The sequence below is a fragment of the Leifsonia sp. 71-9 genome (genome assembly GCF_001898805.1).
Lineage (GTDB): Bacteria > Actinomycetota > Actinomycetes > Actinomycetales > Microbacteriaceae > Leifsonia.
In genome coordinates, this window is record NZ_MKVJ01000021.1 from 498320 (window position 1) to 554929 (window position 56610).

General features: G+C 70.9%; 50 protein-coding genes (1 of these 50 running past the window's edge). 24 read left to right on the forward strand and 26 right to left on the reverse strand.

From position 1 onward, the window contains the following. Positions 1-49 precede the first annotated feature (49 nt). Together BGO91_RS18945 and BGO91_RS18950 are read right to left on the reverse strand one after the other, a co-directional pair. On the reverse strand, positions 50-1033 hold the full coding sequence (locus BGO91_RS18945; protein ID WP_290474288.1) for a malate dehydrogenase: 984 nt from the start codon (positions 1031-1033) through the stop codon (positions 50-52). Positions 1034-1103: 70 nt separating this feature from the next. Next, positions 1104-1403, reverse strand: coding sequence for a hypothetical protein (locus BGO91_RS18950; protein ID WP_290474289.1), 300 nt, complete (start codon positions 1401-1403; stop codon positions 1104-1106). A gap of 96 nt (positions 1404-1499) precedes the next feature. Here BGO91_RS18950 and BGO91_RS18955 point away from each other — a divergent pair, with 96 nt between their 5' ends. Genes BGO91_RS18955 through BGO91_RS18965 form a run of 3 tightly spaced genes read left to right on the forward strand, consistent with a single transcriptional unit; the run spans position 1500 to position 4564 of the window. Beyond that, on the forward strand, positions 1500-2384 hold the full coding sequence (locus tag BGO91_RS18955; protein WP_290474290.1) for a neutral zinc metallopeptidase: 885 nt from the start codon (positions 1500-1502) through the stop codon (positions 2382-2384). Positions 2385-2405: 21 nt separating this feature from the next. Beyond that, positions 2406-3365: a prolyl aminopeptidase gene (gene pip / locus BGO91_RS18960; RefSeq protein ID WP_290474291.1), complete on the forward strand. Its 960-nt coding sequence runs from the start codon at positions 2406-2408 to the stop codon at positions 3363-3365. After that, positions 3362-4564: an amidohydrolase gene (locus BGO91_RS18965; protein WP_290474292.1), complete on the forward strand. Its 1203-nt coding sequence runs from the start codon at positions 3362-3364 to the stop codon at positions 4562-4564. The genes pip and BGO91_RS18965 overlap by 4 nt, the downstream gene beginning before the upstream one ends. Positions 4565-4582: 18 nt before the next feature. Here BGO91_RS18965 and BGO91_RS18970 read toward each other — a convergent pair whose 3' ends face one another. Both BGO91_RS18970 and BGO91_RS18975 read right to left on the reverse strand, forming a co-directional pair. Next, entirely contained in the window at positions 4583-5005 is a 423-nt protein-coding gene (locus tag BGO91_RS18970; protein WP_290474293.1) for an adenylyltransferase/cytidyltransferase family protein, read from the reverse strand. Positions 5006-5125: 120 nt separating this feature from the next. Beyond that, a complete protein-coding gene (locus BGO91_RS18975) occupies positions 5126-5695 on the reverse strand; it encodes a hypothetical protein (RefSeq protein WP_290474294.1) in 570 nt (189 codons plus the stop codon). A 203-nt stretch (positions 5696-5898) separates the two neighbouring features. Here BGO91_RS18975 and BGO91_RS18980 point away from each other — a divergent pair, with 203 nt between their 5' ends. Further along, complete coding sequence (locus BGO91_RS18980) at positions 5899-8601, forward strand: right-handed parallel beta-helix repeat-containing protein (RefSeq protein ID WP_290474295.1); 2703 nt, start codon at positions 5899-5901, stop codon at positions 8599-8601. Here BGO91_RS18980 and BGO91_RS18985 read toward each other — a convergent pair. Genes BGO91_RS18985 through BGO91_RS19005 form a run of 5 tightly spaced genes read right to left on the reverse strand, consistent with a single transcriptional unit; the run spans position 8554 to position 14389 of the window. Further along, the gene (locus tag BGO91_RS18985) at positions 8554-9927 is read right to left on the reverse strand and encodes an oligosaccharide flippase family protein (protein ID WP_290474296.1); all 1374 of its coding nucleotides are present in this window, start codon (positions 9925-9927) and stop codon (positions 8554-8556) included. The two genes, BGO91_RS18980 and BGO91_RS18985, sit on opposite strands and share 48 nt — an antisense overlap. After that, positions 9924-11021 (reverse strand): glycosyltransferase, encoded by a 1098-nt coding sequence (locus BGO91_RS18990; protein ID WP_290474297.1) that lies wholly within the window; start codon positions 11019-11021, stop codon positions 9924-9926. Before BGO91_RS18990 ends, BGO91_RS18985 begins: the two co-directional genes overlap by 4 nt. Then, positions 11018-12013, reverse strand: a complete 996-nt coding sequence (locus tag BGO91_RS18995) for a glycosyltransferase family 2 protein (RefSeq protein WP_290474298.1) — start codon at positions 12011-12013, stop codon at positions 11018-11020. Before BGO91_RS18995 ends, BGO91_RS18990 begins: the two co-directional genes overlap by 4 nt. Beyond that, positions 12010-13098, reverse strand: a complete 1089-nt coding sequence (locus BGO91_RS19000) for a glycosyl transferase (RefSeq protein ID WP_290474299.1) — start codon at positions 13096-13098, stop codon at positions 12010-12012. Before BGO91_RS19000 ends, BGO91_RS18995 begins: the two co-directional genes overlap by 4 nt. Further along, positions 13085-14389 carry a hypothetical protein gene (locus BGO91_RS19005; RefSeq protein ID WP_290474300.1) on the reverse strand — a complete coding sequence of 435 codons (1305 nt, stop codon included), beginning with the start codon at positions 14387-14389 and terminating at the stop codon, positions 13085-13087. The genes BGO91_RS19000 and BGO91_RS19005 overlap by 14 nt, the downstream gene beginning before the upstream one ends. A 148-nt stretch (positions 14390-14537) precedes the next feature. Between BGO91_RS19005 and BGO91_RS19010 the strand changes: the two genes are divergently transcribed. Beyond that, positions 14538-15494 carry a glycosyltransferase family 2 protein gene (locus BGO91_RS19010; protein ID WP_290474301.1) on the forward strand — a complete coding sequence of 319 codons (957 nt, stop codon included), beginning with the start codon at positions 14538-14540 and terminating at the stop codon, positions 15492-15494. A gap of 47 nt (positions 15495-15541) precedes the next feature. Then, entirely contained in the window at positions 15542-16198 is a 657-nt protein-coding gene (locus BGO91_RS19015; protein WP_290474302.1) for a DUF4352 domain-containing protein, read from the forward strand. Positions 16199-16274: 76 nt separating this feature from the next. On the opposite strand, the gene BGO91_RS19020 is transcribed toward BGO91_RS19015, so the two are convergent. From BGO91_RS19020 to BGO91_RS19030, 3 genes are all read right to left on the reverse strand, one after another. After that, complete coding sequence (locus BGO91_RS19020) at positions 16275-17861, reverse strand: polysaccharide biosynthesis tyrosine autokinase (protein ID WP_290474303.1); 1587 nt, start codon at positions 17859-17861, stop codon at positions 16275-16277. Then, positions 17858-19177 carry a hypothetical protein gene (locus tag BGO91_RS19025; RefSeq protein WP_290474304.1) on the reverse strand — a complete coding sequence of 440 codons (1320 nt, stop codon included), beginning with the start codon at positions 19175-19177 and terminating at the stop codon, positions 17858-17860. Before BGO91_RS19025 ends, BGO91_RS19020 begins: the two co-directional genes overlap by 4 nt. A gap of 140 nt (positions 19178-19317) precedes the next feature. Then, the gene (locus BGO91_RS19030; protein ID WP_290474305.1) at positions 19318-23745 is read right to left on the reverse strand and encodes a PKD domain-containing protein; all 4428 of its coding nucleotides are present in this window, start codon (positions 23743-23745) and stop codon (positions 19318-19320) included. A 211-nt stretch (positions 23746-23956) separates the two neighbouring features. Here BGO91_RS19030 and BGO91_RS19035 point away from each other — a divergent pair, with 211 nt between their 5' ends. Genes BGO91_RS19035 through BGO91_RS19045 form a run of 3 tightly spaced genes read left to right on the forward strand, consistent with a single transcriptional unit; the run spans position 23957 to position 27199 of the window. Continuing rightward, on the forward strand, positions 23957-25123 hold the full coding sequence (locus BGO91_RS19035) for a DUF1972 domain-containing protein (protein WP_290474306.1): 1167 nt from the start codon (positions 23957-23959) through the stop codon (positions 25121-25123). Further along, positions 25089-26252, forward strand: coding sequence for a Gfo/Idh/MocA family oxidoreductase (locus BGO91_RS19040; RefSeq protein ID WP_290474307.1), 1164 nt, complete (start codon positions 25089-25091; stop codon positions 26250-26252). Before BGO91_RS19035 ends, BGO91_RS19040 begins: the two co-directional genes overlap by 35 nt. Further along, positions 26249-27199: a hypothetical protein gene (locus BGO91_RS19045; RefSeq protein ID WP_290474308.1), complete on the forward strand. Its 951-nt coding sequence runs from the start codon at positions 26249-26251 to the stop codon at positions 27197-27199. The genes BGO91_RS19040 and BGO91_RS19045 overlap by 4 nt, the downstream gene beginning before the upstream one ends. On the opposite strand, the gene BGO91_RS19050 is transcribed toward BGO91_RS19045, so the two are convergent. From BGO91_RS19050 to BGO91_RS19090, 9 genes are all read right to left on the reverse strand, one after another. Further along, entirely contained in the window at positions 27164-28369 is a 1206-nt protein-coding gene (locus tag BGO91_RS19050; protein WP_290474309.1) for a glycosyltransferase family 4 protein, read from the reverse strand. The two genes, BGO91_RS19045 and BGO91_RS19050, sit on opposite strands and share 36 nt — an antisense overlap. Then, complete coding sequence (locus BGO91_RS19055; protein WP_290474310.1) at positions 28353-29126, reverse strand: CDP-alcohol phosphatidyltransferase family protein; 774 nt, start codon at positions 29124-29126, stop codon at positions 28353-28355. The genes BGO91_RS19050 and BGO91_RS19055 overlap by 17 nt, the downstream gene beginning before the upstream one ends. Beyond that, the gene (locus BGO91_RS19060) at positions 29126-30658 is read right to left on the reverse strand and encodes a sugar transferase (protein ID WP_290474311.1); all 1533 of its coding nucleotides are present in this window, start codon (positions 30656-30658) and stop codon (positions 29126-29128) included. Before BGO91_RS19060 ends, BGO91_RS19055 begins: the two co-directional genes overlap by 1 nt. A 392-nt stretch (positions 30659-31050) precedes the next feature. After that, the gene (locus tag BGO91_RS19065) at positions 31051-31764 is read right to left on the reverse strand and encodes an SOS response-associated peptidase (protein WP_290474312.1); all 714 of its coding nucleotides are present in this window, start codon (positions 31762-31764) and stop codon (positions 31051-31053) included. Between the two features lie 46 nt (positions 31765-31810). Continuing rightward, a complete protein-coding gene (locus BGO91_RS19070) occupies positions 31811-32932 on the reverse strand; it encodes a DUF998 domain-containing protein (RefSeq protein WP_290474313.1) in 1122 nt (373 codons plus the stop codon). Between the two features lie 42 nt (positions 32933-32974). Further along, complete coding sequence (locus BGO91_RS19075; protein WP_290474314.1) at positions 32975-34537, reverse strand: hypothetical protein; 1563 nt, start codon at positions 34535-34537, stop codon at positions 32975-32977. 144 nt (positions 34538-34681) lie between these two features. Next, positions 34682-35719 carry an L-glyceraldehyde 3-phosphate reductase gene (mgrA, locus tag BGO91_RS19080; protein ID WP_290474315.1) on the reverse strand — a complete coding sequence of 346 codons (1038 nt, stop codon included), beginning with the start codon at positions 35717-35719 and terminating at the stop codon, positions 34682-34684. Between the two features lie 92 nt (positions 35720-35811). Further along, positions 35812-35970, reverse strand: coding sequence for a hypothetical protein (locus BGO91_RS19085; RefSeq protein ID WP_290474316.1), 159 nt, complete (start codon positions 35968-35970; stop codon positions 35812-35814). A 55-nt stretch (positions 35971-36025) separates the two neighbouring features. After that, the gene (locus tag BGO91_RS19090; protein ID WP_290474317.1) at positions 36026-36283 is read right to left on the reverse strand and encodes a LapA family protein; all 258 of its coding nucleotides are present in this window, start codon (positions 36281-36283) and stop codon (positions 36026-36028) included. A gap of 44 nt (positions 36284-36327) precedes the next feature. On the opposite strand from BGO91_RS19090, the gene BGO91_RS19095 reads away from it, so the two are divergent. Beyond that, entirely contained in the window at positions 36328-37752 is a 1425-nt protein-coding gene (locus tag BGO91_RS19095) for an FAD-linked oxidase C-terminal domain-containing protein (protein ID WP_290474318.1), read from the forward strand. A 4-nt stretch (positions 37753-37756) separates the two neighbouring features. Next, on the forward strand, positions 37757-38563 hold the full coding sequence (locus BGO91_RS19100) for an alpha/beta hydrolase (RefSeq protein WP_290474319.1): 807 nt from the start codon (positions 37757-37759) through the stop codon (positions 38561-38563). Positions 38564-38600: 37 nt separating this feature from the next. Here BGO91_RS19100 and BGO91_RS19105 read toward each other — a convergent pair whose 3' ends face one another. Further along, positions 38601-38852, reverse strand: coding sequence for a hypothetical protein (locus BGO91_RS19105; protein ID WP_290474320.1), 252 nt, complete (start codon positions 38850-38852; stop codon positions 38601-38603). 16 nt (positions 38853-38868) lie between these two features. Further along, positions 38869-39741: a hypothetical protein gene (locus BGO91_RS19110; protein WP_290474321.1), complete on the reverse strand. Its 873-nt coding sequence runs from the start codon at positions 39739-39741 to the stop codon at positions 38869-38871. Between the two features lie 146 nt (positions 39742-39887). Between BGO91_RS19110 and BGO91_RS19115 the strand changes: the two genes are divergently transcribed. The 8 genes from BGO91_RS19115 to BGO91_RS19150 all read left to right on the forward strand — a co-directional run bounded on the left by BGO91_RS19115 (position 39888) and on the right by BGO91_RS19150 (position 45767). Continuing rightward, a complete protein-coding gene (locus BGO91_RS19115; RefSeq protein WP_290474322.1) occupies positions 39888-40268 on the forward strand; it encodes a metalloregulator ArsR/SmtB family transcription factor in 381 nt (126 codons plus the stop codon). Further along, positions 40265-40750 carry an SRPBCC family protein gene (locus BGO91_RS19120; RefSeq protein ID WP_290474323.1) on the forward strand — a complete coding sequence of 162 codons (486 nt, stop codon included), beginning with the start codon at positions 40265-40267 and terminating at the stop codon, positions 40748-40750. Before BGO91_RS19115 ends, BGO91_RS19120 begins: the two co-directional genes overlap by 4 nt. Then, positions 40747-41361 carry a dihydrofolate reductase family protein gene (locus BGO91_RS19125; protein ID WP_290474324.1) on the forward strand — a complete coding sequence of 205 codons (615 nt, stop codon included), beginning with the start codon at positions 40747-40749 and terminating at the stop codon, positions 41359-41361. Before BGO91_RS19120 ends, BGO91_RS19125 begins: the two co-directional genes overlap by 4 nt. Before the next feature lie 231 nt (positions 41362-41592). After that, positions 41593-42243, forward strand: a complete 651-nt coding sequence (locus tag BGO91_RS19130; RefSeq protein WP_290474325.1) for a hypothetical protein — start codon at positions 41593-41595, stop codon at positions 42241-42243. Positions 42244-42563: 320 nt separating this feature from the next. After that, positions 42564-43346 (forward strand): thioesterase family protein, encoded by a 783-nt coding sequence (locus BGO91_RS19135; RefSeq protein WP_290474326.1) that lies wholly within the window; start codon positions 42564-42566, stop codon positions 43344-43346. A gap of 578 nt (positions 43347-43924) precedes the next feature. Next, positions 43925-44131, forward strand: a complete 207-nt coding sequence (locus BGO91_RS19140; RefSeq protein WP_039923385.1) for a cold-shock protein — start codon at positions 43925-43927, stop codon at positions 44129-44131. A gap of 137 nt (positions 44132-44268) precedes the next feature. After that, entirely contained in the window at positions 44269-45363 is a 1095-nt protein-coding gene (locus BGO91_RS19145; protein WP_290474327.1) for an acyl-CoA desaturase, read from the forward strand. Between the two features lie 71 nt (positions 45364-45434). After that, on the forward strand, positions 45435-45767 hold the full coding sequence (locus tag BGO91_RS19150) for a hypothetical protein (protein WP_290474328.1): 333 nt from the start codon (positions 45435-45437) through the stop codon (positions 45765-45767). A gap of 14 nt (positions 45768-45781) precedes the next feature. Here BGO91_RS19150 and BGO91_RS19155 read toward each other — a convergent pair whose 3' ends face one another. Continuing rightward, positions 45782-46282 carry a GNAT family N-acetyltransferase gene (locus tag BGO91_RS19155; protein WP_290474329.1) on the reverse strand — a complete coding sequence of 167 codons (501 nt, stop codon included), beginning with the start codon at positions 46280-46282 and terminating at the stop codon, positions 45782-45784. Between the two features lie 231 nt (positions 46283-46513). Here BGO91_RS19155 and BGO91_RS19160 point away from each other — a divergent pair, with 231 nt between their 5' ends. Further along, entirely contained in the window at positions 46514-51100 is a 4587-nt protein-coding gene (locus BGO91_RS19160) for a hypothetical protein (protein WP_290474330.1), read from the forward strand. A gap of 53 nt (positions 51101-51153) precedes the next feature. Here BGO91_RS19160 and BGO91_RS19165 read toward each other — a convergent pair whose 3' ends face one another. Then, positions 51154-52761 carry a helix-turn-helix transcriptional regulator gene (locus BGO91_RS19165; protein ID WP_290474331.1) on the reverse strand — a complete coding sequence of 536 codons (1608 nt, stop codon included), beginning with the start codon at positions 52759-52761 and terminating at the stop codon, positions 51154-51156. A gap of 117 nt (positions 52762-52878) precedes the next feature. Here BGO91_RS19165 and BGO91_RS19170 point away from each other — a divergent pair, with 117 nt between their 5' ends. Both BGO91_RS19170 and BGO91_RS19175 read left to right on the forward strand, forming a co-directional pair. Beyond that, positions 52879-53475 (forward strand): hypothetical protein, encoded by a 597-nt coding sequence (locus BGO91_RS19170; protein WP_290474332.1) that lies wholly within the window; start codon positions 52879-52881, stop codon positions 53473-53475. A 102-nt stretch (positions 53476-53577) separates the two neighbouring features. Then, the gene (locus BGO91_RS19175) at positions 53578-55416 is read left to right on the forward strand and encodes a glycoside hydrolase family 15 protein (protein ID WP_290474333.1); all 1839 of its coding nucleotides are present in this window, start codon (positions 53578-53580) and stop codon (positions 55414-55416) included. Between the two features lie 15 nt (positions 55417-55431). On the opposite strand, the gene BGO91_RS19180 is transcribed toward BGO91_RS19175, so the two are convergent. Next, positions 55432-55800: a VOC family protein gene (locus tag BGO91_RS19180; protein ID WP_290474334.1), complete on the reverse strand. Its 369-nt coding sequence runs from the start codon at positions 55798-55800 to the stop codon at positions 55432-55434. Between the two features lie 62 nt (positions 55801-55862). On the opposite strand from BGO91_RS19180, the gene BGO91_RS19185 reads away from it, so the two are divergent. Together BGO91_RS19185 and BGO91_RS19190 are read left to right on the forward strand one after the other, a co-directional pair. Further along, on the forward strand, positions 55863-56303 hold the full coding sequence (locus BGO91_RS19185) for a MarR family transcriptional regulator (RefSeq protein WP_290474335.1): 441 nt from the start codon (positions 55863-55865) through the stop codon (positions 56301-56303). 128 nt (positions 56304-56431) lie between these two features. Then, positions 56432-56610: the 5' portion of an extracellular solute-binding protein gene (locus tag BGO91_RS19190; protein WP_290474336.1), read on the forward strand. Its footprint extends 1081 nt past the window's final position; 179 of the gene's 1260 nt are visible here — the first part of the coding sequence; the start codon lies at positions 56432-56434; its stop codon lies off the right edge, out of view.

Consider the following 56610-nt stretch of genomic DNA (forward strand, 5'->3'; position numbering starts at 1 on the left):
CTCCGATCCGGGGGAGAGCCCACGAAGACCACGGGCGCTGTCTGACTCCCTAGAGCAGCCCCAGCGCCCGCACGGCGTCGCGCTCCTCCACGAGCTCCGCGACGGAGGCGTCGATGCGCTGCCGGGAGAAGTCGTCGATCGTGAGGCCATCCACGATGCGCCACTCGCCGTCGACGGCGCGCACCGGGAACGACGAGATCAGTCCGGCCGGCACACCGTAGCTGCCGTCGGAGACGATGGCGGCGGAGGTCCAGCGCTCGGCGGTCCCGTTCACCCAGTCGTAGACGTGGTCGATGGCGGCGCTCGCCGCGGAGGCCGCGCTGGAGGAGCCGCGCACCTGGATGATCTCGGCGCCGCGCTTCGCCACCCGCGGGATGTACTCGTCGGCCAGCCAGCGCTCGTCCACCAGCTCGGTGGCGGGGCGGCCGTGGACGGTCGCGTGGCTGAGGTCGGGGTACTGGCTGGCGGAGTGGTTGCCCCAGACGATCACACCCTCGATGGAGGTGACCGGCACGTCGAGCTTCGCGGCCAGCTGGGCCACCGCCCGGTTGTGGTCGAGTCGGGTCATGGCGGTGAAGCGCTCGGCCGGAACGTCTGGCGCGTGCGCGCTCGCGATGAGCGCGTTGGTGTTGGCCGGGTTGCCCACGACGAGCACGCGGATGTCGTCCGCCGCGCCCGCGTTGATCGCCGCGCCCTGCGGCCCGAAGATCGCACCGTTGGCCTCCAGCAGGTCGGCCCGCTCCATCCCGGCGCCGCGCGGACGCGCACCGACCAGCAGGGCGACGTTGGCGCTGTCGAACGCGGCGTTCGCGTCCTCCGTCACGTCGATCGACCGCAGCAGCGGGAACGCGCCGTCCTGCAGCTCCAGCGCCGTCCCTTCCGCGGCGGAGCGACCGGCCGGGATCTCGAGCAGCCGCACCCGCACGGGCACGTCCGCCCCGAGGAGCTGGCCGGAGGCGATGCGGAACAGCAGGGCGTACCCGATCTGCCCGCCGGCGCCGGTGATGGTCACGGTGACGGGGGAGGTGCTCATGCTGCGAGCCTAGCCCGCGGGGTGCGCGGCGGGGATGCTGGATCCGAGGGACCCTGACGGGAGGGCATCGTCAGCGTTCCGAGGGTCGACGTCGGAGGACGATCCCCGTCCCGATCACGTTCGGCCCCTCGCGGACGCTGAAGGTCGCGCCCGGCACGAGGGCGCCGTAGTCGATGTCGTACGGGAGCTCGACCAGAACCTCGACCTCGTCGCCGCCGGGTTCCAGGCGAGCTCTGCCGACGCCGCGGATCACCACACCGAGAGGGTCGCCGTCCGTGACCACCAGATGCGGGCGGTACCCGCGATCGAGGCTGACGGGCGAGCGGCGGCCTCCGGGAAGGAGCCGGACGGTGGCGCGGATCGACTGCACGCGCACAGTCTTCCACCGGAGCGGAGGAGCAGGCGGTCGGCGCGACGACGGATCGACCGATACCCGCCCGCCCCCCTCCGCGGTACCGTGTGCGGCATGACGTTCAATCCGGATGCGGACATCAGTGGGGGCAAGGTCAAGCGCCGGGGGCGGACCGCCGGGATCGCTGCGGGCGGTGTGGGGATCGGGGCGGTCGCGATCTTCCTGATCGCGCAGCTGCTGGGGGTGGATGTCAGCGGCCTCCTGGGCGGCGGGACCACGGGGACCGAGCAGATCGGCACCGGCACCGAGTTGCAGGAGTGCAACACGGGCGCCGACGCCAACGCGAGCGTCGACTGCCGGATGAAGGGTGCGGCGGCCTCGCTGGAGGCGTACTGGGCCGCGGAGCTGCCGGCGCTCGGCGGACGGTACACGTCGCCCGAGTTCATCCTCTTCACCGGAGGGACGAGCACGGGATGCGGTTCGGCGTCGAGCGCGACGGGACCGTTCTACTGTCCTTCCGATCGGACGATCTACGTCGACACGGGCTTTTACGACGAGCTGCGCTCGCGGTTCGGGTCGAGCGGCGGGCCGCTGGCCGAGATGTACGTGGTGGCGCACGAGTGGGGGCACCACATCCAGAACATCGGCGGGATCATGGCGGAGCACACCAGCCGGCAGACGGGTGCGGCGTCCGACAGCGTCCGGCTCGAGCTGCAGGCCGACTGCTTCGCGGGATCCTGGGCCGCCGCCGCGTCGAAGACCACCGACGGGAAGGGCGTCGCGTTCCTGCAGCCGATCACGACGGCGCAGATCCAGGATGCGCTGAGTGCGGCGGCCGCGGTCGGCGACGACCGCATCCAGGAGGCCTCCACCGGACGGGTCGACCCGGAGGGCTGGACGCACGGCTCGGCTGCGCAGCGGCAGAGCTGGTTCACCACCGGCTACCAGCAGGGTGCGCAGGCGTGCGACACGTTCTCCGTGTCCGCGTCGCGCCTCTGACCGACCGGTAGCCTCGACAGCATGCGCAGCCTGTACCCCGAGATCGAGCCGTACGAGACCGGCATGCTGGACGTCGGCGACGGCCAGCAGCTGTACTGGGAGACGAGCGGCAACCCTGACGGCAAGCCGGTCGTGTTCCTGCACGGCGGCCCGGGAGGCGGCACGACGCCGACGCACCGGCGCCTCTTCGATCCGGCGAAGTACCGCATCGTGCTGGTCGACCAGCGTGGCTGCGGCAAGAGCCTCCCGCACGCGAGCGAGCCGGAGGCCGACCTGTCGCTCAACACCACCTGGCATCTGGTGGCCGACCTGGAGCGGCTGCGCGAGCACCTCGGCATCGAGAAGTGGCAGGTCTTCGGCGGGTCGTGGGGGAGCACCCTCGCCCTCGCGTACGCCCAGACGCATCCCGACCGGGTGACCGAGCTGGTGCTGCGCGGCATCTTCACGCTGCGCGCCGCCGAACTGGACTGGTTCTACGAGGGCGGCGCGGCCGCGCTGTTCCCCGACCTGTGGGAGGGGTTCCTGGAGCCGGTGCCGGTGGAGGAGCGCGGGCACCTCATCCGCGCGTACAGCCGGCTGCTCGCCGACCCCGATCCGGCCGTGCACGGGCCGGCCGCGGTCGCCTGGTCGCGCTGGGAGTCGTCCACCATCACGCTGCTGCCGCGGCCCGAGCTGGTCGCGACCTTCACCGAGCCGGAGTACGCGGTCGCCTTCGCGCGCATCGAGAACCACTACTTCACGCACGGCGGCTGGTTCGAGGAGGGGCAGCTGATCCGGGATGCACCCACCCTCGCCGGCATCCCGGGCGTGATCGTGCAGGGCCGCTACGACACCTGCACCCCGCCGATGACCGCGTGGGACCTGCACCGGGCGTGGCCGGAGGCCGAGCTGCGGATGATCCCGGACGCCGGGCACGCGTTCGACGAGCCGGGCATCCTCGACGCCCTGATCGAGGCGACCGATCGGTTCGCGGACCGATGAGCGGGGCGCAGGAGGCCACCGTGCTGCTGACGAACGTCCGGCCGTGGGGCGGTGCGGCCTCCGACATCCTGATCGAGGGCGGTGTGATCGCGGCGGTCGAGCCGCACGATCCGGCGCGACCGGCGCCGGCCCCGGCCCCGGCGGACGGCGAGACGATCGAAGGGCGCGGGCTGCTCGCCCTCCCCGGGCTCGTGAACGCGCACGCCCACCTCGACAAGAGCTGGTGGGGCCGCGAGTGGGTGCCCTACGGTGGCGAGGCGACGACGCAGGGGCGCATCGCGCACGAGCGCGCGCACCGCGACGAGCTGGGCATCCCGAGCCCGGACAGCACGCTGCAGCTGCTGCGGGCGCTGGTCGCGCAGGGCACCACCGCGTTCCGGTCGCACGTCGACGTGGACCTGGGCGTCGGGCTCCGCGGCATCGCGGTGGTGCGGGAGGCTGTGGCGGCCCTCGGCGTGCCGGTCGCCCTGGAGATCGTCGCCTTCCCGCAGGACGGCGTGCTGCGCCGGCCCGGCGTGCTGGAACTGCTCGACCGCGCCGCGGCGGAGGGCGCCGACCACATCGGCGGCCTCGACCCCGCGCTGATCGACCGCGACCCGGTGGGCCAGCTGGACGCGCTGTTCGAGATCGCCGACCGGCGCGGCGTCGGCCTCGACATCCACCTGCACGAGGGCGGCGAGCTGGGCGCCTTCGAGTACGACCTCATCCTGGAGCGCACCCGCGCCCTGGGGCTGGCCGGCCGGGTCAACGTGGCCCACGGCTTCGCCATCGGCGACCTGCCGCCGGCCCGGCAGCGTGCGCTCGTCGAGGAGCTGCGGGAGGCCGGCGTCTCGATCACGACCGTCGCGCCGATCAACGCGTCCCGCCTCCCGCTCGCCGACCTGCGCGCCGCGGGCGTGCCGGTCGGGCTCGGCACGGACGGCATCCGCGACCTCTGGGGCCCGTACGGCGACGGCGACCTGCTGCGCCTCGCGACGCGCCTGGCCCAGCTCTCGGGCGCCCGGCGCGACGAGGAGCTGACCGATGTGGTCCGCCTCGCGACGAGCGACGCCGCCGGATTCGTCGGCCGTACGGTGCACGATCTGGTCGCCGGAGCCCCGGCGGACGTCGTGCTGGTGGACGCGCAGAACGTGCCGGAGGCGCTGGTGCTCGCACCGGAGCGCGAGCTCGTGCTGGCGGGCGGGGTGCGGCTGGTCTGAGCGTCGGGCCCGCGCGGCTCAGCCCGCGAGGGCCGCGAGCGCGGCGCGCAGTTGCGTGGAGGACGTCGAGACCGTGTACGGGAAGTACACGACCTCCACCCCCACGGCGGCGAACTCGCGCTCGAGGCGGAGGCCCTTGGGGGTGCCGCGCCAGTCGTCGCCCTTGAAGAACACGTCGAAGCGCAGCTCCCGCCAGGTGTCGAGCTTGTCCGGCACGGTCTCGGCGACGGCCTCGTCGACGTGGGCGATGCTGCGGACGATCTCGAGACGCTCGGCGAGCGGGACGACCGGGTCGATGCCCTTGGTCAGCCGCAGCATCTCATCCGACACCACGCCCGCGATCAGGTAGTCGCACTGGCTCTTGGCGTGCTTGAGGATGTTGAGGTGCCCGATGTGGAACAGGTCGAAGGCGCCCGCTGCGTAGCCGATACGACCGGTCACGGCCCACCCCCTCCGATTGAGACTTCCTCATCTATATTGGCATATAAGTGAGGAATTGTCACCGGAGCGGGTGATCGGCCTGCGGGGCCCGACGGCGGGTCGCGCGGGGTCAGGCGGGGCTCAGCCGGCGGTCGCGCGGAGAGCCGCCGCGACGCGCTCGACGAGCGGGTCGATCTGCGCGAGCGCTCCGGCGTACGCGGCGTCGCCGCGGCCGTAGGGGTCGAGGATGTCGCCCTCGTCGTAGCCGCGCCGCATCGGCGACCCGAGCGAGCGCACCCGGAGCGCCGGTCGGTGGGCGGCGGCCCACGCGACGAGCTCGGCCGCAGTGAGGCCGGCCGGCGCGCCCTCGATGGCGTCCGCGAACTCCGTCAGCGTGAAGGCGCGGCGGACGGAGCGCGGCTCCTCGTCGGTCACCCAGGCCCGGTGCTGCTGCGTCGCGGTGACGATCAGCTCCGAGGACGACAGGATGTCGCGGGTCGCCTGCCGGGCGGCGAAGTTGCGGACGTCGATGCCGCGGTCGGCGAGCATCCGGTCCATCGGCGGATTCACGGGCCAGCCGACCTCGGCGTGCGTGCCGGCGGACGAGACGGCGAACCTCCTGTCGTCGCGCAACTCGTGCGCGAGCAGGAGGTCCATGGCGGGCGAACGGCAGATGTTGCCCGTGCAGACGGTGAGGATGCGGAAGGGCATGACTCCATTCTGCTCGATGGCGAAGCGCGCCCCGAACGGGGGGTATAGTTCCCTGGTGAGTTTCCGCGACCGGCGATATGGTCGAAGGTTAACTTCTTCTCCCCCCTCGACGTCTGCTAGGTTGCAGGCAAGCTCCGCGCAGAAGGCCTGGTCTCACCTTCGTGTTTTCTGTTCGTGAACTAATCAGCATTGGAAGACAGTCCATGGTCGGCAAGGCCAGACACCGCCTCACCCAAACCCCCACATCCCCCACACCCGCCACTTCAGCCACCCGCACCCGGGCGAAGGCTCTCCGCGCCGCGCTCGCCGGCGTCGGAGTCGCCGTCGTCGCCGCGATGGCCGTGCTCACGATGCCCGCAGGCGCGACCGCCGCGACGTCGTACGACACCGGTGCGACCGTCGTCTCCGACACGTTCAACCGCTCGGTCGGCACCGGCTGGGGCTCCGCCCCCGTCGGCGGCGCCTACACCGTGAACCGGACGAGCGGTCAATCGGTGTCCCCCGCCACGGGCGGCACCCTCACCGCGCCCGCTCCCGGCCAGTCCACCGACGCCCTCCTGAAGTCCGTCTCGCAGCGCGACATCCAGGCGTCCGACCAGTTCACGGTCGCGGCCGTGCCGCGTTCGGGCAACGGCGTCTATGCGGGCGTCCGGCTCCGTGTGGCGGGCTCGCACGCCTACGTCGCGCAACTGCGGATCAGCCCGAAGGGCGTCGCCACGCTCTCGCTCCTGCGCGTCGGCGACAGCGGAGGCCAGCAGGCCACACTCGCCGGGGAGCGCGTCGTGCTCCCGACGGTCGCGGCCGGCCAACGGCTCACCCTGGAGGCCCAGGCGACCGGTGCGACCCCGGTGACCGTCTCGGCACGCGCCTACGTCACCGGCGCCACCGCTCCGGCCTGGCAGGCCGTCGGCACGGATTCGTCCGCTCAGCGCCTCTCCGGCGCCGGCGCCCTGGGACTCTGGACGTACTCGTCGAGCGCGTCGAGCCCCGTCGCGCTCCGGCACACCGGCCTCCTCGCGCACCAGCTCCTGCCGCACACGGCCTCGACCCCGGCCCCGAGCGTCACGCCCACGCCGAGCGCGACGCCCACGGCGCCGGTGCAGACCCCCACTCCCACCCCGACGCCGTCGTCGACCCCGACGACGACCCCGACCGCTCCGACGACCCCGACGCCCCCGGCCACGGGCGGCTCGGGAGGCACGGGAGGCTCCGTCACGGCCGGTCTCGACCTGACCGGCGTCCGCACGACGACCGGTTCGGCCGACCCGGGCCAGACCGCCTACGCGGTGCCCGCCGGTGCGATCGTGGTGTCGCCGCAGGGCTCCGACTCGGCCGCCGGCTCGCTGTCGGCCCCGTTCCGCACGGTCGCGAAGGCGGTCGCCAGCGCGAGCTCCGGGCAGACGATCGTCCTGCGCGCCGGCACCTACAACGAGAGCGTGACCCTGCCGGCGGGCAAGCAGCTCACCGTGCAGTCGTACCCGCACGAGGCCGTCTGGTTCGACGGCAGCATCCCCGTGACCTCGTGGACGAAGACCGGCTCGGTCTGGCAGTCCTCGGGCTGGGACCACGTCTTCGACCACAGCCCGACCTACACCCGCGGCGCCGCCGACGGCACGGCCGCCGGCTGGCAGTGGCTGAACCCGGCGTACCCGATGGCGGCCCACCCCGACCAGCTGTTCGTGAAGGGCACCGCCCAGCAGCAGGTCGCGACGTCGGCCCAGGTCGTCCCCGGAGCGTTCTACTACGACGAGAAGTCGAAGACGCTCATCACCGGGACGGACCCGACCGGCGGCGACACGCGCGCCAGCTCCCTGCAGAAGGCGTTCACGATCGCGAATAGCGGAGACGTGCTCCGCGGCTTCGGCATCCGCCGTTACGCCGACTCCGTTCCCGACATGGGCGTGCTCACCGCGACCAAGGGCGGCACGACCCTCGAGAACGTGGCCGTCACCGACAGCGCGACGCAGGGCATCTCGCTGGGCGGCGCGAACAACGTGGTGCGCAACGTCACCACGGCGCGCAACGGCCTCACGGGCCTGCACGCCGACTACGCCGACGACATCACCATCACCAACCTCCTGTCCGCCTACAACACCGACGAGCACTTCAACACCTCCCCGGTGTCCGGCGGCATGAAGATCACCCGCTCGCGCGGCGTGAGCGTGACGGGCAGCGCGTTCGTCGGCAATTACGGGCAGGGTCTCTGGACCGACATGTCGGTGTACGACATGACCTTCGCCGGGGACGACTTCGTCCGCAACCTCGCCAACGGCCTGGACATCGAGATCTCGGGCAAGGCCCTCGTCTCGGACGTGCGCGCCATCGGCAACACGCAGGACGGCGTGAAGGTCGACAGCTCCGCCGACGTGCAGATCTGGAACTCGACGCTCGCGGACAACGACCGCAACGTCGACATCACCCAGTCGACCCGTCGCGGCACGAACGCGTCCGACTACGGCCACGACCCGCGGCGTCCGTTCCCGGACCCGACCATGACCTGGATCAGCTCCGGCGCCCAGGTGCGCAACTCGGTGCTCTCCGGCGCGACCGGCAACTGCCTGCTGTGCGTGGAGGACTACTCGCACCAGTACTCGGCGGCCGCCCTCGGCACGAAGGTGTCGAACACGGTGTTCCAGCGCACGTCGGCGTCGAAGCCCGGATGGCTCATCGTCTGGTCCCGCGGCGCGGGCGACCCGGCGGTCTACACCTCGCTGAGCGCGTTCCAGAGCGCGACGGGCCAGGGCGGCGCGAGCAGCGAGCTGGTCGGCCCGAGCCTGGTGACCGCGACGGGAGCGTTGACCGCCGCCACCCAGGCGCTCACCGGGCCGATCGCCACGGCGCCGCCGGCGCAGGTGACGTCACTCGCCGGGCAGCCCGGCGGGGTCGCCCACCTCGGGGCGTGGTGACGCCGCGGCACGCCGCGCGAGATCGCGCCTGACCCACCAGAAGTTCGGGATCACCTGGCAGAGCAGGACGGCCACCGCCGTTCCGACGACCGGCCCTCCTGCTCCCAGGATCCCGACGAGCCACCACGACAGGCCGAGGTTGAGGGGCACGCTGATCAGGATCGGCCACACCTGGAAGGCGAGCCCCCGCGCGTCCGTCATGTACATCCCGATCGGGTACTTCGCGGCCTGCAGCGTGATGAAGACCACGTAGCCGCCGATCAGCCACGCGTCGAGCGTGATCCGTCCGCCGGAGACGAACGACACCAGCAGCGGCGACACGACGGCGAGGAGCAGCGCGGCGGCCAGGCCGAGCACGGTGAACCAGAGGGTCGGCCGCAGCGGTGACGTCACCGTGCGGTCGGCCCTCGCCCGCGCGAAGATCGGCCACAGCGCGATGCCGGAGGCGGCGATCGTGGCGAGCAGGATGTTGAACAGCTGCGAGGCGAGGTTGTACTGCGCCAGCTCGTCGCCGTGCGTCAGGTGGCTGAGCAGCAGCCGGTCGGTCTGCATCGCGATCGGCAGCGCGATCATCTGCACGAGCATCGGCCAGGCGATGCTGCGCGTGCGGACGCCGGGGTAGCGCTTGGGGTGCAGGGCCTCCGTCAGCGCGCGCCCCAGCTGCGGCCGCAGTGCGCGCGAGGCGAGCACCAGGCAGAGGATGGAGCACGCCGCGCTGGCGATGAAGGAGTAGACCGCGATCGCGGACTCGGCGGGCAGCGCGAGCAGGGCGGAGCCCCCGACGAGCACGAGGATGATCGGCGCGACCACCGCCTGCGTCGCCACCTGGAGCGCGTTGCGTCCCAGGCCGATGAGCAGCCGCGGCCCGATCGCCAGCGGCAGGGCGACGCCGAAGATCACACCGCAGACGAGTGCGGCGACGCTGCCGCCGCCCGGGAGGAGCCCGGCGCCGAGCAGTGTCGGCCACAGCCCGAGCACGCTGATCAGGATGCTGACGGCGACCACGACGAGACCGGACACGGTCAGGATGCGGATGGTGGTGGCGATCGTGCGGCGCAGCGTCTCGTCGCGCCGCGGGTCGTCCGACGCCGCGACGGCGTTGATCAGCACGGCGCCCATCCCGAGGTCGGCGAACGGGAGCAGTGCGGGCAGCGCGGTGAGCAGGCCGTATTGCGCGTACGCGGCGACCCCGAAGTTCTCGATGATGATGCGGCTGGTCACGATCCCGAGCAGTCCCGAGATCCCCATGACGACGACCTTGGCCGCGGCGGTGGAGCCCACCGCGGTGACCATCCGGCTCCGGGGCCGCGTCGCGACGTGCGTCATGCGGGGACGACCGTCCGGCCGAACAGCGCGCGGTCGGCGGCGAGCCGGCCGTCCTCGCCCGGCAGCGTCGCGAGGATGCGCGTCGCGTCGGCGGAAGCGTCGGCCTCCGTTCCGAGCCTCCCGGCGATGGCCGAGGCCCACGCGGCGGGGGAGGCGTCCGGTGCGAGCACGGCGTGGCCGTTGTCGCTCAACCACTCCGCCAGCCCGGTCTCGGTGCTCGTGACAACCCGGGCGCCGTGCGCGAGCGCCTCGACGATCGGCAGCCCGAGCTGCTCGCGCCAGAGAGGCCGCGGCTGGGAGGGCAGGACGACCGTCCGTGCCGCGCGCAGCTCGCGGTGGATGGTCTCCCGCGGCGGGTCGACCAGCAGCGTGATCGTGGGATCGGCGGCGGCCGCACGGCGCACCTCCTCCTCCAGGGGACCCGTGCCGACGATCAGGAGGGACGCGCCCGGTCGGCCGTCGCGCACCGCCGGCCACGCGGCGAGCACGAGGGGGAGGCCCTTGCGCTCGCTGAGCGACCCCAGGAACAGGACCCGGTCGGCGAGCCGTGCCGCGGGGGCGCAGTCGCAGGGCGCCGGGAGGGCCGGCACCAGCAGCGCGTCCTCCTTCGGCGCGAAGCGGCGCGCATACACGTCGCGGGCCCCGGAGGTCCCGAACGCGACCCGGTCGATGCGTCGCCACAGCGAACGGGCGAGTGCGAGCTCCACGCGTCGGCGCAGGCGCGAGCGCAGCCGCGGCGCGCGCACGGCGAAGACGTCCAGGTTGCCGATCGCGTACGTCACCACGGTGGGTGGCCGCCGCCCGGCCACCCGCGCCAGCCGGACGGCCAGCAGCACGGTCGCGGTGCGCGGAAGGGAGGCGAGGTCGAGCGGCTCGTTGACCTCGAGTTCGGTCCAGCGTCCCCGGAACGCCAGCACGGCCCCGCGCAGGAGCCCGGCGTGGACGAGGTCGAGCCCGGCGGCGAGCCGCTGGTCGAAGTCGTAGCGGCGGCGGCGGTAGACGATGCTCGCCGGCTCCAGCGCGTGCGCCCGCTCCAGGTGCGCGGTGCGGACCTGGTCGTACAGCCGCACCCGCGGGTGCAGGAGCGCGGTCACGTGGTGCGCTCCCGGTGGGCGTACTCCTGGTAGACGCGCCCCACGGCGCCCGACACCATCCCGGCGCCGCGGTAGACGCCGCGCTGCCCGCGCGCCCGGTGCCGCAGGTCGCCGGTGACGGATCCCACCGCCCAGCGGCAGAGTCCGAGCACGACCCGCCCGGCGCCTCCCGCGGCCCGGCGCAGGCGGACTCCCGCGCGACGCGGCCCGGCGGGCGCCAGCAGCGCATCCACCACCGCGGCGGTGTTGCCGTGGCTGAACGAGCGGTGCAGCAGCCAGCGGCGTTGCAGCCGGTCGGCCGGCCACTCGTCGTCGAGCACGGCCTCGTCGCACCAGACGATGCGGCCGCCCGCGCGGACGAGCTGGCGCGTGAACAGGTTGTCCTCGCCGCCCGACAGGCCGAGGGTCTCGTCGAACCGCAGTCCGATGGCGCTCAGGAAGGTCCGGTCGAGCAGGAGGTTGTTGGTTGCGGCGATGGCGAGCGTGTCGCCGGTGCGGTGGCGCGGCCGGCGCAGGAAGTCACCGGCGACCACCCAGGTGTCGGTGCCCTCGGGATACTCGGAGATCACCCGTCCCATGACCGCGGCCGGGCGGAGGTCGGCGTACGTCTCGGCGAGGCGGACGAGCCAGCCCGGCCGCACGCGCTCGTCGTCGTCGATGAAGACGATCAGCTCGCGATCCGCCGTCTCGTCCAGCGCCCGGTTGCGGGCCGCGGCGATGCCACGGCGGTGCTCGGCGACGTAGCGGATGCGGGGCGACGCCACCGCCTCCACCACCGGGCGCGCGCTGCCGGCGGGGTCGTTGTCGATCACGAGCAGCTCGGCGGCCATGGCGGATGCGGCGTCCAGTTCCACCAGCTGGCCGAGGAGCTCCGGGAGCACCGCGGACAGCAGGTGCGGGCGCTTGTAGGTGAGCACGACGACGGACAGCGTGCCGGTCGCGGTGGCGAGGGCGGAGGCGGAGCCGCGGGCGACGCCGGTCTCCTGGCTCATCGCCGGGCTCCCTGGGTCACAGTGTCCGGGACGACCGGCACGGGCGCGGAGTGCGGGCGGCGCACGGCGACGGCGCGGCGATAGGCGCGGACGTGCTCGCTGCCGGTGCGCTCCCAGCCGCGCGCCGAGAGGTCCGGCGACCCGGAGCGCCGGGAGTCCCGCACCGCCGCCAGCGCGTCGAGGAGGGCCGACGCGGACAGCTCGCCGTCGAAGAACAGGACCCAACCGCGGCCGACCTCGGCGGAGAGCGCCTCGTTGACCTCGTTCCGGGGCACGAGCACGGGCCGGTCCAGGGAGAGCGCCGCCAGCACGCCTCCCGAGTTGTGCATGAAGCGGTAGGGCAGCACCACCAGCTCGGCCGCCGTCACCGCCGTCACGAGCTCCGCGTCGTCGAGGTGGCGCAGGGTGGCGTGGATGCCGGAGGAGGGGTGCGCCGCGCTCGTGACGACCGTCTTCAGCGCGTCGCTCGTCGGGCGTCCCCCGATGGTCATCGTCAGGCCCGGGTCCACCGCGCGGGCGGTGTCGAACGCGGCGATGAGAGTCTCCACCCCTTTGTACCGGCGGATGAGGCCGGTGAACGCGACGCGCCGGTCGACGGCCGCGGCGCGGGGGAACGGCGCGAACCAGTCGCGGTAGTGGCCGTGCGGGATGAGCGCGACCGCGGCTCCTTCCGGCACGGGGGTGCGGTCGTTGAGCACGATCCGCAGCGTCGTCATCCGGTCGATCAGCGACAGCAGGGCGCGCTCCCGCCGGTTCAGCCCGTCCGGGAGGCCCACGTTGTGCACGGTCCGCACGATCGGGATGCGCAGCAGCGCCAGCTTGGCGAGGAACAGCAGCACGAGGAGCTGGCGCGCCGCCATCCGCAGCGGCGTGCGCCCTCCCACCAGGATCTCCGGCCAGTGCGAGTGGTACACGTCGAAGCGTCCGAGCAGGGCGGTGCGCCACGAGAACGTCAGGACCGTCACCCCCGGCTGCTCGCGCAGCGAGCGCGCGAGCATGACGAGGTAGGGGTTCGTCGTCGGCCGGGGGACGGGGAAGGACTGCAGGACGGTGAGGCCGTCCCGCCCGGGGTCACGCGGGGACATCGCTGCGGATGTAGCGGATCTTGCCGCCGTCGTGGGGGATCGACGTCACCAGCTCGAGCCGCACCGGCACGGCGCCGCGGACGATGTCGCGGATGCGGTCGACGGAGTGCTCGATCGCGCTCACCGCGTGCTCGTCGGGCGCGGGCACGCACCGGACGACGATGGAGTAGTCGGCCAGCTGGTGCACCTGGAACTGCCGCACGTCGTCGACGGCGTTGCTGAACAGCTGGGTCAGCCCCTCGCCGGCCACGACCCGTCCGTCGGGCAGGTGCAGGGCCTCCGACACCCGGCCGACGACGTTGGCGATCCGGGGGAGGGTGACGCCGCACGCGCACACCCCGGGGATGGTCGTGGTGCGGTCCCCGAGGCGGTAGCGGATGAGCGGGAAGACGCGGTTGGTGAGGTCGGTGGCGACTGTCTCGCCCACCTGTCCCGGCAGCACCTGGCGGTCGTCGGGGCCGAGGACCTCGATCACCCGGACGTCGGCGAAGGTGTGCATCCCCTCCGCCTCCCGGCACTCGCCCGCCATCCACGGGATCTCGGCGGAACGGTAGTGGTCGTAGACGGGGGCGCCGAAGGTGCTCTCGATGAGCGCGCGCTGCGCCGGAGTGACCGGTGCGGCCGTGACGGCGACCGCCGTGGGCGCGTGGAACGCGATGCCGGACCGCTCGAGGAACGACGCGAGCTCGACGATCCCGCCCACGTAGCCGACGAGCACCTCGGGCTTGCTGCTCTCCCACTGGGAGAGGAACTCGCTCACCGAGTTCTCGTCCATCCGGTAGGCGTCGAGCTGGATGCGCCGCGACGGCCACCACTGCAGGTCGTGCTTGCGCATGGCGTTCTTGGACTTGACCTGGCGCGAGACGATCGCGACGTTGTCGGACGGGTGCACGCCCCACCAGCTGAACAGGCGCCACTCGATCGTGCGCGTGGGCGTGCGCAGATCGCGCAGCAGCTTGAGCGGCTCGCCGGTGCTCCCGCCCGAGGTGGAGATGAGGCTGTTCTCGGGGGTGGCCTCGGTCGAGCGGATGTCCTCGAAGTGCGCGCGCACGTCCGCCTTGTGCACGATCGGGAGCGAGGGGAACGCGGCCGGGTCGGCGAGGTCGGCGGGGGTGAGGCCCGCGTCGCGGTAGAGGTCGCGGTAGAAGCGGGTGTTCTCGTACGCGAACCGCGCGTGGTCGATGGCCCGGCGGGCCTGCAGTGCGGCCAGCTCCTGCGGTTCGAGGGACTGGTCGTGCAGGAGACGCTCGAACATCGCGCGGTTGTCGCGGAGGAAGAGATCCCGTTTCATGTCGAACATGAATCGGCGAAAGCTCACGGCGTCCTCCCTGGTCGGGTTCGGGTAGATTCGACGCGCCGGCAGCAGCCGGTGATCTGCCCAGGATATTCTGAATAGGCTCGAAAGCGAAGTTTTCTCACCTTTATTGGGGGTATCCGGCATGAGTCCCGCGGCGGGCGCGACGGCGGTGGTCGTCGTGAACTTCGCCGCCTCGAGCCTGATCGCCGACAATCTGGCCGGGCTCGCGTCCGAACGGCCGGACTGCCTGGTCGTCCTCGTCGACAGCTACTCGGACGAGCGGGAGCGGGCCAGGGCACGCGCCCTCGCCGCCGACCGTGGATGGGAGTTCGTCGCGCCGTCCGGCAACGTCGGTTTCGGCGGCGGCTGCAACCGGGGCGCGGAGCGCGCGCTCGAGCTCGGCGCCGCGCGCATCCTGCTGCTGAATCCGGACGCACGGCTCACCCCCGGTGCCCTGGCGCGCCTGGAGGAGGAGGTCGAGGCGGACCCGCTGGCCCTGGTCGCGCCGCGCGTCGACCGCCCCGACGGGTCCGTGTGGTCCGTCGGCTCGGACCTCTACCTGGCCGATGGGCGCATCCGCTCGCCGCGGGCCCGGCCGGCCCACCCCGGCGCGGAGCGCGCGTTCTGGCTGAGCGGGGCGTGCCTCCTGCTGAGCCGGGAGCTGTGGCAGGAGCTCGGGGGGTTCCGCGACGGGTACTTCCTGTACTGGGAGGACGTCGACCTGTCCTGGCGCGTCGTGGCGGCCGGCCACCGCCTGGTGGTGCGGGAGGATGCCGTCGTCGTCCACGCGGAGGGCGGCACGCAGGCGGCGTCCGGGCGGCAGGCGTCGGGCGAGCCCAAGTCCGACACCTACTACGTCCACAACATCCGCAACCGGTTCCTGTTCGCCCGGCTCAACCTCCCGGACGCGGACGTCGCGCGGTGGCGCGCCCTGCCGTTGTCGCTGCGGATCGCGTGGGAGGTGCTCCTCCAGGGCGGGCGGCGCCAGCTGCTGCGACGCCCCGGTCTGCTGCTGCTGGCCTGGCGGGCGGTGCACGCCGGACGCCGGCTGACGGACCCCACCAACAGGGGCCAGAAAGATGAGAATTCCTCGCGGTAAACTGCTGTGGCACGGAATACCCGACACCGTGCACTGGGAGCGTACCCATGACCACTCCGGCCGACCAGAACGACGAGCCACCGCGCCGTCGCATCATCCCGTGGATCGCGGGCGGCAGCGCCGCCGTCCTGTGCGCCGCCGGCATCGCCTGGGGCGTGGCATCCGCCCAGTCGTCCGCGCCGGCGCCCTCGCACACGCTGGTGGCGGTCGGAACGCCGATCCCCAGCGTCCCGCCGATCACGGGCCCGACGACGTCGCCGAGCGCGTCCTCGAAGGACCCGGCCGCGACCACCGCGCCGACGCCCGATCCCCGCTTCGGCGCCGCAGTCGCCAAGACCGTCTCGACGGGCGACAGCAGCTCCTTCGGCGGCCAGGTGGCGGTCACGGTCTCGCCCTTCACCGCGGTGACCGTCTCCGCGTCGGGTCCCGGCGAGGTGAGCGGCCCCGGCATGAAGGCGACCGTCGTCGTCCGCAACGGCGGCTCGACGCCCGTCGACCTCAGCTCGATCAGCGTCAACGGATACTACGGCGACGACTACACGCCCGCTTCGCCGGTCGCGTCCGAGACGACGGGCCTCACCGGCTCCCTCGCCGCCGGCGACCAGGCCACCGGCTCGTACGTCTTCTCGGTGCCGAAGGACGCGCAGTCCGCGTTCCGCGTGACCGTGGGCAGCGGCGCCTCCCCGATCGTCCTCGTCAAGTAGCCCGGCCGGGCCGCCGAGGCCAGGCGCACGCACGCAGAAGCCCCGCCGCTCCCCCGGGAGCGGCGGGGCTTTCTCGTCACATCCGGGCGATCCCCGAGGCGGGCGTCGCCGGGCCGTTGGCTTCGTCGACGTCGCTCGCGTCGGCATCGTCGGCGTCGGCACGGGTGTCGGCGTGCCCGTGCGCGCGCTGGGGAGCGGGTGCGGGCGGGGGCGCCGGGACGGGCCGGACGGGCCCCGTCGGGCGGTCACTCGCCGGCCGGTCGGCGGCCGGGAGGCGCGGCGCCCGTTCGGCACCGTGCGGCCGCGGCGCCTGCTCGTCGTCGAGACGGTAGTAGTAGTGGGCGTCCCCGGAGCGCTTCGCCCGCGCCTTGTTGAACACGATGCCCGCGACCGAGCCGCCGGCCCGGCGGACCGCCTCCACCGCGTGCAGCAGCTGATTGCGGCGCACGGCGGTGCGGTCCACGATCACCACGGTGCCGTCGGCCTCCGGGACGAGCGTCGCGGCGTCGGCGACCGCGCCCAGCGGCGGTGTGTCGATCACGATGACGTCGAACATCCCGCGCGCCTCCTCGATCAGGGCGGTCATCGCGCGCGACGAGAGGAGCTCGCTCGGGTTCGGCGGGATGCGGCCGGCGGTCATGACCGAGAGGGCCCCGTCGTCGCCCCACGGCTGCACCGCGTCCGCCAGCGTCACGCGGCCGGCGAGCACCGTGCTGAGACCCGTCCCTGGCACGAGGCCGGTGTAGCCCGCGACGCCGGGGCGGCGCAGGTCGGCGTCGATCAGGAGGATGCGCTTGTCGCCCTCGCTCAGGGCGATGGCGAGGTTGATCGCCACGGTCGACTTGCCCTCGCCCAGGATGGAGGAGGTCACGACGAAGACCGGAGAGGGCACATCCACGGCCACGAACTCGAGGTTGGCGCGCAGCTGCCGGAAGTCCTCCGCGCTGCTCGACCGGGTGTCGCCCACCATCGCCAGCCCTGGGGTGGCGCCGCGGCGGCGGCGGACGGTGCCCAGACTCGGGGCGCCCGAGACGGCGATCGCCTTCTCCTCCGAGTCGACGCGCGTGCTCAGCGTCTCGCTCAGCAGCAGGCCGCCCGCGGCGATCAGGATGCCCACGATGAGGCCGATCAGGATGTTCAGGCGCTCGTTGGGTGCGGAAGGCCCCGCCGGCTCCACCGCGGGCGCGATGACCCGCGTGGCGACGGTCGGGTTGCCCTGCGCGTTCTTCGGGGCGATGTCCTCGACCTGCGTGCGCAGGCTCGCGGCCGTCGCGTTCGCGATGGCGGCCGCCTCCGTGGGCGAGGTGTCGGTGACGTCGAGCTGCAGGACGACCGTGTTCTGGGGGGTCGTGACCGAGATCTGCTTCGCGAGCGCCCCCGCCGTCGTGTCGAGGCCGAGACCGTCGATGACCGGCTGGAGCACCACGGACGAGGTCGCGAGCTGCGCGAACGACAGCATCTGGTTCTGCGTGTAGGTCGACCCCTGGTTGATGTCGTTGCCCGTCACACCCGCGCTCAGCGAGAAGTACATGCTCGTCGTCGAGGTGTACTCCCGGGTGGAGAGCTGGCTCAGACCCCAGCCGGCGACGGCGCCGACGAGCGCGCCGATCACGACGACGTACCAGAAGTGGCGGAACAGAGCGAGATACGGGTTCCTGTTCATGACGGTTCCTTCAGGGGTATCGGATGGAGCCGGCCGGTCGGGGCCGTGCTGAGCGAGGTCTCGCGTTCGGCGTCGATGCGCCTCTGGCGGGAGATCCACTGGCCGCTCGCGGCGATGCCCGCGACGGCGAAGAGCAGGATGGAGTACTGGGTGATCAGGGCGACGGTCGCGAGAGCCGGGATCTGGGCGACGATGGCGATGGTGCCGGGGACGGCCCTCCCGCGCAGGACGGTCCAGAGGGCGCCGGCCAGGGCGACGCAGGCGAGCAGCATCGCCAGGAAGCCGTTGGTGAGCCCGGTCAGCAGGAGCTGGCTGTCGATCGAGACGAAGTGGGCGAAGTGCAGCGTCCCGCTCGAGTCCTTCTGCGCCGAGTCGGCGACTCCGACGGGGTTCATGCTGCCGAGCAGCGAGAGCAGGTTGCCGCGGTAGTCGGCGCTGCCGGTCGCCTCGCTGCCCGCGTCGTCGAAGACCGACAGCACGAGCGGGGCGGCCGCCACGGACGCGGCGATCAGCACGGACAGCGTGATCGCGCGCGCCTTCGCCGAGATGTCCCTGGCGAAGAAGACGGAGAGCACGAGGGCGATCGCCGCGCAGAGCATCGCCGTGCGGCTGAAGCTGACGACGCATCCCGCCAGCATGATCGACACCATGGCGACCTTGAGCCAGAGCCGGAACGGCGCCGCGATCGCGAACGGGATGGCGAGGGCGAGGCTGCAGCCCAGCGCGATGGAGTGGCCGAAGGCCGCCTCCGCGCGCGGGACGCCGCCGCGGATCTGGATGGTGCCCCACACGCTGTAGAGGCCGTTGGAGGTGTGGAGGAGGACGAACGGGTTGAACCGGGTGACGAACTCGATCACGGCGAGGGCGCCGACGACGGTGAAGGCGATCGCGATGGCGCCGCTCAGCCAGGCTGCGGAGACTCTCAGGGAGGCGACCCGCCCGACGACGTATCCGATGGCGAAGTACGACACCATCGTCACGAGCGTCGCGAAGGCGATCGAGGAGTTCCCGCCGAAGATGCCCATCGCGCCGATGATCAGCAGGATCAGCAGGAAGGCGTCGGCCGGGACGAGCCGGTAGCCGGGCACCGGGAGCAGCGCGGCGATGACGACGACGCCGACGGCGCTCACCGCCGGGAGGAACAGGTTGCCGTTGAAGCCGACGCCGATGCCGATCCAGATCGGCACGAGGCAGAGCACGGTCAGCCAGAGAGCGACGGACAGCCGCGGCGCCCGCCGCAGGACGATCAGCAGCACGATGGCCGCGACCACGCCGAGCACCTGGATCATCAGGTGATCAACGGAGGTGCCCGTCATCGTCGTGCCTCTCGTCTGCGGGTCGGCGCATGAGCCGGGGTCGGGCCCGGCTGAGAAGTTGTCATGATACTCGTGCGGCCCCCCAGCCGACAGAGGAACCGGGCGGGGCGAGACGCCCCGCCCGGTCCTGTGATCATCGGTCAGGGCACCGGGACCACCTGGTACGCGCTGTACCGGACGATCACGGGCGTGGTGGTCGAGGTCGCCGAGAGGTACTCGCGGAGGCCGACGCTGCCGGCCGTCTGCAGGGCGGCGGTGGTGTCCGTCGCCTGCAGCTGCCAGTTCGCCGGTGCCGTCTGCGACGCCGACCAGACCGAGGCCCGGATGGTCGTCGGGTTCGTGCCCGTCACCTGCACGCGGACCGACAGGGTGTCTCCCGCGTTGTAGGTGATGCCCGCGATGTTCGCCGCAGCGAGGGTCGTGGACCCCTGGAGCAGCTGGAGCTGCACCTGGCCGGTCGACTTGATCCAGACCCGGGCCTCGTAGTCCGTCGCCCCGACCAGGCGGCCGATGGCCGAGACGTACGTCCCGCCTCCGGTCGGCAGCGTCGTGGTACTGAACTGGGCCGTCGTGTCGGTGCTGGTCGAGCTGACCGCGTTCAGCGAGCTCGTCCGGCTGGATCCCGCGGGCGCCGTCTGCTGGCCGTAGCCGGGAGCGACCGCGTAGTTGGCCGCCCCTCCGCTCACGGTCCAGGCGCCTCCGGTGTCGGCGTTGCCCCAGCCGCTCGCGAGCGTCCGGTTGAACGTGTCGGCGGCGAGGGGCAGCGGACCGACCGGAGCGGTCGGGCTGACGCTCGCCGTCTTCTGGGCGGTCGCCCCCTGGTTGTCGGTCACGGTCAGCGTGATCGTGTAGGTCCCGGCCGCGGCGTAGGTATGCGTCGCGGTCGCTCCCGTCCCGGTCTGCCCGTCACCGTAGTTCCAGGCGTACCCGGCGATCGTGCCGTCCGGATCGGACGAGCCGGTCGCATCCACCGACACGTTCAGGTTCGACACGGCGGTCGTGAACGCGGCGACCGGCGGCTGGTTGGCCGGAGCGGTGACGGTGACGGTGTGCGTCGTCGGCGCCGAGGCCAGGCCCAGGTTGTCGGTGACGGTCAGGCTCACGGTGTACGTGCCGGCTGCAGCGTACGTGTGGCTGGTCGTCGCACCGGTGCCGGTCTGCCCGTCACCGAAGTTCCAGGCGTAGCCGGCGACGGTCCCGTCGGGATCGCTCGAGGTGCTGCCGTCGAAGGCCACGGCGAGGTTGTTCGCCGAGGAGGTGAACGCGGCGGTCGGGGGCTGGTTGGCCGCCGTCGCCGTGACCTGCTTGGCGACCGGGGCCGACGCCGCTCCGGCGTTGTCGGTGACGGTCAGCGTGACGGTGTAGGCGCCCGGGTTCTGGTAGACGTGGGTCGGTGTCGCGCCGACCCCCGTCGAGCCGTCTCCGAAGTCCCACGCGTACGAGGCGACCGTGCCGTCCGGGTCGCTCGACGCCGTGGCGTCGAACGCTCCGCTCAGGTTGGTCATCGTTGCGGTGAACGACGCCGTCGGTGCCTGGTTCGGCGTGGTGCCGGTGCCGAGGTTGTAGTGGTTGAGCACCGTCGAGGCGGAGAGCACCGAGGGGTACACGGCCGCTTCGTCGATGGTCCCGTTGAACCACGGGCTCGAGGATCCCCAGGTGGTGTCCCCGCCGATCCGCCAGTACCCGTTGTAGGGCTGGGCCTGGGTCTGCGGGTTGGTGCCCGCCAGCTGGCCGTCGACGTACAGCTTCATGCCGTCCGGTCCCTGGCTGGCGACCACCTGGTGCCACGACCCGTCGTTGTAGCTCGGGCCGGTGGTGATGGTGTTCGCCTGCCCGGTCCAGGTGCCGAACACGAGCTGGCCGTTGTCCTGCATGTAGACGTGGCGGTCGTAGTTGCTGGACGTGCCGCTCGTCGCGTCGCCGAATCCGATGATCTTGCCTCCGGAGGTCGTGGTCGTCTTGAACCAGGCCTCCTCGGTGTAGACCGTCGGGTTCGCGTCCTGCGTGCCGCTCACGACCACTCCGCCGTTGAACGTCGCGGCGGTGTTGGTCACGCCCGCCAGGGCTCCGCTGCTCTGCAGCGAGTAGGTGCCCTGGTAGTTGCCCGTCACCCCGTTGGGTCCGGAGTCGGCCGCCGTGGAGCCCTGCGACTCGCCGAGCCGCCAGTAGAACTCGGGGTTGCCCGCGTACACCGCGGCGCCGTAGGCGTCGCTCGGGGCCGGCGGGATCGGCGAGGGCTGACCGGCCGCGACGATCTGCGATGCGATCGTGGTGCGGCTGAGCGCGGTCGGGTAGAACGCGACCTGGGCGATCGAGCCGGCGAAGTTCTGACTCGAGGGCTGCGACGGCCATCCGCTCAGGTTGTCCCCGCCGATGCGCCAGTACCCGCTGTAGGCCTGGCCGGAGGTGACGTCCGTGCGCGTTCCGACGAGCTTGCCGTCGACGTAGAGCTGCATCCCGCCCGAGCTGAGGCTCGCCGTGATCTGGTGCCAGTTGCCGTCGTTGTACGAGTTGGCGCTGTTCACCGTCGCGACGCCGCCCGGGTACACGCCGAACCAGATGCGTCCGGAGTTGTCCATGTACACGTGCCGGTCGTAGCTGCCCGACGTCCCGGTGTTCGAGTTGCCGAACCCGATGATCTTGCCGCCCGAGGTGGAGGTGGTGTTGATCCACGCCTGGACGGTGAAGGTGTCGGGGCCGGTGATCTGCTGTCCCGCCTGCACCCAGCTGTTGCCGTCGAACACGGCGGAGCCGGAGCCGGTGAGCGGTCCGCTCGTCGAGCGGGCGACGCCGCTCGGGAGGGTCAGATCGTTGAAGCCGACGTGGTCGTACGCGGTCTGTCCGCTGGTCTCGTCCATCGGCCAGTACGCGCTGGCTCCGGCACCGGTCACGGTGTTGCCGTAGCTGCTCGACGTCCCGCTGGAGGCCACGGTGACGCTGGACGTGTCACGCGAGGTCGAGTTGTTGTCGGGGTCGTAGACCTTCACGTGATAGATGTGCGTCGATCCCGGCGCGAGCCCGGTGTCCACGAAGCCCATGGCGGGCGTCGTGTAGAAGTTGGACCGCTGGGTGGTCGTGTAGACCGGCGTGGTGCCGGCGTCGCGGTACACCTTGTAGGTCAGGTAGCCGTTGTCCTGGTCGTACGTGGCGTTCCAGGAGACACGCACCTGGCCGGCGGCGAACGACACGGCCTTCGGGACGAGCGGGATGCCCTGCGGTCCCACCTTGTTGGGCGCGACCGAGCGGACGCCGAAGCGGGTCAGGCCCTGGGAGGCGACCCCGTTGACGCTGGGGAACTCGCCGCCGGCGACGATGTACTTCGAGTTGCCCGCGATCGACCACGTCGCCTGGCTCTGCCCGGTGTAGGTGCCGGTCGTGAAGTTCGGGAAGTAGTCCTGCAGCGCCGGGGACGGCATTCCGCCCCAGTCGAAGTAGCCCATCGGGTCGTGCGCGAGGGTTCCGACCGTCGCCGCCGAGAAGGCGAGCAGGTGGTGGAACGTCCAGGTCGGCGAGGTCTGCGGGAAGCCGCCGCCGGCGATGTTGCCGCAGTAGTGCGGGTGGCCGACGACGTACAGCAGGGAGTTCACCGCGGCCACCGAGTAGGTGTCGCCGTGGCAGTCCTCGATCCACTGGATGTTCCCGGTCGTCGGGTCGGCCGAGAACGCGCCCTCGAGGTTGCCGGTCCCGCCGACCCAGTCGTAGCCGGAGCCGTAGACCGCGGTCGGGGTGGCGACGAGGGAGGTGATGCTCGCGTTCTTGCCGTAGTCCTGCACCTTCTGGTTCACCGACCAGGGGAGGTAGGCGCCCGTGGTCGCGTCCACGGCGCCCAGGCCGAGCGCCGAGTTGCCGGACAGGCTCGCGAACTGGCCGCCGACGTACACGCGCGACCCGTCCGTGCTGGCTGCCAGCGCGTTGACGTTGTAGTCCGCGTCGGCCTGGAACGGGAGCGTCGCGCCCGTGGTCGGGTCGAGGGCGGCGACGCGCTGCTTGGCGACGCCGTTGGCGGTGGTGAACCATCCGCCGGCGTAGACCGCGTTGTTGGTCACCGCCAGCGCGCGCACGGAGGCGCCCATGACCGGCTTGAACGAGGCGATGCGCTGACCGGTGGCGGTGCTGTACGCGGCGATGCGGTAGGCCCCGACCCCGTCGGCCGTGGTGAAGTCGCCCGCCACGTAGACGCGGCTGCCGTCGGGGGACCCGGCGACGGCGAGCGCTTGCGCGTTGAGGTTGGGCGCGAAGTTGGTGAGGAGGGTGCCGGTGGTCACGTCGTAGGCGAGCACGTTGTTGCGCGCGACCGTGTTGACCCCGGCCGCCGAGCCCGCCGGGCGGGCGGTGGTGAAGCTTCCGGCGACGTAGTCGATGTTGCCGACGACCGCCTGCGCCCAGACGACGCCGTTGATCTGCGGGGTCGGGAGCACATCGGCGGTCACGGTCGGCGGCGTCGCCGGATTCGCGGGGTTGGGAGGGGCGCTGTCGGCGAAAGCGGGCCCGGCGGCGAAGAACGCGCCGAAGCCGAGTGCGATGGCTGTGGTGATGGCGAGCGTCCTCGCTCGGGGCAGTCGTTTCATGGGTCGGGTCTCCATGCTGTGGGTGGGTGAGGTCGCAGCGACAATGAAGTGAAACTTCCTCAACAATGGATATAGGCTACCGCCGTGGCTCCCGTCAGGGAGTGCCCCCAATACAGGGGTGAGTAATATTCACTTTGTCGCGTTCTGAGCTACTGTGACCCTGACCGCACCCGACCGCGGTCATCGCAGCATTCGCCGAGGGGAGGAATGAATGCCTACGTCACGTGCATCGACGGGCGTTCCGACCGTCCGCATCCTCGGCACCCACGGCGTCCCCGCGAACTACGGCGGGTTCGAGACCGCCGCCGAGAACGTGGCGCTCTTCCTGCGCGATCAGGGCTGGAAGGTCATCGTCTACTGCCAGGCCGAGGGCCGGGGGCCGATCGTCACCGACGAGTGGAACGGGATCGAGCGCGTCACCATCCCGGTGCCGGCGACCGGCTGGCTCGGCACCAGCCGCTTCGACCTGCGCTCCATCGCCCACGCCTCCCGCCGCCCGGGACTCTGCCTGACCTTCGGCTACAACACCGCGGTCTTCAACATCTGGCAGCGGCTCAAGCGGATCCCGAACGTCATCAACATGGACGGCATCGAGTGGTCGCGCGCCCGCTGGGGCAAGATCCGGCAGGCGATCCTCTACACCAACGAGCGGATCGCCTGCGTGGTCGGCGACACCCTGATCGCCGATCATCCCGAGATCGAGGTCTACCTCCGGCGCAAGGCACCGGCCCGCAAGATCACGATGATCACGTATGGAGCGCACCGGGTGGAGTCCGCGCCCGAGGCTCCGGTGCGGGCGCTGGGACTCGAGCCGGGCCGCTACTTCACCCTCATCTGCCGCCCGATCCCCGAGAACTCGATTCTCGAGCTGGTCACCGCGTTCTCCGCGGAGCGCCGGGGCGTCGAGCTCGCCGTCTTCGGCCGCTACGACCCCGAGAGCGATCCGTACCACCGCGCGGTCGTGGCGGCCGCGTCCGACGAGGTCCGCTTCGTCGGCCCGGTGTACGAGCCCGAGCGGATCGCGGCGCTCCGCCTCCACGGACTCGGCTACTTCCACGGCCACACCGTCGGCGGCACGAATCCGTCGCTCGTCGAGGCGATGGCCGCGGGCAACGCCGTCCTCGCCCACGACAACCCCTACAACCGGTGGGTGGCCCAGGATGCGGCCCTCTACTTCACGACGGCGGCCGACGCGTCCGAGCACATCGCCCGGCTCGTCGCCGACGCGGGACTGCGCACGCAGCTCTCCGCCGCGGCCCGCGAGCGGCACGCCGCCGAATTCACCTGGGAGCACGTCGCCGGCCAGTACCGCGACGTGCTCGCCTCCTACCTGGAGCGGACACATGACGATCGACGCACCCTCGACCCGGCCCGCTGACCGGGACGGCGACACCACCCCGCAGCGCACCGTGCGCGTCGGCGTGGTCGGCCTCGGCAAGATGGGCCTCTCCCACCTGTCGATGATCAACGCCCACCCGGACGTCAGGGTGGAGGCGGTCGTCGACTCGGCCGGCTACCTGCTCGACGTGCTGTCCAAGTACACAGGGATGGCGACCTTCGGCTCCATCGACGCCATGCTCGCCGGAACGACGGTGGACGCCGTGGTGGTCGCGACCCCGACCCGCCTGCACGCGCCGATGGTGCGCTCCCTGCTCGACGCCGGCGTCGACGTCTTCTGCGAGAAGCCGCTCAGCCTGTCGGCCGCCGACTCGGAGGAGCTGACGGCGCTCGCCGCAGCGAAGGGACGGGTCACCCAGGTGGGCTACCACAACCGCTTCGTCGGCGCTTTCCGCGAGGTCAAGCGCCTGCTCGACCTCGGGGCGATCGGCCGGGTCACGCACCTGCAGGCGGAGGCGTACGGCCCCGTCGTCCTGCGCGGCAAGGGCGGCACCTGGCGCAGCGACCGCAACGAGGGCGGAGGCGCCCTGTACGACTACGCCGCCCACCCGCTCGACCTCATGAGCTGGTACGCGGGCGAGATCGAGGGCGTCGGCGGGACCGTGCTCGAATCGGTGTTCTCGGCCTCCACCGAGGATCAGGTCTACGGCACCCTCTACTTCGCCGACGGCGTGAGCGGCCAGCTCTCCGTCGACTGGTCCGACGAATCGTTCCGCAAGATGACGACCCAGCTCACCATCACGGGCACGGCCGGCCGCATCCACGCCGACCGCCAGGAATGCCAGGTGTACCTGCGCGACACCGCGCCCGAGGTCCCGGGCTACACGCGCGGCTGGAACGTGCGCTACACCACCGAGCTCACCGACCCGGTCTGGTTCTACCTGCGCGGCGAGGAGTACAGCGCACAGCTCGACTACTTCGTCCAGAGCGTGCTCACCCGCAGGACGGACGGCCTCAACTCGTTCGCGAGCGCCCGGGCGACCGACCGCGCGCTCGCCCTGCTCACCGCGGACGCGAGCGCGCCCCGGATCACCGCCGGCGACGGCTCCCGCCCCGCGCCCGCCTCCCCGCCCGCGCGCCGCCCCCGCTTCACTTGGAGAAGACGATGACCACCTCCGCTCAAGGAGACCGCCCGATCGCAGCCCCCGCGCCCGCGTCCGCCGCGCCCGCCGCGCCTGCCGCCCTCGACCGGCTGCTGCTCGGCGACAACCAGTTCTTCGGCGTCAACCACATGTCCGAGGAGAAGGCGCGGGCGCAGGCCATGCGCTTCCAGCACGTCGACGCGATCATGGAGGTGATCGACGCCGCGTACGACGAGGGCATCACGACCTTCATGTGCACGACCCACGATCGCATCGCCGAGGTCGCCGACCGGGTCCGCGCCGAGCCGGCCCGCTACGCGGACTTCGCGTTCCTGCCGAGCATGCCCTACGCGCACAAGTACGCCGACGCGGTCACCGAGTCCGGCATGCTGGGCGCGATCCGCCGGTTCCTGCCCGAGGAGGGCATCGTGAACGCGACGCTGCGCGGAGGCCGGGCGCTCGCCCGCAAGGACATCGAGGGCATCATCACCCTGCTCGTCGACGCCGAGCTCGCCATGTTCCGCGGGACGCGCACCCCCGTCGTCTGGCTGCAGAACGTGGTCGTCGACCTCCTGCTCGGTCTCGGCTTCCGCGACGCCTTCGGGGTGTTCGCCGAGCATGTCCGGTCCCGCTACGGCGCCGAGCCCGGCTTCATCACGATGAATCTGCCGCTGTGCCTCGACGTGCTCGCCGACCAGGGCATCGAGAACCCGCTGGTGTGCTCCAACATCAACAAGATCGGCTTCCGGATGTCCGGCGGCGTGGAGGCCTACCGTCGCGTCCTCGACGAGCGCCCGTTCCGCGCCGTCGCCATGAGCGTCTTCGCCTCGGGCGCCATCCCGCCGCGCGAGGCGATCGAGTGGCTCGCCGCGCAGCCGAACGTGGAGTCGATCGTGTTCGGCGCCTCGACCCGGGCGCACCTCGCCTCGACGAAGGCGCTAGTGGACGAGTACTTCCCGGCTCGCGTCGCCTGACCGGCGGCGGTGCTCGCGGGTGCGGACGGCCCCCCGCACCGCGGCGGCGATCTCGGTGCGGTAGCGGCCCAGTGTGAAGCGCTGCAGGGCGGAGGCGCGTGCGTCCTCGGCCAGCCGGTGAGCGAGCTCCGGGGAGTCGAGCAGCGCCTCCACGGCGTCCGCCATCGCCCGGGGGTCGGCGGGCTCGACCAGCAGGCCGGTCACGCCGTCCTCGATCGACTCGAGATGCCCGAGCGCCGCCGCGGCGACCACGGGGCGGCGGGCGAACTGCGCCTCCACCACCGCGTTGCCGAACGGCTCCCGCAGCGAGGGGGCGAGGACGATGTCCGCGCGCTCCAGCGCCGGCCAGATCGGCGAGACGTAGCCGGGGAAGGACACGTGCCCGCGCAGATCCGGTCGGTCCGCGCGCTCGCGCAGCTGCTGCTCGTACCACTCGTAGCCGTCGAAGGGGGTGCCCACCAGCTCGAGGCGCACGTCGCGGCCGCGGGCGCGCAGCAGAGCGGCCGCCTCCAGAGCGACATCCGGCGCCTTGCGCGGGGACAGGCGGGCGACGACGCTGAGCGTGACCGGACCGTCGTGGGGTCGCACGGGCGCGGGCTCGGCGGGCGGCTCGGTCACGCCGTTGTAGACCGGGACCGTCCGCCGGCCGAGCCGGGGCACGGCCGCGGTCAGCGCCTCCGTCGACGCACGGCTGATCGAGATGATCCGGTTCGCCAGCAGCAGCGGGGCGTTGAGCGCGAACCGCACGAGCCGGCCGTCCGTCGTCTCGGCCTCGTGGACGTGGCACACGACGGGCACCTTCGCCTGCCGGGCCGCGACGATCCACCAGGGCAGCGTGACCGTGTTGACGTAGACGACGTCCGGGGCGAGCGAACGGATCAGGGCGCGCAGCCAGCCGATGGAGCGCACGCCGCGCCAGCCGAGCGACACGACGCCGCCGACGGACGCGTCCGCACGGCGGAGCACCGGGAACGGATGGATCATCACGTCCGCGCCGCGCCCCTTCAGCCGCTCCGCGAGCGGCCCCTCGGCGCCGAGCACCGCCAGCACGTCGAAGCCGTCCTCGACGAGCGCCTGGACGCTCTCGAGCAGCTGCAGGTCGGAGCCGTACAGATCGCCGGACGGATTCGCGACGAGCGCGAGCGGCCGGCGTTCAGCGGGTGCGTGCATCGAGGGCCTCCAGATCGCGGAACCACTTGCGCAGGGCCACGACCAGGTACAGCGCGTTCGCCGCGAAGAACGCCGTGTAGACCCAGAAGAAGACGAGCGGCCAGCCGGCCAGGACGAACGCGAGGCAGAGGAACCCGTAGTCCATCGGCAGCGCTGCGAGCGCGCGCACGGGCGTGCTGCGTCCGGCATCGCTGCCGGCGCTCGCGGCGGGCGTCCAGCCGCGGGAGCGCTTGAGCTGCTCGTTCAGGATGATCGTGAAGAACACCACGGTCGCGACGACGCTGTAGCCGATCGGGATGAGCAGGGCGCCGGCGGGGATCGGGTACCAGCGGAAGAACATGATGAGCACCGCCAGGTGCAGGCTCGCGATCTTCGTGGCGTCCACGACGTGATCCAGCCATTCGCCCGAGAGCGACCCTCCGCCGCGCAGTCGCGCGAGCTGGCCGTCCGCGGAGTCGAACGCGTAGCCGACGGCCAGCGCCAGCCAGACCAGCAGGCCGGTCCACCACTGGGGGGCGGCGGTCGCGAGCAGGACGATGCCCGCGAACGTGAAGCACGCGCTGATCGCGGTCACGGCGTTCGGGGTGAGCCCGGCGCGGAACGCGAACGCGGCGAGGTGGCGGCCGATCGGCCGGTTCACGTAGATGGAGTAGCCGGGCGCCCCGCGGGTCCGCACCTTCTGCGCGGACGAGAGCTGGGCGACGATGGCGCGGTGACTGCGGCCTCCGGCGCCCGGCGCCGCCGTTCCGGCCGACATCAGTACGCCCCCACCGGATGCGTCAGCACCTTGACGGTCCGCCACATGATCACGAGGTCGCCGGTGAGCGACCAGTTCTCGACGTAGTAGAGATCGAGCCGCACGCTCTCCTCCCAGGAGAGGTCGGACCGCCCGTTCACCTGCCACATCCCGGTCAGTCCCGGCTTGATGTAGAGGCGGCGGTGCACGTGGTTCGCGTAGCCCGCGACCTCGGAGCGCAGCGGCGGACGCGGGCCGACGAGGCTCATGTCGCCGAGGAAGACGTTGACCAGCTGGGGCAGCTCGTCGAGCGAGTACTTGCGCAGGATGCGCCCGATCTTCGTCACGCGGGGGTCGTCGTGCATCTTGAACAGCAGGCCCTGGCCCTCGTTGGCCGCCTGGAGGGACGCCAGGCGCGCCTCCGCGTCCAGCACCATCGACCGGAACTTGAACATCCGGAAGGTCTCGCCGTTGCGGCCGACGCGCTCCTGGCTGAAGATCACGGGGCCGTGGTCGTCGAGCCGCACCGCGACCGCCACGATCAGGAACAGCGGCGACAGGATCAGGAGCGCGATCCCGGCGACGAAGAAGTCGAACGCGCGCTTGAGCACGTGCTTGCCGCCCTCGAACTGCGGGATCTCCACGTGGATGAGGGGGAGCCCCTCGACCGGACGGAAGTGGATGCGCGGGCCGGCCACGTCGGTCAGCGGCGACGCGAGCACCAGCTCGGTCGCCGTCCCCTCGAGCTGCCAGGCGAGCTTGCGGACGAACCCGCCACCGCTGACGGCGGGCCCGGCGACGATCACGGTGTCGGCGCCGAGCCGCGCCGCGGCCGCCGACACCCCGTCCAGATCGGACACGATCGGCACCTCGCGCTCCGGCGACGAGATGCGGCGGCTCAGCTCCGCATCCTTCTTGGCGCCCTTGCGCTTGCCGGTGTCGAGAGCGGCACCCACGACGTTGTAGGCCGCTCCCGACTTCTGATGGATCTGCCGCACGACGTAGTCCACGTCGTCGAACCGGCCGACGACGAGGGCGCGCGACAGATAGTGGTCGAAGGTCCGCTGGCGGATCAGCCAGCGCCGCCACAGCCAGCGGGTGAACAGGACGCCCGTCATCCCGACCGGGAGGGCGACGATGAAGTAGCCGCGCGCGATGTCGACTTTCGCGACGAGGAAGAAGATCGCGAGCAGCCCGAACGTCGTGGCCGTCGCCGCCACCACCCGCCGGTACTCGCTCACGCCGACGCCGACCACCCGCGCGTCGCGGGTGTGATAGGTCGCCAGGGCGAAGAGCCAGGTGCCCGCGATGATGAGGGAGAGGTAGATGTAGTCGACGTGCAGGCCGGACGCCGGCACGTCCGCGTCGTCGAAGCCGAAGCGCAGGAAGATCGCACCGATCGTCGTGGCGAGGATGATCGCCGTGTCGCTGGCCAGCAGGCGGTAGCGGTAGAGCCGGGCCCACGAGCGCTCGGAGCTCAGCGGGAGGGTGTGCCGTGCGACGCCCTCGGCGGTCGCGCCGTGGCCCGCGAGGCGCGGCCTGACGACGGTCATGCCACTGCCTCCCCGGCTCCATGGAGCCGAAGCAGGGAGCCGGCGGTGGTGTGGGGGTAGCCGCGGTCTCGAACGGCATCACCACCGCCGACTCCGGTCCGGAGGGGCCGCCCGTGGGTCCGCGCACGTCGCGCGCCCCCGGGGCGGAGGGGGGTGAACGCGGGAAGCGCTCGGCATGGCGGAATCGGGTACACGGTCGGTCCCCTGCGGGTAGGGTGCTTCTTCTTCGGGTAGTGCGAACCGATGGGAAGCCGGCGCCCGGGTGCAACTTCGGGTCGTTCAGGTGCCGTAAAGTGACTGTTCCTCACCTATTCACAAAAGTGAGAATACATCGTTTTCACAGACTCGCGTCACCCGCTTTCGGGGGGTGAGGATTTCTCGACTCCTGAATACTACCCCAGAGGCTGGATCAGCTGCGGCCCGTCGTCCTTCGTCGAGAACGACGCGATCCGGTCGAATCGCAGGGTCTGGGCCTCCGCCACGCCCGCGGCGACCGCCTCGTCGACGAGCGCCTGATCGCCGACGATCGACGGGTCGATCCAGTGCAGCCACAGCTCCTCGGGCAGGATCACCGGGTTGCGGTCGTGGATGTCGGCCAGCGTCTGCACGGCGTCGGAGGTCAGGATCGTGGCGGTCAGCACCCACCGGTCCGGGTCGTCCTCGGCCTTCGAATGATCGCGCCACCAGGAGTACAGGCCGGCGAAGCCCATCAGCTGGTCGTCGGGGTAGCGGATGAAGTAGGGGGCCTTGTGCCCCTTCTCGCCCTGCCACTCGTAGTAGCCGCGCGCGAGCACGATCGCCCGGTGCGACTGCACCGGCTTGCGCCAGGTCGACTTCTCGACGATCCCCTCGGCCCGGGCGTTGAAGGTCGGGAACTTCAGCTTGAGCTCCTTCGACCAGCCCGGCACGAGAGACCAGTGGGCGCGCTCGAACCGCAGCTCCCTGTCCTTCGCGGAGTCGATCAGCACCGGGACGTCTTCGGTGGGGGCGATGTTGTACGCCTCCTCCCAGTCGGCGCGCCAGTCCTCCGGCCGCCTCCCGGTGCGCTCCACGAACTCGGTGATCTCGGCGTTGACCCTGTCGTCCATCGCGAACCTGCCGCACATGCGGGCAAGCGTACCCGCGACCGCCGACGGTCCGCGCGTCCGAGGGTCAGCGGGGCAGGCTCCGTGCCGCCGCGTCCGCGGTCGTGGCCGTCGTGATGCGCAGGAAGACGATGATCCAGCTGAAGATCAGCACGGCGGCCACCAGCTCGACCGCGGTCAGGTTGTAGTCCCCGATCGCGAAGAGCACGGCGACGAGCGCGATCACGGCGAGGAACGCCCAGCCGAGCACGACGAAGGCGCGGGGCAGCGCGGGCAGGAGCCAGCGCAGCCCGATCACGAGCGCGCAGAACACGATCACCATGCCGGTGGCGACGGTGTTGTGGACGAGGAGGAACTCGTTCACGGGGAAGAGTCCGACGCAGGCGAGCAGGACGCCGATCACGATCAGGGCGGTCCGCACGCGCAGCTCGCCCCGGGCCGGAGCCCGGCCGTCGGTGCCGGAGGAGGCGGTCGCGTACCGGGCGATCGCGGTCACGAGCACGCCCGCGACGATGACGGTGAGGTTGAACGTCATCCCGGAGATGTCGTCGGTCATGCCGAGCGCGCTGAGGTTCTGCTTCCACCAGTGCGGGTCGGAGGCGGTGATCATGCTCGTCAGCGCTCCCAGCACGAGGAAGACCGCGAGCACGGTGGAGAGCAGCAGCGGGTTCATCTTCGCCGCCGACAGGAAGACGTAGTACGCGCTGACCGCAGCGGCCGTGGCGACGAGCAGCGAGCCGGGGAACGAGAAGACGAACGCGTCCTGGAAGCTGCGGGCGAGGACGAAGCCCAGCACGGCCCACAGGAGCAGCACGACGATGGCGTGGGCCACGGCGATCGCGACGGTGTCGAACACCTCGACCGCGACGTCCATCCGCGACCGCGCTCCGGCCGGAGCCGAGCCGAACCAGGGGATGCGCCACGCGGCCACCCGCCCCCCGGCGTAGGCGAGCAGCGCGACGATGCCGCCCGCGACGGCCGCGAACTCCCCGATCGAGCCGGCGCCCGAGATGGACAGGTGGCGGCCGCCGAAGACGATCAGGGCGACGACCCCGACGAGGACGAACGCCAGTGTGCCGACGCCGAGCGCGACGGACTCCACGGACGAGGCGCGCAGGAGGGCGGGGCGCTCGGCGGCGAGGAGGCCGGCGCCGCCGTCGGCGTCGGGATGGGTGTCGGATGCCCGCATGCCACCGAGCCTAGAGGTCGTCGGGCGCGCCGGGGCGGCAGGTCAGCGGGTGAGCTCGATGATGGCGGTGCGGTGGGTCGACACGATGCGGCCGGTCGCCTCGAAGCCCAGTTCGTTCAGCGCCTCGCGGCCGTAGTCCTTCAGGTTGCCGTCGACGTCGTTCTCGACCAGCCACACCCGGTCGACGTCGTCGAAGCGGCCCAGCTCGCCCGCGCGCTGCACGCCGTAGACCCGGTCCGCCCAGCCGATGTTGTCGTAATAGGGCGTCTCGAGCGTCACGTCGCGCACGTTCGCGAACCCGGCCGGGTAGGTGCGCATCGCGAGACGCGGTCGCTGGGACGGCTTGGTCGACTCGTCGAACACGACCGCGTCGCCCGGCTTCGCGATGGATCCGACCGCGGCGCTCACCTCGGACCAGTCGCTGTTGTTCTTGGCGTACGGCCCGCGCTGGAGCAGGTAGACGGGCGCGCACACGGCGATGAATCCAAGCAGTCCCACCCCGCTGAGGACGGCGGCGCGGCGGGCGTCGCCGCGCGCGAGCCGGCGGCCGAGCACCAGGATCCCCTCGGCGACGAGCAGCGCGGCGGCCGGAGCGGCGAACGTGGAGTAGCGCGCCGTGTAGAGGGGGAACGCGATGTTCACGAGCAGCAGCGCGCCGGTCGGGACGATCAGCCAGCAGAACGCGACGGTCGTGGTCGTCACCGGCACGCCGGTCCGCAGGCGCAGCCCGGCGCGGCGCCAGCCGACGACGCTGGAGACGACGGCGACGAGGATGAGCGCCCACGCGACGATCGCGACCCACGGCGTGCTGAACCACGGCGCGTAGAGCAGGGTGCTGGGGTCGAGCGGCTGCGACCCGAGGTAGCTGATCTGGCTGCGCTCGAAGAACGCCAGCAGCGCGATCGGCGCGATGGCCAGCGCCGTGCCGCCCATCGCTAGCGACCAGGAGACCAGGGTCCGCCGCGACGCCCGGCTCAGGAGCAGGACGGCCAGATGGCCGAGCGCGAGCGTGACCATGTAGAGGAACAGGTACGAGGCGATCGCCATGCCCGCCGCGTAGAGCACCCAGCAGGTGCGCCGCACGTTCGCGGGTGCGGTGCGGCCGCGGCCGTCGACCAGCCAGACGAAGAGCAGGGTGAGCCAGGCGGCCGCGGCGGCGCTGAACGCGAAGGAGCGCGCCTCCTCGCCCGCGTAGGTCATGCGGGGGAGCACCGTGCCGACGATCCCGGCCGCGATCGCCGCGGTCGGCCCGCCTCGGCGCCCGGCCAGTAGGGTGATCGCGGCGACCGCGAAGCCGATCGCGACGGCGCTCGGGAACCGGATGGCGAACGGGCTGTCGCCGACCAACCGGATCCAGCCGTGCAGGCCGAGGTAGTAGAACCCGTGCACCGCGTCCACGTGGAAGAGCATGGTCATCAGGCTGCCGACCGGGCGCTCGGCCGACATCACGCTCGCCGCCTCGTCTCCCCAGAGCGAGGGGATCCAGCTGCCGGCGGCGCTCACCGCCGTGGCGACCAGGCCGAAGGCGACCGCGATCGTCCACGGGCGCACCGCTGCCAGCGGCTCGGCGCCCGTGCGCCGTTCGGTCTCGATGATCGCGGTCATGTCCACTGCCCCCGGACTCTAACGCTCGGAAGAGAACTGCGAGCAGTCAATCAGAGAACATCGAGTATCGGCCGGGAACAGGATGCGCGTGCTCACACGTGACATTCTGCACATGGCCGCCTGAACGGTTCCGGTGCGCGGCGGTCAGACCTCCCCGCGCCGGGCTCCCGCCCACAGGTCCACGCCGGCGTCGACGGCGTGTTCGTCGATGGCCGCGAGCTCGTCCGCGGTGAAGTCGAGGCGGTCGAGCGCGGCGACGTTCTGCTCCAGCTGGTGGACGCTGCTGGCGCCGGTCACGAGGGACGTGACGCGCTCGTCGCGCAGCGCCCAGGCCAGCGCGAGCTGGGCGAGCGTCTGCCCGCGGGCGCCGGCGATCTCGTTGAGAGCACGGAGGTGGCCGATCGCCTCGTCGGTGAGCCAGCTCTCGTCGAACGAGCCGCCGGCCGCGCCGCGGGAGCCCTCCGGCACGCCGTTCAAGTACTTGTCGGTCAGCATCCCCTGGGCGAGCGCGGTGAAGCCGATGACGCCGACGCCGAGGTCGCCGGTCGCGTCGAGCAGCCCCTCCGTCTCGATCCAGCGGTTCAGCATCGAGTACGACGGCTGGTGGATGAGCAGCGGCGTCCCGAGCTCCCGCAGGATCTCGGCGGCGCGGCGGGTCTCGTCGGCGCCGTAGGAGGAGATGCCGACGTACAGCGCCTTGCCGCTCCGGACGGCGGTGTCGAGCGCCTGCATCGTCTCCTCGAGCGGCGTGGAGGGGTCGGGCCGGTGCGAGTAGAAGATGTCGACGTAGTCCAGGCCGAGCCGGGTGAGCGACTGGTCGAGGCTCGCGAGCACGTACTTGCGGCTCCCGCCGCCCTGGCCGTACGGGCCGGGCCACATGTCCCAGCCGGCCTTCGACGACACGATGAGCTCGTCGCGGTAGGGGGCCAGATCCTCGCGCAGGATGCGGCCGAAGTTGATCTCGGCCGCGCCGTAGGGCGGTCCGTAGTTGTTCGCCAGGTCGAAGTGCGTGATGCCCAGGTCGAACGCGCGCCGGACGATCGCGCGCTGCGTCTCGATCGGCCGGTCGTCGCCGAAGTTCTGCCAGAGCCCGAGCGAGAGCGCGGGGAGGTCGAGGCCGCTGCGTCCGGTGCGGCGGTAGAGCATGCTGTCGTAGCGGTTCGGGGCGGGTTCGTAGGCCATGGTTCCAGATTCGCGGGTCGGCGGAGGGCTGTCCAACAGCGCAGTGCGATGCGATTCAGCACCGCCGGATCTCAATCCGGCGGTGCCGGGAGTCAGGAGCGGTTGGCGCTGCGCCGCAGCCAGCCGATGATCGCGGTGATCACGAAGAAGACCAGCGCGAGGATCGCGAGCCACAGCAGGCCCTTGATGGCGAAGCCGAGCACCGCGAGCACGGCCCAGATGACGAGCAGGATGATGATGAGTGCGACCATGTCCCCACCGAACCCCCGCCCGGGGTGCGCGTCAACCGGGCGCGGCAGGCCCGGCTCAACGCCGCTTGCGCGCCGCCCGGTTGCGCGCCATGATCCAGCCCGCGATCGCGCCGACCACGAAGACGATGAGGACGAGCGCCCAGGTGGGCATCTTCAGCTGCCCCCAGAGCACGAAGATCGTCGCCGTGTCCGCCCCGACCGCGTTCTGGATCGCGACGACCACGAGCAGCACCACGAGCACGATGGCGAGCCATCGGCGCTTCAGGAAGGTGACGAACGCGTTCTCTCCCGTGCGGGATCCGGTCTGACTCATGGGGTCAGTATGGCGTGAAGGTGCGCGGGATACCATGCGGACATATGAACGATGTCGTCTCCGCCCTGCGCGAGGTCCTCCCTCCCGAAGCCCTGTTCACGGATGCGGAGGCACTGCTGCGGTACAGCCACGACGACGCCGAGTGGGCCGCGTTCGGCGAGCCGGCTGCCGTCGTCCTGGCCGGCTCGGTGGACGACGTCGTCGCGGCGGTGCGGGTCGCCGCGCGCCTCGGCGTCCCGGTCGTCCCGCGCGGTGCGGGCAGCGGGCTCTCGGGCGGCGCGAACGCGACGGCGGGCTGCATCGTGCTGTCCCTGGAGCGGATGACCGCCGTGCTCGAGGTGAACACCGACGAGCGCTACGCGGTGGTGCAGGCCGGCGTCATCAACGACGACCTCCGGCAGCGGGTCGCCGCCCACGGCCTCTGGTACCCGCCCGACCCGGCGAGCATGTCGACCAGCACGATCGGCGGCAACGTCGCCACCAACGCGGGCGGCCTCTGCTGCGTCAAGTACGGCGTCACCCGCGACTACGTGCTCGGCCTCACCGTCGTCCTGGCCGACGGCAGCGTCGCGAAGCTCGGCCGCACCACCGCGAAGGGCGTCACCGGCTACGACCTCACCGCGCTGATGGTGGGGTCGGAGGGCACGCTCGGGATCGTCGTGGACGTCACCGTCACGCTGCGGCCGCTGGGCGGCCGCGAGGAGCGCGCGATCATCGGCTACTTCCCGTCGCTGACCGCTGCGGGCCGAGCCGTGGCCGCGGTCTCGGCCGCGGGGATCGTCCCCTCCGCCCTGGAGCTGATCGACCGGATGTGCCTGCACACCGTCGCCGAATGGCAGGGCTGGACGCTGCCCGAGCAGGCGGACGTCCTGCTGCTCGCCGCGGTCGACGAGGTGGGCGCGGCCGGGGAGGAGCTCGCCGACCGCATCGCCGGGCTCTTCGCCGAGGCGGGCGGCAGCGGGGTGGAGCGCGCCACCGACCCCGAGGACGTCGCGCGGCTGTTCCTCGCCCGCCGGCTCGCCTATCCCTCGCTCGAGCGGCTCGGGCCCGTTCTCACGGAGGACGTCTGCGTGCCGCGCTCCGCCGTCCCGGAGATGCTCGCCCGCATCGAGCGGATCGCCGCCGAGGCCGAGGTCGTGATCGCCAACATCGCGCACGCCGGCGACGGCAACCTCCACCCGCTGATCATCGCGCCGGAGGGGGATGCTGCCGCCAAGGACCGCGCCGAGGCCGCCTTCACCCGCATCGTCGACGCGTGCCGCGAACTCGGGGGCACCGTCACCGGCGAGCACGGCGTCGGCCTGCTCAAGCTGCCGGGAGCCGCGGCGGAGCTGAGCCCCACGGTGCTGCGGATGCACCGCGCCGTCAAGGACGCGCTCGACCCGCACGGCATCCTGAACCCGGGCAAGGCGTTCCCGGCCGTGCCCGCCACCGAGCCCGCCACCGAGCCCGTGTCTGCCGAAGGGTGACCCCATGACCTCCCTCACCGCCGACGACGGCGTCCGCCTCGACTACACCGAGCACGGCGACCCGGCCGGGCGACCCGTCGTACTCCTCGCCGGCTTCAAGGCGTCCGCCGCCAGCTGGCTCTACCAGGTGCCAGCGCTCGCCGCGGCGGGCCACCGCGTGCTCACCGTCGACCTCCGCGGGCACGGGCTCGCCGAGCGCCCCGCCACCGGAGTGGACATGGCGCGCCGCGGACAAGACCTGGCGAACGTCCTCGACGCACTCGACCTGCGCACTGCGGTCCTCGTCGGCGGATCGATGGGCGGCAACACCATCTGGTCGTACCTCTCGCAGCACGGCGAGGACCGCGTGAGCGCCGTCGCCATCGTCGACCAGACCCCGAAGATGCTCAACTCCGCCGACTGGCCGCACGGCTTCTACGGCTACGACGACGCCAACCGCGACACCCACTTCGCGGAGGGCATCCCGGACACCGGCCACGGCACGCCCCTGGCCCGGCGCGGGATGCGCCTGGTCCACCTCCTCACCGCGATGAAGGGCGGCGGCGACCGCACCCTCACGCCCGGCGAGCTCGCTCTCCTGCACGACCACGCCACCGCCGACTGGCGCCCGGCCATCGCAGCGACGACCGTCCCCGTGCTCTTCGTCGCCGGCGCCGAGAGCGAGTTCTGGCCGAGCACCCACGCCGCCGCGTCGGCGGCCCTCACGCCGCGGGGCAGCTCTGCCGTCATCCGCAAAGACGGCCACGCCGCCAACATCGAGCAGCCGAAGGCCTTCAACCGGGGGTTGCTGGAGTGGGTCGGGCGGGTCTAGTCCGGGTCTGGTCGTCACCCGGATACGAATCCGGCGGCTACGTCTCGCCCGAGTGCTGAGCAGCTCTCTTCTTCCGCAGATTCGCGGCGAGGACGTACCGGAGACAGATGACGACGACGATCGCTGCGAAGGCGACCGGCCCGATGACCAGACGCTGCTCTTCGGTGGCGATGAAGTAGCTGCCTACGACGGCCAGAATCGCGCCGCCCGTCACCAACCAATAGATCAGCGCGAATGGCCCGCGGCGTACGACGTCGTGGAAGGCGGTGTCAGAGCGAGATGCGGGCATGGCGGCCTCCTCCTGTCTATGCGTAGCACGGTACGTAGACGGCGTGGGGGTTGTTCGGAATCGGGAGGTTGATGATCCTGACCCCGATGCACTGGCCGGTATTGACGGCGACGTTCGCCATCGCCCACGAGGCGATGAGCACCGCGGCGCAGGCCGCCGCCAGCGATCCGGTGAGGGCGCACACGATCCCTGCGTTGAGCGTGTTGTTCGCCAGTGCTCGTGTCTCGCCCCGAGTCAGTTCAAGCGTGCAGTTCAACCAATTGCATTCCATCCGGGGGTCGGCGACGACAGGGTAGGCGGCGCGCGCCGAATGGTCCACGAATTGCATCAGGACGTTGCCATCCACGTGATAGCGAGTGGGAATCGCGACACCGTTCGCATCCCGCGCCCACGGCGAGGCGATCACATTCACGGTTGCGCCGCTCACGTCTTGCACCAGTACGCGGTCGCCGTGCACGACGAGGGCGGCGGGTTCTCCGTCGACCTCGATCGCGAATTCGTATCGGGTCGGTGCGCCTGCATCGTGGATCACGACATAGCCGGCATCCGCTTGGCTCGATGCTCCCGTCACGGCGAGGCTGTAAGCAGGATCCTCGACGTAGATCAAGGCCTTCCCGTCGTCCGAGACGGTCGGCGATACCTGCGCCACAGGCCGAAGGGACACTGCCGCATCTGCAGTGTCGACGATGAGGCCCTTGATGAGATCAAGGCTCCCGGTAGCGCTCTCCACATCGTTGTGGTCGAGGAGGCCCATGCCTTCGAGTGCGGAAAGGGCGGGTTCCGTTTCGGACTCCGGGGAGGCGGAGGCCGGCGCGATTCCGCCCAGCGAGAGGGCGATGACCGCCGCCTCGCTTACGACCGAGGCGTAGCTGCGAAGTTTCAACGACATTGTTGTACCTTCCTATGAATTTAATATTTAACCATCCATATTCTTAACAGTGTCACCCGCCCCGCGTCAGGTCAAGGTTCGATCGGCCCTTGACGTCCCCTCTTGCACGCCCTACTCTTTACTCAACCGAAAGATTGATAAAGCAAATGGTTGATCACAACGAGAACGACCCTCTGGACGCCGCCTTCGCCGCGCTCGCCGATCCGGTGCGGCGTGCGATGGTCGCGCGCCTGAGCCGGGGGCCCGCCACGGTCGGCGAGCTCGCCGAGCCCTTCGACATCACCTTGCAGGCGGTGTCGAAGCACATCGGCGTGCTGGAGTCGGCCGGGCTCGTGTGGCGCACGCGCGAAGCGCAGCGCCGCCCCGTCCACCTCGACGCCGCGGCGCTGGAGCGCCTCACCTCGTGGATCGACCGCTACCGGCTCGAAGCCGAGGCCCGCTACCGGCGCCTCGACGCCGTGCTCGAGCCCCACCCGGCCGAGCACTCGAACGCATTGCAGCACCGAACGAAGGAGAAGGAGTCATGAGCAACCCTGTCGTCATCGACGTCGTCCCGGGCACGTCGTACGCCGATCTCACCCGCGAATTCGACGCCCCCGTCGAAGCCCTCTTCCGCGCCCACGCGGATCCCGAGCTGTACGTGCAGTGGGTCGGTCCGCGCGCGCTCGACAGCATCATCACCGACTGGGACTTCCGCACCGGAGGCGTCTACGGTTTCGAGCAGACCGACCCCGAGGGCAACACGTACGGGTTCCGCGGCGTCATCCACAGCGTGGTCGAGAACGAGCTGATCATCCAGACGTTCGAGTACCTCGGCGCACCCGGCGAGGTGAGCCTCGACCGCCTGCGCTTCGAATCGCTCCCGGGCGGTCGCTCCCGCCTGGTCGGCCGTTCCGTCTTCACGTCGAAGGAGGCGCTGGAGGGGATGATCGCCGAAGGCATGGAGTACGGCGTGACCGAGGGCTACGAGAAGCTCGACGAGCTGCTCGCGACGGCGGTGGCGTCATGACCCGCGTCGTCGCCGACATCACCATCTCCCTGGACGGCTTCGTGACCGGACCGGACGCCGGCCCGGAGAACGGGCTCGGCACCGGTGGGCGGCCTCTGCACAACTGGGCGTTCTCCGACGACCCCGACGATCAGCGCCAGCTCCAGGAGGGGATGGCGCGCTCGGGCGCGGTCGTGATGGGACGCAACCTCTTCGACGTCGTCGACGGCCCCGGCGGCTGGAACGACGAGGTGGGCTACGGGGCGGGCGAGGTCGGCAAGCCTCCGTTCGTCGTCCTCACGTCCGAGCGCCCCGCCGCCGTGCGCCTGACCGGGCTCGACTGGACGTTCGTCACGACGGGTCTCGTGGATGCGGTCGAGGCCGCCCGCGAGCGCGCCGAAGCCGCGTCCACGGCTCGGGGAGCCGATCTCGACGTCGTCCTCATGGGCGGCGGCGCCCTCATCGGCTCGGCGCTCGCCGCCGGACTGGTCGACACCCTCTCCCTGCATCTCTCGCCGCTGATCCTGGGGTCGGGCACGCCGCTCTTCACCGCAGGCCCGACGCGCGCCCTCGTCCAGCGGTCGGTGATCGTCTCGACGACGGCGACCCATCTGATGTACGACGTGCTCTGAGGGCGGGGGCTGACAGTCGCCTCGCCCTCTTCGACGCGCGTGTCGCTGACGGAATACGGAGGCCGTGTATTGATCGGGGCGTCGCGGACCGAGGGTGGGAAGCCATCCTCTGTGTCCGCGAGGCCGCCCATTCCTTACGCCTCATCCTCAAGCACTCTGTCTTTAATATCCAGAAGCTGCAACAATTTATCTTAGTTGCAACATAGGAGTTGCTGACGAAGGGACGCACTGATGAAGATGAAAGGGATATTCGCGGCCTTGGCAGCCATGGCGACGACGGGAGCGCTCGCGCTACTTCCATCGCTGCCCGCCGAGGCTGCGGAGGACCCGGCGATCGCAACAGCGAAAGGCTTCCTGTCGCAGTACGGCGCCAGCCAAACGGTCCAGGATCGGCTTATCGCGAGCTATCTGGCAGGAGAGCAATGGGACTCGATGTCGAGTGCGGCGGAGGCCGTGTCCGTCGAGAAGTACACCGAGGCAGACGGCGACTACACCGTCAACACCTATCGGGACGGTTCGATCTCGGTCAGCCGATTCGAGATCCCGAAGGTTGGAGGTGCCCTCAACAAGCCGGGAATCTCCGGATGCTCGGTGAGCGGGACATCGCGCAACAATTGCAAGGTCGACATGTGGGTCGGGCTGGTCTCCCTCTCCTTCTACGCGTCTTACAACCTCGGTAACAACACAGTTACGAACACTTACGGCGCCGGGTGGTCAATCGGCGGCGCATGTAGCGCGAATCTCGTGTACCTGGGACGGCCGGCGTCGAACATCGGCCGAATGGATGTCAGTGCCCAGATGTGCGGCATCCCCTACAGCACCACCTTCTGGCTGCAATTGACTGTTCGGAGCGGTTCGGCCGCCGTCAGCTGGTCGTCCTGAACTTCGATTGATCAGAACGCGAACTCAAAAGGAGCATGAACATGGGACCGATCTTCTGGTGGAACGTCTGGAACAGTGTCGGCGTTGCGGCGATTGCAGGAGGCGTCACAGCCGTCACCATCTGGCTGCGCCGTCGGAGCCGCCGGCGGGACGCAGCAGTCTCTGACGAGTAACCGGCAACCCCTCCACGCGCACCCTGTCAACCCCGTGCGCACCCGACCGCCCGCGTCGTACCCTCGGCCCCGGTGTGAAAACGCCACCTAGCAGCGGGAGCCCGGCCTCGTGCCGGGCTCCCGTGCTCGGCGACATAGTCTGGGGACATGGCGACGACGGCATATTTCCTGCAGACGGGCGAGCACACCTTCACCCCGACCTCCGAGGCCGGGGGTGCGTGGGCCGATGACGAGATCCACTTCAGCCCGCTGGGCGGCCTGATCGCCCACGAGATCCTGCGCCACGCCGCCGAGCGGCCGGGGCCGGCACTGCAGCTCGGGCGGATCAGCTACGACATCCTGGGCTTCCTCGCCTCCGAACCGGTGGAGGTCTCGGTCGAGACGATCCGGCCCGGCCGCACGATCGAGCTGGTGGAGGCGACGGCCGTCATCCGCGGGCGCGCCGCCGTGAAGGCACGTGCCTGGCTGCTCTCCTCGTTCGACACCGCCGAGGTGGCGGGCGGCGCGCCGGAGCCTCTCCCGGTGCCGGAGTCGGCCCCGAGCTGGCCGATGACGGACGTGTGGCGCGGCGGCTACGTCGCGTCGCTCGACGCCCGGGCGATCCGGCCACCGGAGCCCGGGCGGGCGACGGTCTGGCTGTCGACGTCGCGCGAACTGGTCGCCGGTGTCGAGGTCGAGCCCGTCGCCTCCTGGATCGCGCTCGTCGACACGGCCAACGGGGTCGCCGTCCGCCGGCACCCGACCGAGTGGATGTTCCCCAACGTCGACCTGACCCTCCACCTGCACCGCGAACCGTCCGGCGAGTGGCTGGGCCTGGACACGGAGGTCGTGTTCGGGGCGACCGGGCTCGGCGTCACCCGTTCGGTGCTCCACGACCGCGACGGCGCGGTCGGTTTCGCGGAGCAGTCGCTCACCATCCGGCGGCTCTGAACGGGGCGCCCAGCCCATCCGTGTATGCTTGACCTCGTCCGCACAGCGATGTGCTCCCACTGGTAGTACCTCGAGCCGGGACAATCCGGCCGCTCGACCAGCGGTGCCGGCGAATCGCGCCGAAACCCGCCCTCCTCGCGCTGACTCTCTCCGAAGCAGCCCCCTCTACTCATCCCCGACGTGACGCAGCCCCTCTGCTGAGCCGGCCGTCACCATCCGCACACAGTGCGCCGACCAGGCGCCGAAGGAACACCATCACAAGCATTCTCGAACACGCGACACCCGTCGCGACCTCCTGGCGACAAGCCGACGACGACGTCTGGGTGGCCACTCGTGCCGGCGAATACGCCGGAATGGCCCACCGCGTCCTCGACGGATTCGCCGTCCTCGACGAGCAGTCCAGAGCCGTCGGCATCGCCGCCACGGTCGAGGCCGCGCAGGACCTCCTGTTCACACCCACCCGGCACTTCATTTCCGCCGACGCGTGCTCGATCCCGAGCACCCACACACGCCCACGTCACATTCGGCGCGGGGGACGGAATCGTTCACACGGTTCCCCATCACGAAAGAGAGAGACGATGGCTACAGGCACCGTCAAATGGTTCAACTCGGAAAAGGGCTTCGGCTTCATCGCCCCGGATGACGGGAGCGCCGACGTCTTCGCCCACTACAGCGCGATCGCCGCGACCGGCGGATACCGCAACCTCGACGAGAACCAGAAGGTCGAGTACGACGTCGAGCAGGGCGCCAAGGGCCCGCAGGCGTCGAACATCCGACCCGCTTGATCGGTCGAAGACGCCCCGTGCAACACGGGGCGTCTTCGCCGCCAATCTCCAGCTACGCCGCGTAGCGTTACGAATATCTAGGGCGTTTCGTCCATACCTCGGCTGAGAAGTCGCATCGACACCAGCGGAGGCAGACGATGACCGTATCCACTCTCGGACCGGTGCAGCGCACCAAGGTCCGTCCCGAGGGCCGCCAGCCCGTCACGAGCACGTACAACGAACTGCTCGGACAGATCCGCTCGCAGGGGCTCCTCGAGCGCCGCCGCGGCTTCTACATCCTCGTCTTCGCCCTCCTCACCGCGGGCCTCGGCGGAGCGATCGCCGGCTTCGTCCTGCTGGGCGACTCCTGGTTCCAGCTCCTGATCGCCGGCGCGCTGGGCATCATCTTCACGCAGTTCGCGTTCCTCGCCCACGAGGCCTCGCATCGCCAGATCTTCGCGTCCGGCCCGGTCAACGACCGCGTGGGCCGCTTCCTCGCCACCTGGATGGTCGGCATGAGCTACCAGTGGTGGATGACGAAGCACACCCGGCACCACGCCAACCCGAACACCGTCGGCAAAGACCCCGACATCGAGTTCGACACGATCTCCTTCACCGAGGAGGACGCGGCCAAGCAGAAGGGCCTGATGGCCGCCATGACGCGCCGCCAGGGCTACTTCTTCTTCCCGCTGCTGATGCTCGAGGGCGTCAACCTCCACGTCACCTCGGTCCGCTCGCTGATGGAGCGCCGGCCCACCGTCGGCCGCTCGCAGGAGCTCACCGCCATCGCCGTCCGCCTCACCGTGTACCTCGGCCTGGTCTTCCTCTTCCTCCCGCTCGGGATGGCGTTCGCCTTCCTCGGCGTGCAGCTCGCCGTCTTCGGCGTCTACATGGGTGCCTCGTTCGCCCCGAACCACAAGGGCATGCCGCTGCTGCCGACCGGCTCCCGCGTCGACTTCCTCAGCAAGCAGGTCCTCACCTCCCGCAACATCAAGGGCGGCTGGTGGATGAACGCGCTGATGGGCGGCCTCAACCACCAGGTCGAGCACCACCTGTTCCCGTCCATGCCGCGCCCGTCGCTGGCACGGGCCCGGGAGCTGACCCGCGTGCACTGCGCGACCCACGGCATCCCGTACACCGAGACGAGTCTCGTGCGGTCGTACGCCATCGTCATCGAGTACCTGAACCGCGTCGGCCTCGCCGCCCGCGACCCGTTCGACTGCCCCGCCGCGGGCGACCTCCGGCGCCGCTGAGGGGGACAGGGCCGCACAGTTCGGCCCGCAACCCCCTTGAATGTGCCGCCGCACCGGGGGACATTCGTCGCATGCGCAAGATCATCTACGGCGGGACGGCCATCTTCACGGGCGACAGGATCGCGGACGCCATCCTCGACTACGGCGCCGCTCTCGCCGGCGCGAGTCAGGCCGCCGTCATCGAGTTCCCCGGCCGCGATGCGAGCGGGGAACTGCGCGAGCTGAGGCTCCTGCTCGGCCCGGCCAGCCAGATGGTCACCGAAGACGTCGACATCGAATGGCCCGAGATCCTGAGCCCCGAAACGGTCGCGCACCTCGGCGACCTCACCGCCGACCTCACCACCCTGCCCGACTTCGCCCTCCCCACGTTCGGCGATCAGGAGGACGAGCGCGGCAGCTCGTAGGAGTCGCGTCCCGCTTACCGCTCACCGAGCGTCGTCGCCCACACGTTCACGTGGAGCACCTCTCCACGGAACGGGAAGTCCTCCTCGCCCCGTAGCTCGAATCCGGTCCCCGCGCACAGCGCGTTCGACGGCCGGTTCGTGACCGACGGGAACGCGTACAGGTCCGTCCCGGCGGCCAGCGACGCAGCCGCATCCTCGATCGTGAGCAGCACGGCCGCGCGCGCGACTCCCCGGCCCTGCGCGTGGGGGAGCACGAACCATCCGGTCTCGGCCGCGGCGACACCGTCCCGATCGATGTGCCACCAGCCGATGCCGCCCACCGGCTCGTCGCCGTCGAGCACGGCGAACATGTGCGCCGTGTCCTCCTCCCAGAACCGCAGATAGTTGCGGTGGCGCCGGGCGACCTGCTCGTCCGTCTCGGGCCCCGCGATGTGCGCCGTCATGTCGGCGGTGTTCGCCCCGGCCAGGAGCGGCGCGTCGGGTTCGGACCAGCGGCGGAGGCGGACGGACGTCATGCGACCAGTATCCGCCCCGGGGTGCTCGAGGAGGGTGAAGGCCGGGGTGAAAAGTTGCTCGTACGTTTTCCCGTCCCGATAGATTCGGCCCGGCGCGATCGGTGTCTCAGCGGATCCCGTTGACGATCGACGCAGGATGAAGGGGATGCCGCGGTGTCTGCATATCGGGATGTACGAGTCGGCCGGACCGCTCTGAGGCTGGGGTCGCCGTGGCGGTGGCTCGCGATCCTGATGGCGACGGCACTCGCCCTGGCGACGGTGTTCCTCGCTGCGCCGGCGTCCGCGGCGCCGGTCTATCAGATCGAGGGCTCGTGGGCACCAGGGACACCCGCCTCCGTCACGAGCGGCGACGTGGTGACCGGAGTGTGGCGCCTCAATGTCAATGACGACGCCCCGGCGCCCTCCAACGGCCCGGTCGACGACGTGACCGTGACGATCGTGGCGCAGAACGCGCGGTTCGCGTCGACGCCGTCGCTCTGTCTGACGACGGGGGTCTCGCCGACCTCCAGCATCTCGGCGGACGGGCACACGCTGACGTGCAATCTGGGGACGCGCGCCCAGGGGACGGCGGTCGTTCTGCAGGCGCCGATGGTCGCCGACGGCGCGACCGGGAGCCAGATCACGGCGGCCGGCACGATCGGCGGACAGACGGCGTCCCTCAGCCCGATCGCGGTCACCAACCCGTTCGGGATGGACATGCGCTGGGGAACGGGAACTCCGACCTACTCGTTCGGGACCGGCGGGTTCCTGGTCGACTACGAGTGGACGCTGAGCAAGGCACTCGGGAGCGAAGCCGGGCCGCAGTCGATCACCTACAACCTCGACATCGCATCGCCTCAGGGCAGCGCCGTGTCTGTCGACGCGAAAGGCTGCACGGCCTTCTCCGGTCCCGGAGCCGCCGATGGCCACCCGTGGTCGGGGGGCACCCACCCCGCCGCCCAGCTGACCGCCCCGGCGGGCACCTGCGTAATCACCCAGACCGGTACGACCGCCTTCCGGCTGACCATCACCGGGATCGACTACGCGCCGGCGAACCCGCCGACACTCGACTCGGCGGGGAACCGTCTGCCCGTCGACCAGGTCGCGCTCGCATCCGGTTCGATCTGGATCCGCGTGGCCACGGCCGCGCAGGGCTCGGCAGTCTTGAACTCCGATGCGCCCACTTACACGTCGACCAGCGGGCAGACGTCTCAGGACGACCCCGCCAACAACGCCGAGTCGAAGGCATGGACGACTCCCGGCCTGTACTCGTCCGGTTGGGGCCGCGGGTACACGAACAGCGGCGGAACGACGTGGGACGACACGTACCGCGTATCCGCCGGCACGACGGTGGGTCAGTACATGGACACCGGATACCAGCTGCACACGGACCGCGCCGACACCCGCCGGGTGGGGATGTGCACGGCGATCGACACGAAGTACGCGACCTTCGCCGGCTGGGCGTGGGCGCAGGCCCTGGACAACACTCTGGCCACGACCGTGGAGTACTACGTCGGCTCCGATCCGACGCTCGACCCGGCGAGCTCCGGCTACGACCCGAACGCGTTCAACTGCGCATCCACCACCGGCTGGACGACGGCGCAACCGGCGGACCTCGCCACGGTCAAGGCGATGCGCATCGTCGGGACGCAGGGGGAGTTCGAACGGCTGTCCGCGCAATCCAACATCACCGCCGTCGTCAACCAGCACATCAAGCCCGGTGTGCCGGCCGGGACGGACGTCTGGTCGTTCTTCTCCGGGATCGTCGATTTCGACGCCACCACGGACGGCTGGTGGAACGGCACGGGGTGCATCACTCCGACCGCAGGATCGCGCTATCCCTGCACGACCGGATTCCGCGACGTCCTCCGTATCGTCACGGCCACCCCGGCCATCGCGAAGAGCGTCGACCGCTCGGTGGTGAGCCCGGGACAGCCTGCCGTCTACACCCTCACGTACTCGGCGAACGGCGCCGGGGCCGTCCCCGCCGCCATCGACGGCTACCAGCTGACGGACACGCTGCCGGCGGGCGTCACCTATGTCCCGGGTACCGCATCGCCCGAGCCGGCCGTCGTGACCAACGGCTCCGGTCAGCAAGTGCTGACGTGGACCCTGAACGGCGTCAGCACCAACGCGGACCACGCGCTGACCTACCAGGCGGTCGCCGACGGCACCGTCACTCCGGGATCGACGCTGACGAACTCCGTCACGGCGTCGTACGGCGGTCTCTCCAAAACCGCCGCGGCCCAGGTGACGGTCGCCACCGATGGTTACACGACCATCGCGAAGACCGCCGACGCCCCGTTCATCCCGAATCTGAACGGGGACGGAAAAGGCACCGGATCGTGGACCGTGACGGTCAAATCGTACGATCCGATCACGCAGCCGTTCACCGACACCATCGACATCCTGCCCTTCAACGGCGACGGCCGCGGCACCGCGTACTCCGGTTCGTACTCGCTGACCTCCGTCAACGCGCCGCTCAACGCGACCGTCTACTACACGACGGCCGACCCGGCCACACTCTCCGACGACCCGTCGAACGCGCAGAACGGCGCCGCGCCGGGCGACCCGACCGGAAACACCGTCGGGTGGACCACCACGATCCCGGCCGCGGCGACCGCGATCCGCGTGATCGGCGGCTCCCTGGCACCGGGTGCCACGCAGTCGTTCGGCGTCCACATCGCCACGGACGGAGTGAAGGGCGGCGACGCCCTCGTCAATCGCGCGCAGTCCATCGCGGGCCACACCAGCCTCGCGATGCGCACGTCCGCGGCGATCACCGTGGCGAACCACTACTCCGCGATCCTCCTCAAGGAGGTCCAGGCGGCCGACGGCACGTGGCACGACGCGAACAGCGCTGTCGACTACCCGGTGTTCCACTACGGCGACACGGTCGCCTACCGCATCACCGTGACCAACACCGGACAGGGCGCCCTCACGAACCTGAACGTGACCGATGACAAGGACCCCGCCGGTGCGTTCCACATCGACTCGCTGGCACCGGGTGAGAAGCGGTCTCACGAGTACACGCTGAACCTGGATGACACACTGCCCGGCGGGTCGTTCGTCAACACGGCGTGCGCATCGGCGGACACCCCGGCCGACTCGGGCGTCCCTCCGACCATCCCCTGCGACCCGGCGGGGATCGACCTCGTGGCGTACCACGTCGCGAAGACGTCGAACCCGGCGGGTGGCAGCGAGGTGAGGGCCGGTGACACGATCACGTACACCGTGACCGTCACCCAGCGCGGGAGCGCGCCGGCGGACGCCGTGTTCAGCGACGACCTGTCGAAGGTCATCGACGACGCCGCCTACAACGGCGACGTGACCTCCGACATCGGCTCGGCCACCGTGACGGGAGCCCACCTCGACTGGTCGGGGACGCTCCCGGTCGGCGGGATCGCCCACATCACCTATTCGGTGACGGTGAAGGGGGCCCAGCAGCTGGGCGACGGTTCCCTGATCAACGTGGTCGCCTCCGAGGGCTGCGACGACTTCGCCGCCTGCACCACGCGTCACGATGTCGGCGACTACACGTACTCCAAGACGTCCGACCCGGCTCCCGGCACTGATGTCCGGCTCGGACAGACGGTGACGTACACCATCCAGGTGAAGCAGGTCGGAGCGGCGGCCCGGACGGGTGTGACCGTGAGCGATGATCTCACCGGCGTGCTCGACGACGCCGCCTGGGTCGGCGACGAGACGGCGAGCAGCGGTTCGGTCACCCGAGGCGGCGCGAATCTCGGCACTCTCACCTGGACGGGCGATCTGGCCGTCGGCCAGACCGTCACGATCACGTACTCCGTGATCGTTGCCCAGGGTGGCGGCGATTGGACGCTGACCAACGTCGCCGGCTCCGCGGACGGCACCTGTGTTCCCGCCGCCGACGGAAACCCGGACTGCACGACGGTGCACCGGGTCGGCGGCTACGTCTACGGCAAGTCCTCCACCCCGCCGTCCCTCGCCACCGTCGCTGTCGGGGACACGATCACCTACACGGTCACCGCGACCCAGTTCGGCACGGCACCGGTTTCGGGGGCGACCCTCGTCGACGATCTCGCAGGGGTGCTGGACGACGCCGAATTCGTCGACGGCAGCGCGACGGCCACCTCCGGCACCGTCGCCCGGACCGGCGACGCCCTGACCTGGACGGGAGACCTCGCCATCGGCCAGACGGTCACCATCACCTACGCGGTGAAGGTCGCCGGTGGCGGCGACACGACCATCCGCAACGTCGTGACGGCACCACCCGGATCGGGTGGACGGTGCGTCGACGCGACCGACACGGATCCGGGCTGCAGCACCATTCACAAGTACGGCGGATACACCTTCTCCAAGACGTCGGATCCGGCGTCGGGCTCGATGGTGAAGCCGGGCGACCGCATCCGGTACACGCTGACCGTCGCGCAGACCGGTACGTCGCCTGTCACGGGTCACCTGACCGACGACCTGTCGCGGGTCCTCGACGACGCGACGTGGGCGGGGGATGAGACGGCGAGCGCCGGATCCGTCCAGCGCCACGGCGACCGCCTCACCTGGTCGGGGGAGCTCTCCGTCGGCCAGGTCGTGACCATCCACTACTCCGTGGTCGTGACGGGTGACGGAGACCGGGCGATCGCCAACGCGGTGACCAGCCCGGATGCCGAGGCCGCCTGCGTACCCGCACCGGACGGGAACCCGGGATGCGCGACGAAGCACCTGGTGGATCCGGTCGGCGTCGCAGGCCTCGCGTCCACAGGCTCGACCATCGGGTGGACGATCGGTGGCGTCGGCGCGATCCTGCTCGCCGCCGGCGGAGTTCTGCTGCTGACCCGCCGCCGCAACCGCGAAGTCTAGGAGCGAACGGAGGGCGTGGCCGGCGGTCTGCCGGTCACGCCCTCAGCGGTTGGTCAATCGCGCTTGACGAGTAGATGCCGGGTGTGCGCCATGGCGACGGCGTCTTCGCGATTGTTGACTCCGAGCTTGCGGTACAGGCTCCGCAGCTGCGTCTTGACGGTGTTGGTCGAGACGACGAGGGCCGATGCGATCTGCGCCACGGACGACGTGGTCACCAGCTGGGTGAGCACGGCGAGCTCCCGGGCGGTCAGGGGCAGTCCCAGCTCGCTGGCGGGGAGGAGCGAGCGCAGAGGCACGTCCTGGAACACGTGGCGGTAACCGGCGCCGTCGAGTGCCGTCGTCACGCGTTCGAGGTCGTCCGTCGGGAGCATGGCGAGCGGAAGCCGCTGGCGTGTGCGTTCGAGCAGCGCGCCGAGCTGCTCGACCGCCCCCGCGGTGCGCGTGGTCGGCGCGAGTCGGAGAAGCACTGCCGCCTCGAGCGCAACCGCCTCGGCCGATCGGCGGGCTGTCGACGCTGCACCCGAGACGGCTCGCAGGCCGCTCAGCGCGGACCCGTTCTTGCCGAGTGCGAGGTCCGCTCGTGCGCGTGCGATGTGACGCTCGGGACCGTCGGTCATGTCGCGATCGACGATGGTGCGGGCGGCGTCGGGGTTCCCGAGTGCCAAGTGAAGGATCGCGCGCGTCTCTGCCAGCCGCGTACGGACCGTCGCGGAACGGGACTCCGCGGACCGCATCCTGACGTAGGCTTCGAGGTCCGCCAGCGCTCTGCCCGGTTCTCCTGCGACGAGCCGGGTCAGCGCCTCCACCTGCGCGACCACGACCCAGTGCTCGATCGAGCGCGGGTCATGCTCCATCGCCGCGAGCTGCGCCCTGGCCTCGTCCGGGTCGAAGCGCTCGAGCGCGAGCATCGCCTCGGCGAGACGATAGAACGTTCCCGTGTACATGCGTCGTTGGCGGTCGTTCCATGGCCCGGTACGGGCGTACTCGACGTGGGCCTGCGACTCGGGGAGGTCGCCCTGAAGCGCATGGATGCCTGCCAGCATCGCCAGATTCCCGAAACCGGGAGACGGTGGTGTCGTGGGGGTGGCGGCGAGTCCTTTCGCGAACGTGCGCATGGCGTCGTCCACCTCGTGGGCGTAGTAGAACGAGATACCGATCTGGGCGTAGACGCGCGGGAGTTCGCGTATCGCCTGGCGTTGCTCGTCGGCCAACTGGTCCAGCTCGGATACGGCGGCACGAGCGGCGGAGACGGCCAGCCCGGGTCGGCCGATCAGGCGATAGGCGCTCGCCTCGGCGGAGCGGATCAGGACACGGTCGATGGGGGAAAGGGTCCGGTTGCGCGGCGCTCGCGCGGCGCGGACGGCTGTCACGAAGTAGCGGATCGCCCGGAGCCGATGGAAACCGAGGACGTTGTAGCTGAGGCCCAACATCATCGCGAGCAGCGGTTGAGCGCGCAGCTCGTGGGCCGGCACGCGCTCGAGCAGCAGTCGAGTCGCATCGCCATGCTCGATGGCGAGTTGGAACCATCCATCGCGGACGGAGGCGCTCGCGCCCTCCCAGTCGCTGCACTCGATGGCGGTCTGCAACGAGGCGAACGCGGATCGTCCGGTCGTGGTCTGTCCGGGTGCAGCGTTGCCCTCGTGCACCATCTCCTCATCCATCGATCCTCCGCTCACTATCTTTCACCATCTGTGCACACTGTCGCGCCGTGTCCGTCAGGCGGTGACCCCCTGAACCGGCAGGATGGATGACACGAACCCGGACGGAGGTCCCTCATCGTGTCGCGGTCCCCCCGCCCGACGACAGACCGGCTCAGCACCCGCTCTCTGCTGATCATCGCCGCGTTCGGCGCGCTCGGTGCGCTGCTCCTCGTCCTCGTCGCTCCCGTGACGTCGGTGCTGGCCGCGGTGTTCGCGCCGGCGTACGCGGCGGTAGCCGGCCTGCACAGTGTCCTGCCGTTCCTCGCCAGGCGGCTGGTCGGGTTCCCCTGGACCACCACGATCGCGTGCGCGCTCGTGGGCATCCTCGCTGTGGGCTTCACTCCGCTCGGCGTGCTGATCGTCGTCCCGCTCGTGGTCACGGGAGTCGGCTTCGACCTCACCCTGCTGCTCCTCGCGAGACGCGGACCGCTGCGGCTCGGGCATCAGGTCGTCGGAGCGCTCGTCACCGCAGGGCTCCTCACCCTCGTCTCCGTGCCCGTGCTGTCGCCGCGGGATGCGAGTGCGCCCTTCCTCGTCCTCTTCCTCGTCGGCCGAGTGGTCGGTCAGCTCGCGGCCGTCGCAATCGCCGTCGCGATCGGCGATCGCGTGCTCCGGTCGGGGATAGTGCGCCCCTCGGTCGGAGATGGAGGTGGTCCCGCCGGAACGAGCGCGTGACCCCACGTCGCCGGCGAAGGGATGGGATCCGCCCCTATCCGCGGCGTCTGCGCGGGGTTTACGATCCGCTCACCAGAGGTCGGCGACGAGAGGGGTCATGACATGAGCGAGTACCCGCTGATCGCCGACCACGGCCTGATCGGCGATCTGCAGACCTCGGCCCTCGTCTCGACGGACGGCACGATCGACTGGTTCTGCAGCCCGCGGTTCGATTCGCCGAGCATCTTCGGCTCCCTGCTCGACGAGGAGCGCGGGGGCCATTTCAGTGCGCGGCCCCGCGCCGACGCGTTCGATGCCAAGCAGCTGTACTTTCCCGACACCGCGATCCTCGTCACGCGCTTCCTGACGGAGGAGGGCGTCGGCGAGCTCGTCGACTTCATGCCGGTGGCCCGCGGTGGAGCGCACGAGGCGCACCGCCTGGTCCGGTTGATCCGGTGCGTGCGGGGCCGGATCGAGTTCGACATCGAGGTCGCTCCGCGGTTCGATTACGGGCGCACGCCGCACACCCTCACGGTGCTGGAGGACGGCGCGACCTTCGAGGCGGGGGACACGACGCTCACGATGAGCCTCATCCGCGACCCCGGCGACGAGCGCCTGGCGCGCGCCGAGCAGACCGGGGACGGCGACGTGAGAGCATCCGTCGTCCTCACGCAGGGCCAGGAGCGCGGTGTCGTGCTGGAGACGGGCACGCACGAGCCGCCGCGCGCGGTCGCGGTCGCGGAGGCCCGCGAACTCTTCGACGGCACCGCGCGATTCTGGCAGGACTGGATCTCGTACTCCGCCTACAGCGGCCGGTGGCGCGAGGAGGTGGAGCGGTCGGCGATCACGCTGAAGCTGATGACCTACGCCCCGACGGGAGGGCTCGTCGCAGCGCCGACCGCGGGACTGCCCGAGCAGGTCGGCGGCGAGCGCAACTGGGACTACCGCTACACCTGGGTGCGGGACTCCTCGTTCTCGGTCAACACCCTGGTGAAATTGGGCTTCCGCGACGAGGCCGTGGCGTTCGGCCGGTGGCTGCGCGACCGGGTGATGGAGGCCGACGGCAGTCCCACCGGGCCGCTCAACATCATGTACCGCATCGACGGCGACCCGAACCTGTCGGAAGAGATCGTCGAGGGGTGGGAGGGGTACCGCGGCTCGTATCCCGTCCGGATCGGGAACGGTGCGGCCGGCCAGCTGCAGCTCGACATCTACGGCGAAGCCCTGGATGCGCTGTACCACGCCGACCTCGCGGGCATCGAGTTCGGCCAGCAGGGCTGGCTAGCGATCTGCCGCCTCCTGGACTGGCTCGTCGACAACTGGGACCAGCCCGAGGAGGGCATCTGGGAGACCCGGGGCGGCCGCAAGGCCTTCACCTACGGCCGGCTGATGTGCTGGGTCGCGTTCGACCGGGCCCTCCGGCTGGCCGCGCGCTGGGGGCGCCCGGCGCCGGTCGACCGCTGGCGCACCGAGCGCGACGCGATCTACACCCAGATCATGGAGCGCGGCTGGGATGCGGAGCGCCGGGCGTTCGTGCAGCAGTACGGGGAACCCATCCTCGACGCCTCCCTGCTCAAGATGGTGCAGGTGGGCTTCATCTCCGCCCACGATCCGCAGTGGCACGACACCATGACGGCGATGGGCGCGGAACTCGTCTCCGACAGCCTCGTGTACCGCTACGACCCGGCCGCGTCCCCGGACGGACTGCGCGGTTCGGAGGGCACGTTCTCCCTCTGCACCTTCTTATACGTCGACGCGCTCGCCCGCGAGGGCCGCCTCGACGAGGCACGGCTCACGTTCGAGCAGATGCTCACCTACGCCAACCACCTGGGGCTCTTCGCCGAGGAGATCGCCCCCACCGGCGAACAGCTCGGCAACTTCCCGCAGGCCTTCACTCACCTGGCGTTGATCGACGCCGCGATGATCCTGAACGAGCGGCTCGACGAGGCGGCCTCCCGCTGAGGCCGCCATGCCTCCTCAGCCGCGGTCGTGCAGCGTGATCTGGTACCCGTCCGGGTCGGCGAAGGTGAAGGTGCGGCCGAACGGGCCGTCGATCGGGGCCGCGACGATCGTTCGGCCGTCGGCGACCAGGCGGTCGTGGATCTCCTGGACCTCGGTGGCGTGCAGCCAGATCGCTGCGCCGATGCCGGGCTGGGCGACGGCGTCCAGGTCGGTGCCCGGGATGAGGTCGCGCAGTGCGAACGCGATCGGGGTCGTCTCGAAGACGACGGCGTGCGGCGGGCCGGCCTGCGAGCGGACGAGGCCGAGGTACTGCTCGTAGAACGCCTGCGACGCGTCCAGATCGCGGACCTGCAGGGAGATGAAGTCGGGGCCGGTGGCGGGCATGATGTGCTCCTTCGTCGTGTGTCAGTTTTCTGACACGCGCCACCCTATGTCAGAATACTGACATGAGTCAAGACGGCATCGATCTGGACACGTCCCTCGGTTATCTGCTGAAAGAGGCGTCGAGTGCGCTCCGCGTCGCGATGGAGGATGTGCTCCGCCCGCTCGGCATGACGGTGACGCACTACTCCTGTCTCGAACTGCTCTCCCAGCGCCCGGGCCTGTCGAACTCCGAGCTCGCGCGCGGTGCGTTCGTAACGCGGCAGTCGATGAACGTGCTGCTGCAGGCGCTCGAACGGGACGGCTACGTCACCCGGCCGACCGAGGCTCCGGTCGGCAAGGCGCTCCCCGCACGGCTCACGCCGCGCGGCCGGCGCAGCCTCGAGAAGGCGACCGTCGCCGTCCGCTCCGTCGAGGTCAGGATGCTCGGCGGCCTGACGCCCGACGAGCAGGCCGGCGCCTTCCACCTCCTGCAGAGCATCGTCACCTCGCTGCGCGCCGGCTGATCGACAGGGCTTCCGGCCGGTGATGCGTTCGCCCGGCCATCGATTTCGCGCGCCCATTTGCGACATAACCGATTATCGATTACTGTTGCTCGCGGCGCCCGGTGGTCGTGCGCAGGAGAGGATCGAAGATGATCAGCAGGCGAACCATGATCGCGGTCGGCGCCCTCGCGGCGGCCGGTCTGGCACTGAGCGGCTGCGCGGCCGGCAACTCGGGGCAGAGCGACGGGAAGACCACCGTCAGCCTTCTCGTGAACGTCACCCCCAACCTCACCGAGGACTGGTGGAACGACCTCGTGAAGCCGTTCGA

What these genes read in the sequence shown, in the direction of transcription:
- BGO91_RS18945 (WP_290474288.1), bottom strand. Translation starts at nt 1,033, where the DNA reads ATGAGCACCTCCCCCGTCACCGTGACCATCACCGGCGCCGGCGGGCAG.
- BGO91_RS18955 (WP_290474290.1), top strand. Translation starts at nt 1,500, where the DNA reads ATGACGTTCAATCCGGATGCGGACATCAGTGGGGGCAAGGTCAAGCGC.
- pip (WP_290474291.1), top strand. Translation starts at nt 2,406, where the DNA reads ATGCGCAGCCTGTACCCCGAGATCGAGCCGTACGAGACCGGCATGCTG.
- BGO91_RS18965 (WP_290474292.1), top strand. Translation starts at nt 3,362, where the DNA reads ATGAGCGGGGCGCAGGAGGCCACCGTGCTGCTGACGAACGTCCGGCCG.
- BGO91_RS18975 (WP_290474294.1), bottom strand. Translation starts at nt 5,695, where the DNA reads ATGCCCTTCCGCATCCTCACCGTCTGCACGGGCAACATCTGCCGTTCG.
- BGO91_RS18980 (WP_290474295.1), top strand. Translation starts at nt 5,899, where the DNA reads ATGGTCGGCAAGGCCAGACACCGCCTCACCCAAACCCCCACATCCCCC.
- BGO91_RS18985 (WP_290474296.1), bottom strand. Translation starts at nt 9,927, where the DNA reads ATGACGCACGTCGCGACGCGGCCCCGGAGCCGGATGGTCACCGCGGTG.
- BGO91_RS18995 (WP_290474298.1), bottom strand. Translation starts at nt 12,013, where the DNA reads ATGAGCCAGGAGACCGGCGTCGCCCGCGGCTCCGCCTCCGCCCTCGCC.
- BGO91_RS19000 (WP_290474299.1), bottom strand. Translation starts at nt 13,098, where the DNA reads ATGTCCCCGCGTGACCCCGGGCGGGACGGCCTCACCGTCCTGCAGTCC.
- BGO91_RS19005 (WP_290474300.1), bottom strand. Translation starts at nt 14,389, where the DNA reads ATGAAACGGGATCTCTTCCTCCGCGACAACCGCGCGATGTTCGAGCGT.
- BGO91_RS19010 (WP_290474301.1), top strand. Translation starts at nt 14,538, where the DNA reads ATGAGTCCCGCGGCGGGCGCGACGGCGGTGGTCGTCGTGAACTTCGCC.
- BGO91_RS19015 (WP_290474302.1), top strand. Translation starts at nt 15,542, where the DNA reads ATGACCACTCCGGCCGACCAGAACGACGAGCCACCGCGCCGTCGCATC.
- BGO91_RS19020 (WP_290474303.1), bottom strand. Translation starts at nt 17,861, where the DNA reads ATGAACAGGAACCCGTATCTCGCTCTGTTCCGCCACTTCTGGTACGTC.
- BGO91_RS19025 (WP_290474304.1), bottom strand. Translation starts at nt 19,177, where the DNA reads ATGACGGGCACCTCCGTTGATCACCTGATGATCCAGGTGCTCGGCGTG.
- BGO91_RS19030 (WP_290474305.1), bottom strand. Translation starts at nt 23,745, where the DNA reads ATGAAACGACTGCCCCGAGCGAGGACGCTCGCCATCACCACAGCCATC.
- BGO91_RS19035 (WP_290474306.1), top strand. Translation starts at nt 23,957, where the DNA reads ATGCCTACGTCACGTGCATCGACGGGCGTTCCGACCGTCCGCATCCTC.
- BGO91_RS19040 (WP_290474307.1), top strand. Translation starts at nt 25,089, where the DNA reads ATGACGATCGACGCACCCTCGACCCGGCCCGCTGACCGGGACGGCGAC.
- BGO91_RS19045 (WP_290474308.1), top strand. Translation starts at nt 26,249, where the DNA reads ATGACCACCTCCGCTCAAGGAGACCGCCCGATCGCAGCCCCCGCGCCC.
- BGO91_RS19050 (WP_290474309.1), bottom strand. Translation starts at nt 28,369, where the DNA reads ATGCACGCACCCGCTGAACGCCGGCCGCTCGCGCTCGTCGCGAATCCG.
- BGO91_RS19055 (WP_290474310.1), bottom strand. Translation starts at nt 29,126, where the DNA reads ATGTCGGCCGGAACGGCGGCGCCGGGCGCCGGAGGCCGCAGTCACCGC.
- BGO91_RS19060 (WP_290474311.1), bottom strand. Translation starts at nt 30,658, where the DNA reads ATGACCGTCGTCAGGCCGCGCCTCGCGGGCCACGGCGCGACCGCCGAG.
- BGO91_RS19065 (WP_290474312.1), bottom strand. Translation starts at nt 31,764, where the DNA reads ATGTGCGGCAGGTTCGCGATGGACGACAGGGTCAACGCCGAGATCACC.
- BGO91_RS19070 (WP_290474313.1), bottom strand. Translation starts at nt 32,932, where the DNA reads ATGCGGGCATCCGACACCCATCCCGACGCCGACGGCGGCGCCGGCCTC.
- BGO91_RS19075 (WP_290474314.1), bottom strand. Translation starts at nt 34,537, where the DNA reads ATGACCGCGATCATCGAGACCGAACGGCGCACGGGCGCCGAGCCGCTG.
- mgrA (WP_290474315.1), bottom strand. Translation starts at nt 35,719, where the DNA reads ATGGCCTACGAACCCGCCCCGAACCGCTACGACAGCATGCTCTACCGC.
- BGO91_RS19085 (WP_290474316.1), bottom strand. Translation starts at nt 35,970, where the DNA reads ATGGTCGCACTCATCATCATCCTGCTCGTCATCTGGGCCGTGCTCGCG.
- BGO91_RS19090 (WP_290474317.1), bottom strand. Translation starts at nt 36,283, where the DNA reads ATGAGTCAGACCGGATCCCGCACGGGAGAGAACGCGTTCGTCACCTTC.
- BGO91_RS19095 (WP_290474318.1), top strand. Translation starts at nt 36,328, where the DNA reads ATGAACGATGTCGTCTCCGCCCTGCGCGAGGTCCTCCCTCCCGAAGCC.
- BGO91_RS19100 (WP_290474319.1), top strand. Translation starts at nt 37,757, where the DNA reads ATGACCTCCCTCACCGCCGACGACGGCGTCCGCCTCGACTACACCGAG.
- BGO91_RS19105 (WP_290474320.1), bottom strand. Translation starts at nt 38,852, where the DNA reads ATGCCCGCATCTCGCTCTGACACCGCCTTCCACGACGTCGTACGCCGC.
- BGO91_RS19110 (WP_290474321.1), bottom strand. Translation starts at nt 39,741, where the DNA reads ATGTCGTTGAAACTTCGCAGCTACGCCTCGGTCGTAAGCGAGGCGGCG.
- BGO91_RS19115 (WP_290474322.1), top strand. Translation starts at nt 39,888, where the DNA reads ATGGTTGATCACAACGAGAACGACCCTCTGGACGCCGCCTTCGCCGCG.
- BGO91_RS19120 (WP_290474323.1), top strand. Translation starts at nt 40,265, where the DNA reads ATGAGCAACCCTGTCGTCATCGACGTCGTCCCGGGCACGTCGTACGCC.
- BGO91_RS19125 (WP_290474324.1), top strand. Translation starts at nt 40,747, where the DNA reads ATGACCCGCGTCGTCGCCGACATCACCATCTCCCTGGACGGCTTCGTG.
- BGO91_RS19130 (WP_290474325.1), top strand. Translation starts at nt 41,593, where the DNA reads ATGAAGATGAAAGGGATATTCGCGGCCTTGGCAGCCATGGCGACGACG.
- BGO91_RS19135 (WP_290474326.1), top strand. Translation starts at nt 42,564, where the DNA reads ATGGCGACGACGGCATATTTCCTGCAGACGGGCGAGCACACCTTCACC.
- BGO91_RS19140 (WP_039923385.1), top strand. Translation starts at nt 43,925, where the DNA reads ATGGCTACAGGCACCGTCAAATGGTTCAACTCGGAAAAGGGCTTCGGC.
- BGO91_RS19145 (WP_290474327.1), top strand. Translation starts at nt 44,269, where the DNA reads ATGACCGTATCCACTCTCGGACCGGTGCAGCGCACCAAGGTCCGTCCC.
- BGO91_RS19150 (WP_290474328.1), top strand. Translation starts at nt 45,435, where the DNA reads ATGCGCAAGATCATCTACGGCGGGACGGCCATCTTCACGGGCGACAGG.
- BGO91_RS19155 (WP_290474329.1), bottom strand. Translation starts at nt 46,282, where the DNA reads ATGACGTCCGTCCGCCTCCGCCGCTGGTCCGAACCCGACGCGCCGCTC.
- BGO91_RS19160 (WP_290474330.1), top strand. Translation starts at nt 46,514, where the DNA reads ATGGCGACGGCACTCGCCCTGGCGACGGTGTTCCTCGCTGCGCCGGCG.
- BGO91_RS19165 (WP_290474331.1), bottom strand. Translation starts at nt 52,761, where the DNA reads ATGGATGAGGAGATGGTGCACGAGGGCAACGCTGCACCCGGACAGACC.
- BGO91_RS19175 (WP_290474333.1), top strand. Translation starts at nt 53,578, where the DNA reads ATGAGCGAGTACCCGCTGATCGCCGACCACGGCCTGATCGGCGATCTG.
- BGO91_RS19180 (WP_290474334.1), bottom strand. Translation starts at nt 55,800, where the DNA reads ATGCCCGCCACCGGCCCCGACTTCATCTCCCTGCAGGTCCGCGATCTG.
- BGO91_RS19185 (WP_290474335.1), top strand. Translation starts at nt 55,863, where the DNA reads ATGAGTCAAGACGGCATCGATCTGGACACGTCCCTCGGTTATCTGCTG.